This is a genomic window from Bradyrhizobium sp. PUT101, from assembly GCF_052043945.1.
GTDB lineage: Bacteria > Pseudomonadota > Alphaproteobacteria > Rhizobiales > Xanthobacteraceae > Bradyrhizobium.
In genome coordinates this window covers 332,761-389,986 of the sequence record NZ_CP197207.1, presented here as the reverse complement: position 1 = coordinate 389,986, position 57,226 = coordinate 332,761, and the positions used below count along the sequence as shown (strand labels likewise).

Annotated in this window: 47 protein-coding genes and 1 pseudogene (1 of these 48 cut by a window edge); 28 read left to right on the top strand and 20 right to left on the bottom strand. The window is 65.2% G+C overall.

What is annotated here, in order from left to right:
• The 4 genes and pseudogenes from ACSHT2_RS01860 to ACSHT2_RS01845 form a co-directional block, all read left to right on the top strand.
• Window positions 1-1,917, top strand: the 3' portion of a protein-coding gene (locus ACSHT2_RS01860; RefSeq protein WP_440640133.1) for a glycosyltransferase. It extends 9 nt beyond the left edge of the window; the window shows 1,917 of its 1,926 coding nt (coding positions 10-1,926); its start codon lies off the left edge, out of view; the stop codon is at window positions 1,915-1,917.
• A 3-nt stretch (window positions 1,918-1,920) separates the two neighbouring features.
• The gene (locus ACSHT2_RS01855) at window positions 1,921-2,661 is read left to right on the top strand and encodes an ABC transporter ATP-binding protein (RefSeq protein ID WP_440640132.1); all 741 of its coding nucleotides are present in this window, start codon (window positions 1,921-1,923) and stop codon (window positions 2,659-2,661) included.
• Entirely contained in the window at window positions 2,658-4,037 is a 1,380-nt protein-coding gene (locus tag ACSHT2_RS01850; RefSeq protein WP_440640131.1) for a glycosyltransferase family 4 protein, read from the top strand. The genes ACSHT2_RS01855 and ACSHT2_RS01850 overlap by 4 nt, the downstream gene beginning before the upstream one ends.
• Window positions 4,038-4,048: 11 nt before the next feature.
• Window positions 4,049-5,308 (top strand): annotated as a pseudogene (locus ACSHT2_RS01845) (O-antigen ligase family protein); the annotation flags it as partial.
• Here ACSHT2_RS01845 and ACSHT2_RS01840 read toward each other — a convergent pair.
• The 5 genes from ACSHT2_RS01840 to ACSHT2_RS01820 all read right to left on the bottom strand — a co-directional run bounded on the left by ACSHT2_RS01840 (window position 5,217) and on the right by ACSHT2_RS01820 (window position 12,518).
• On the bottom strand, window positions 5,217-6,224 hold the full coding sequence (locus ACSHT2_RS01840) for a DMT family transporter (protein ID WP_440640130.1): 1,008 nt from the start codon (window positions 6,222-6,224) through the stop codon (window positions 5,217-5,219). The pseudogene ACSHT2_RS01845 and the gene ACSHT2_RS01840 sit on opposite strands and share 92 nt — an antisense overlap.
• A 140-nt stretch (window positions 6,225-6,364) precedes the next feature.
• The gene (locus tag ACSHT2_RS01835; RefSeq protein ID WP_440640129.1) at window positions 6,365-7,243 is read right to left on the bottom strand and encodes an NAD(P)-dependent oxidoreductase; all 879 of its coding nucleotides are present in this window, start codon (window positions 7,241-7,243) and stop codon (window positions 6,365-6,367) included.
• Window positions 7,244-7,245: 2 nt separating this feature from the next.
• Window positions 7,246-8,377, bottom strand: a protein-coding gene (gene prfB, locus ACSHT2_RS01830) for a peptide chain release factor 2 (RefSeq protein WP_440640128.1) whose coding sequence is annotated in 2 segments (ribosomal slippage) — window positions 7,246-8,307 and window positions 8,309-8,377 — 1,131 coding nt in all. Because the reading frame shifts where the segments join, the coding sequence is not laid out codon by codon here.
• 113 nt (window positions 8,378-8,490) lie between these two features.
• A complete protein-coding gene (locus ACSHT2_RS01825; RefSeq protein WP_440640127.1) occupies window positions 8,491-10,992 on the bottom strand; it encodes a penicillin-binding protein 1A in 2,502 nt (833 codons plus the stop codon).
• Window positions 10,993-11,222: 230 nt separating this feature from the next.
• Entirely contained in the window at window positions 11,223-12,518 is a 1,296-nt protein-coding gene (locus ACSHT2_RS01820) for an N-acetylmuramoyl-L-alanine amidase (protein WP_440640126.1), read from the bottom strand.
• A 704-nt stretch (window positions 12,519-13,222) separates the two neighbouring features.
• Between ACSHT2_RS01820 and ACSHT2_RS01815 the strand changes: the two genes are divergently transcribed.
• Both ACSHT2_RS01815 and ACSHT2_RS01810 read left to right on the top strand, forming a co-directional pair.
• Window positions 13,223-16,327: an Rne/Rng family ribonuclease gene (locus tag ACSHT2_RS01815; protein ID WP_440640125.1), complete on the top strand. Its 3,105-nt coding sequence runs from the start codon at window positions 13,223-13,225 to the stop codon at window positions 16,325-16,327.
• Between the two features lie 65 nt (window positions 16,328-16,392).
• On the top strand, window positions 16,393-17,625 hold the full coding sequence (locus tag ACSHT2_RS01810; protein WP_440640124.1) for an NAD(P)/FAD-dependent oxidoreductase: 1,233 nt from the start codon (window positions 16,393-16,395) through the stop codon (window positions 17,623-17,625).
• Here ACSHT2_RS01810 and ACSHT2_RS01805 read toward each other — a convergent pair.
• From ACSHT2_RS01805 to ACSHT2_RS01790, 4 genes are all read right to left on the bottom strand, one after another.
• The gene (locus tag ACSHT2_RS01805) at window positions 17,622-19,706 is read right to left on the bottom strand and encodes a tetratricopeptide repeat protein (RefSeq protein ID WP_440640123.1); all 2,085 of its coding nucleotides are present in this window, start codon (window positions 19,704-19,706) and stop codon (window positions 17,622-17,624) included. The two genes, ACSHT2_RS01810 and ACSHT2_RS01805, sit on opposite strands and share 4 nt — an antisense overlap.
• A gap of 194 nt (window positions 19,707-19,900) precedes the next feature.
• Entirely contained in the window at window positions 19,901-21,235 is a 1,335-nt protein-coding gene (locus ACSHT2_RS01800; RefSeq protein WP_440640122.1) for a dicarboxylate/amino acid:cation symporter, read from the bottom strand.
• A gap of 83 nt (window positions 21,236-21,318) precedes the next feature.
• Complete coding sequence (locus ACSHT2_RS01795; RefSeq protein ID WP_440643022.1) at window positions 21,319-21,876, bottom strand: biotin transporter BioY; 558 nt, start codon at window positions 21,874-21,876, stop codon at window positions 21,319-21,321.
• 92 nt (window positions 21,877-21,968) lie between these two features.
• Window positions 21,969-23,156: a pyridoxal phosphate-dependent aminotransferase gene (locus tag ACSHT2_RS01790; protein ID WP_440640121.1), complete on the bottom strand. Its 1,188-nt coding sequence runs from the start codon at window positions 23,154-23,156 to the stop codon at window positions 21,969-21,971.
• Between the two features lie 194 nt (window positions 23,157-23,350).
• Between ACSHT2_RS01790 and ACSHT2_RS01785 the strand changes: the two genes are divergently transcribed.
• The 10 genes from ACSHT2_RS01785 to aat all read left to right on the top strand — a co-directional run bounded on the left by ACSHT2_RS01785 (window position 23,351) and on the right by aat (window position 33,222).
• Window positions 23,351-24,751: a M48 family metalloprotease gene (locus ACSHT2_RS01785; protein ID WP_440640120.1), complete on the top strand. Its 1,401-nt coding sequence runs from the start codon at window positions 23,351-23,353 to the stop codon at window positions 24,749-24,751.
• A 98-nt stretch (window positions 24,752-24,849) separates the two neighbouring features.
• Entirely contained in the window at window positions 24,850-25,617 is a 768-nt protein-coding gene (locus ACSHT2_RS01780) for a DsbA family protein (protein ID WP_440640119.1), read from the top strand.
• Between the two features lie 224 nt (window positions 25,618-25,841).
• A complete protein-coding gene (locus ACSHT2_RS01775; protein WP_440640118.1) occupies window positions 25,842-26,651 on the top strand; it encodes a DUF1236 domain-containing protein in 810 nt (269 codons plus the stop codon).
• Between the two features lie 225 nt (window positions 26,652-26,876).
• Window positions 26,877-27,344, top strand: coding sequence for a type II 3-dehydroquinate dehydratase (gene aroQ, locus ACSHT2_RS01770; RefSeq protein ID WP_028177213.1), 468 nt, complete (start codon window positions 26,877-26,879; stop codon window positions 27,342-27,344).
• 35 nt (window positions 27,345-27,379) lie between these two features.
• Window positions 27,380-27,871: an acetyl-CoA carboxylase biotin carboxyl carrier protein gene (gene accB, locus ACSHT2_RS01765; protein WP_440640117.1), complete on the top strand. Its 492-nt coding sequence runs from the start codon at window positions 27,380-27,382 to the stop codon at window positions 27,869-27,871.
• An 80-nt stretch (window positions 27,872-27,951) separates the two neighbouring features.
• A complete protein-coding gene (gene accC / locus ACSHT2_RS01760; RefSeq protein ID WP_440640116.1) occupies window positions 27,952-29,310 on the top strand; it encodes an acetyl-CoA carboxylase biotin carboxylase subunit in 1,359 nt (452 codons plus the stop codon).
• 106 nt (window positions 29,311-29,416) lie between these two features.
• Complete coding sequence (locus ACSHT2_RS01755; RefSeq protein ID WP_440640115.1) at window positions 29,417-30,943, top strand: sensor histidine kinase; 1,527 nt, start codon at window positions 29,417-29,419, stop codon at window positions 30,941-30,943.
• A complete protein-coding gene (locus tag ACSHT2_RS01750; RefSeq protein ID WP_440640114.1) occupies window positions 30,940-31,380 on the top strand; it encodes a response regulator in 441 nt (146 codons plus the stop codon). Before ACSHT2_RS01755 ends, ACSHT2_RS01750 begins: the two co-directional genes overlap by 4 nt.
• A complete protein-coding gene (locus tag ACSHT2_RS01745) occupies window positions 31,377-32,480 on the top strand; it encodes a sensor histidine kinase (RefSeq protein WP_440640113.1) in 1,104 nt (367 codons plus the stop codon). The genes ACSHT2_RS01750 and ACSHT2_RS01745 overlap by 4 nt, the downstream gene beginning before the upstream one ends.
• 61 nt (window positions 32,481-32,541) lie before the next feature.
• Window positions 32,542-33,222 (top strand): leucyl/phenylalanyl-tRNA--protein transferase, encoded by a 681-nt coding sequence (aat, locus tag ACSHT2_RS01740; RefSeq protein ID WP_440640112.1) that lies wholly within the window; start codon window positions 32,542-32,544, stop codon window positions 33,220-33,222.
• A gap of 13 nt (window positions 33,223-33,235) precedes the next feature.
• Here aat and ACSHT2_RS01735 read toward each other — a convergent pair whose 3' ends face one another.
• The gene (locus ACSHT2_RS01735; protein ID WP_440640111.1) at window positions 33,236-34,249 is read right to left on the bottom strand and encodes a DUF2155 domain-containing protein; all 1,014 of its coding nucleotides are present in this window, start codon (window positions 34,247-34,249) and stop codon (window positions 33,236-33,238) included.
• A 205-nt stretch (window positions 34,250-34,454) separates the two neighbouring features.
• Between ACSHT2_RS01735 and ACSHT2_RS01730 the strand changes: the two genes are divergently transcribed.
• Genes ACSHT2_RS01730 through ACSHT2_RS01720 form a run of 3 tightly spaced genes read left to right on the top strand, consistent with a single transcriptional unit; the run spans window position 34,455 to window position 36,756 of the window.
• Entirely contained in the window at window positions 34,455-35,402 is a 948-nt protein-coding gene (locus ACSHT2_RS01730) for an alpha/beta hydrolase (protein WP_440640110.1), read from the top strand.
• Between the two features lie 13 nt (window positions 35,403-35,415).
• On the top strand, window positions 35,416-36,474 hold the full coding sequence (locus tag ACSHT2_RS01725; protein ID WP_440640109.1) for a Na+-dependent transporter: 1,059 nt from the start codon (window positions 35,416-35,418) through the stop codon (window positions 36,472-36,474).
• Window positions 36,475-36,501: 27 nt separating this feature from the next.
• Window positions 36,502-36,756 (top strand): PepSY domain-containing protein, encoded by a 255-nt coding sequence (locus tag ACSHT2_RS01720; protein ID WP_239623380.1) that lies wholly within the window; start codon window positions 36,502-36,504, stop codon window positions 36,754-36,756.
• Between the two features lie 104 nt (window positions 36,757-36,860).
• On the opposite strand, the gene ACSHT2_RS01715 is transcribed toward ACSHT2_RS01720, so the two are convergent.
• Both ACSHT2_RS01715 and ACSHT2_RS01710 read right to left on the bottom strand, forming a co-directional pair.
• Window positions 36,861-37,190 (bottom strand): cytochrome c, encoded by a 330-nt coding sequence (locus ACSHT2_RS01715; protein WP_440640108.1) that lies wholly within the window; start codon window positions 37,188-37,190, stop codon window positions 36,861-36,863.
• 10 nt (window positions 37,191-37,200) lie between these two features.
• On the bottom strand, window positions 37,201-38,442 hold the full coding sequence (locus tag ACSHT2_RS01710; protein WP_440640107.1) for a molybdopterin-dependent oxidoreductase: 1,242 nt from the start codon (window positions 38,440-38,442) through the stop codon (window positions 37,201-37,203).
• 17 nt (window positions 38,443-38,459) lie between these two features.
• Here ACSHT2_RS01710 and ACSHT2_RS01705 point away from each other — a divergent pair, with 17 nt between their 5' ends.
• A complete protein-coding gene (locus ACSHT2_RS01705; protein ID WP_440640106.1) occupies window positions 38,460-38,708 on the top strand; it encodes a hypothetical protein in 249 nt (82 codons plus the stop codon).
• Between the two features lie 236 nt (window positions 38,709-38,944).
• On the opposite strand, the gene ACSHT2_RS01700 is transcribed toward ACSHT2_RS01705, so the two are convergent.
• From ACSHT2_RS01700 to ACSHT2_RS01690, 3 genes are all read right to left on the bottom strand, one after another.
• Window positions 38,945-39,835, bottom strand: a complete 891-nt coding sequence (locus ACSHT2_RS01700; protein WP_319338752.1) for a LysR family transcriptional regulator — start codon at window positions 39,833-39,835, stop codon at window positions 38,945-38,947.
• Between the two features lie 2 nt (window positions 39,836-39,837).
• A complete protein-coding gene (locus tag ACSHT2_RS01695; RefSeq protein ID WP_440640105.1) occupies window positions 39,838-40,896 on the bottom strand; it encodes a YeiH family protein in 1,059 nt (352 codons plus the stop codon).
• A 416-nt stretch (window positions 40,897-41,312) separates the two neighbouring features.
• On the bottom strand, window positions 41,313-42,251 hold the full coding sequence (locus ACSHT2_RS01690; RefSeq protein ID WP_440640104.1) for a GlxA family transcriptional regulator: 939 nt from the start codon (window positions 42,249-42,251) through the stop codon (window positions 41,313-41,315).
• A 107-nt stretch (window positions 42,252-42,358) separates the two neighbouring features.
• Here ACSHT2_RS01690 and ACSHT2_RS01685 point away from each other — a divergent pair, with 107 nt between their 5' ends.
• Window positions 42,359-43,045: a DJ-1/PfpI family protein gene (locus ACSHT2_RS01685; RefSeq protein WP_440640103.1), complete on the top strand. Its 687-nt coding sequence runs from the start codon at window positions 42,359-42,361 to the stop codon at window positions 43,043-43,045.
• A 503-nt stretch (window positions 43,046-43,548) separates the two neighbouring features.
• Here ACSHT2_RS01685 and ACSHT2_RS01680 read toward each other — a convergent pair.
• Window positions 43,549-43,956 carry an NADH:ubiquinone oxidoreductase subunit NDUFA12 gene (locus ACSHT2_RS01680; protein ID WP_440640102.1) on the bottom strand — a complete coding sequence of 136 codons (408 nt, stop codon included), beginning with the start codon at window positions 43,954-43,956 and terminating at the stop codon, window positions 43,549-43,551.
• Between the two features lie 234 nt (window positions 43,957-44,190).
• On the opposite strand from ACSHT2_RS01680, the gene ACSHT2_RS01675 reads away from it, so the two are divergent.
• The 3 genes from ACSHT2_RS01675 (at window position 44,191) to ACSHT2_RS01665 (ending at window position 47,792) form a co-directional block, all read left to right on the top strand.
• Complete coding sequence (locus ACSHT2_RS01675) at window positions 44,191-44,871, top strand: BA14K family protein (RefSeq protein ID WP_440640101.1); 681 nt, start codon at window positions 44,191-44,193, stop codon at window positions 44,869-44,871.
• Between the two features lie 246 nt (window positions 44,872-45,117).
• Complete coding sequence (locus ACSHT2_RS01670; protein WP_440640100.1) at window positions 45,118-45,540, top strand: response regulator; 423 nt, start codon at window positions 45,118-45,120, stop codon at window positions 45,538-45,540.
• Window positions 45,537-47,792: a CHASE3 domain-containing protein gene (locus ACSHT2_RS01665; protein ID WP_440640099.1), complete on the top strand. Its 2,256-nt coding sequence runs from the start codon at window positions 45,537-45,539 to the stop codon at window positions 47,790-47,792. The genes ACSHT2_RS01670 and ACSHT2_RS01665 overlap by 4 nt, the downstream gene beginning before the upstream one ends.
• 52 nt (window positions 47,793-47,844) lie before the next feature.
• On the opposite strand, the gene ACSHT2_RS01660 is transcribed toward ACSHT2_RS01665, so the two are convergent.
• Window positions 47,845-48,741 (bottom strand): DMT family transporter, encoded by an 897-nt coding sequence (locus ACSHT2_RS01660; protein WP_440640098.1) that lies wholly within the window; start codon window positions 48,739-48,741, stop codon window positions 47,845-47,847.
• An 807-nt stretch (window positions 48,742-49,548) separates the two neighbouring features.
• Here ACSHT2_RS01660 and ACSHT2_RS01655 point away from each other — a divergent pair.
• The 4 genes from ACSHT2_RS01655 to ACSHT2_RS01640 all read left to right on the top strand — a co-directional run bounded on the left by ACSHT2_RS01655 (window position 49,549) and on the right by ACSHT2_RS01640 (window position 55,960).
• Complete coding sequence (locus tag ACSHT2_RS01655; RefSeq protein ID WP_440640097.1) at window positions 49,549-53,319, top strand: vitamin B12-dependent ribonucleotide reductase; 3,771 nt, start codon at window positions 49,549-49,551, stop codon at window positions 53,317-53,319.
• A gap of 119 nt (window positions 53,320-53,438) precedes the next feature.
• The gene (locus tag ACSHT2_RS01650) at window positions 53,439-54,245 is read left to right on the top strand and encodes a hypothetical protein (protein WP_440640096.1); all 807 of its coding nucleotides are present in this window, start codon (window positions 53,439-53,441) and stop codon (window positions 54,243-54,245) included.
• A 29-nt stretch (window positions 54,246-54,274) separates the two neighbouring features.
• The gene (locus ACSHT2_RS01645; RefSeq protein WP_440640095.1) at window positions 54,275-55,117 is read left to right on the top strand and encodes a hypothetical protein; all 843 of its coding nucleotides are present in this window, start codon (window positions 54,275-54,277) and stop codon (window positions 55,115-55,117) included.
• 327 nt (window positions 55,118-55,444) lie between these two features.
• Complete coding sequence (locus ACSHT2_RS01640) at window positions 55,445-55,960, top strand: ParB N-terminal domain-containing protein (protein ID WP_440640094.1); 516 nt, start codon at window positions 55,445-55,447, stop codon at window positions 55,958-55,960.
• 293 nt (window positions 55,961-56,253) lie between these two features.
• On the opposite strand, the gene ACSHT2_RS01635 is transcribed toward ACSHT2_RS01640, so the two are convergent.
• The 3 genes from ACSHT2_RS01635 to ACSHT2_RS01625 all read right to left on the bottom strand — a co-directional run bounded on the left by ACSHT2_RS01635 (window position 56,254) and on the right by ACSHT2_RS01625 (window position 57,027).
• Window positions 56,254-56,415: a GapR family DNA-binding domain-containing protein gene (locus ACSHT2_RS01635; RefSeq protein WP_440640093.1), complete on the bottom strand. Its 162-nt coding sequence runs from the start codon at window positions 56,413-56,415 to the stop codon at window positions 56,254-56,256.
• On the bottom strand, window positions 56,416-56,652 hold the full coding sequence (locus ACSHT2_RS01630; protein WP_271530522.1) for a hypothetical protein: 237 nt from the start codon (window positions 56,650-56,652) through the stop codon (window positions 56,416-56,418).
• Window positions 56,653-56,721: 69 nt separating this feature from the next.
• Window positions 56,722-57,027, bottom strand: coding sequence for a GlsB/YeaQ/YmgE family stress response membrane protein (locus ACSHT2_RS01625; protein ID WP_271530521.1), 306 nt, complete (start codon window positions 57,025-57,027; stop codon window positions 56,722-56,724).
• Window positions 57,028-57,226: the final 199 nt, after the last annotated feature.

Sequence of the window (57,226 nt, the reverse complement as noted above, 5' to 3'; positions counted from 1 at the left end):
ACCAGCGACAACCCGCGCCGCCCGTCGGTGCTGCACATCTTCAAGATCTATTATCCCGACCTATTCGGCGGCACACTCACGGTGATCCGCGACATCTGCGCGAGCCTGAAGGGCGCCTTCGCCTCCGCCGTGCTGGTCTGCTCGCAATCGGCCGGGAAGCGCGAGATCGTCGTCAACGACGTGCCGGTCGAGCGCGTCCGCTCGTTCGGCAATCTGTTGTCGCTGCCTGCCGCCCCCACCTATCCCTGGCGGCTGTGGCGGAGGATCGCCGAGCACGATTTGCTGGCGCTCCACGCGCCCTTCCCGCTTGCCGACCTCGTTTTCGCGTTTGGTTTCGGCCGCAAGCGGCCGCTTGTGGTGCATTGGCACGCCGACATCGTCACTCATGCCGGCCTGCGCAGGTTCGTCGAACCGCTGATGCGGCGGACCTTGCGGCGCGCCAAGGCGATCATCGTCTCGGACCGCGTGCTGGTCGACAACACCCCGCTGTTGCGCGAATTCGAGGACAAATGTCGTGTTGTGCCGTTCGGCATCGACACCTCTGGGTATGACCGCCCAAAGATCGAGCCGCACCACGTCAACGACCGCGGCCGGCTCGTGCTCGCCTGCGGCCGGCTCGTCCCCTACAAGGGGTTCGACGTGCTGATCCGCGCCGCAGCCGCGCACAATTTCGAGGTCTGGATCATTGGCGAGGGCATCGAGCGGCCGCGGCTCGAGCAGTTGATCCGGGAGCTCGGTCTCGGCGAACGCGTCCGTCTGCTCGGCTCGGTCAACGATTGCGAGCGCATCAAGCTGATGTGTCTCGCCGACGTCTTCGTGATGCCGTCGGTCACCAATGCCGAGACGTTCGGCCTTGTCCAGCTGGAGGCCATGGCCGCAGGTCGCCCGGTCGTGAACACGGCGCTCGACACGGCCGTGCCGCGGGTCGCCCGCCACGGCGTGGAGGCGATCACCGTGCCGCCTGGCGACGTCGAGAAGCTCGGCGAAGCCATCGACACCCTGGTCCGCGACCCCGAGCGCCGCCGCCGCATGGGACTTGCGGCGCGGACGCGCGCCCTCACCCGCTATTCGGCCACGGCTTTCAAGCAAGGCATGGAGACCGTCTACCGCGACGCCGCTGCGCCGTGCGAGGAGCGTTCGGCGAGCGCCGAGCCGCCGCAGACGAACGGCTGGCTGGACAGCGTCCGGATCGCGGCGACGCTGGCCTGGTCGGACATGCGCCACCGCTACGTGCGCTCGCTGCTCGGCCCGTTCTGGATGTCGCTCCAGATGGCGATCGTGGTCGCGGTGCTCGGCTCGGTGATCGGGCAGATGTCGAATGCCGACGTGCTGACGCGTCTGCCCATGCTCGCACTCTCGATGACGGCCTGGACCTTCCTCAACAGCGTGGTGCTCGATGCAACCACGGCGCTCCAAAACTCCGCGAGCCTGATCCGCGATCGCGCGCTGCCGCCGGTCATCTTCCTCCTGCAATGCACGTTCCGCCAGGGACTGTTCGCACTTCATAACGCCTGCGTGCCGCTGGTGCTGTGGCTCATCCTGTCGCCCCACGACCTCTCTCACGCGCTGGCGGCGCTCCCTGGCCTGCTGCTGTTCGTGGTTTCTACTTTCGCCCTGAGCCTTGTTCTCGGTGCGATGGCAACGCGCTATCGCGACCTCAAGCCCATCATCGAGTCCACGTTGATGCTCGCCTTCCTCGCCTCGCCCATCATCTGGTCGTCGGAGATGATCAACCACAGCTCGACGGTGATGCGGATCAATCCGCTCACGCATCTGTTCGCGGTGTGGCGCGAGCCACTGGCCGGCGGCCATGTCGACCCCGTCAGTATCGTCTATGTCCTCGTCGCGCTGGCGCTTCTGATCGTTGCGAGCGTGCTGACGCTGCTCCACCTGCGCAAAGCCGCGTTCTGGATCTGATGCATGGTCTCGATCAGCCTACGCAACGTCTGTCTCGATTATCCGCTCTACGGCGCCTACGACTTTTCGCTGAAACGGCGGCTGCTCGGCCATCTCATCCGCGAGCCGGGCGAGATGCGGATCATCCGTGCCGTGGATAACGTCACGATCGAGGCCGAAACCGGCGCCCGCATCGGGCTTGCCGGGCCCAACGGCTCGGGCAAATCGACGCTGTTGCGATTGATCGCCGGCGTCTATCCGCCGAGCAGCGGCAGCATCGCGATCCAGGGGAAAGTCGTGCCCCTGCTCGGCCTCAACGCCGGCGTCAACCTCGACTTCGTCGCAGAGGACAACATCGCGCTGCTGCTGCGGATCAGCGGCCGCAAGCCGACCCGGGCGATGATCGACGAGATCTGGACCTTCACCGAGCTCGAGGCGCGGATGCGGCGGGTGCCGCTGCGGATGTTCTCCTCGGGCATGCTGATGCGGGTGCTGTTTGCGACCGCCACGGCCTTTCCGGCCGACATTCTCCTGCTCGACGAATGGCTCAGCGTGGTCGACGAGCATTTTGCGGAGAAGGCGCAGGAGCGGCTGCTGAACCTCGTGTCGCAGGCGGCAATCGTGATCATCGCTTCGCACGACCAGCCGCTGCTGCGCCGCACCTGCACCCGCATCATCAACCTCGATCACGGCCGCATCGCCTCGACCGTCACGGTCACCCCGCCGGCCCCCAACGCATTCGAGCTCCGCGAGAAACGCGCATGAAACACAACATCCTTGTCGTCTCCGAGTCGCTCGGACAACCCAATCACAAGCGCGGTATCTTCCACTTCACCCGGGAACTGGTACGTTCGCTCGCCTCGGAAGGCCACGAACTCACGCTGGTGGTGGAGACCACGAAGCGCTACCGCAAGCTCTGCCGGCGCGAGCGGCGTACGAGGCTGTTCGCGGCGCAATCGCGCAACATCGAGCTACTTGCGCTTTATCGCTACCTCGACGAAATCAACGTGAGTGGGCTGATGACGCTCAGCGGCACGCGCCGCAAACTCGACTGGTTCCGCCGCAGGGCCGGCCTGTTACTGTCGCGGGACAACATCGTCTGCCTCCTGCGCGCGCTCGGCCTGATCGGCCTGCCCACGCGCCTGATCGAGAACCGGCCCGCCGCGCTCGAATACATTCCGCCGGATCTGAGGCACCTCGAACTGTTCGGCGACTTTCAGCTCGAGCCGGGTTTCTTCGACTATCAGGACGCCTCGGCCTTCTTCCTGCTGCCACCGCCTCGGATCGACGCGCGCGATTACGACGTGATCGTCGTGGACACCCCGACACGGGTGGTGATCAGGCGCAAACCCGGCGCCAAGGTGATCTGCATCGTCCACGATCTGTTGCCGCTCACCGACCTCAAGCTCAGCGACATCGCCACGCGGCAGTTCCTGGCGCGAATCCGCACCAGCCTGCGTGAGGCCGACGAACTCGCCTTCGTTTCAAACTACAGCATGATGCGGTTCAGGGAATTGCTGCCGCAATTTGCGCACCTGCCGGCGCGGGTCGTATATCCCCGCACCCGGTTCGACGCCCCGGATGTCCTGCACCTTCCAGCCCCGTCGGGGCGTCCGGGGCGGCCGAGCTTCGTCGTCATCGTCTCGAACGAGCCACGCAAGAACGTCGCCGCCGTCGTCCGCGCCTTCCGCAACGTTCCCCACGCCGATCTTGTCGTGATCGGCTATACCGGCGAGATCAGCCGGATGCCCAACCTCCCGCCCAACGTCCGCTTCGCCGGCTATGTCGACGAGCACGAGAAGGCGACGCTGATCGCGGAAGCGCACGGCCTGATCATGCCGAGCCTTGCCGAAGGTTTCGGCGTGCCGATCATCGAGGCGCTGGCTGCGAATACGCCGGTGCTGTGCTCCGACATCGCCGTCTTCCGCGAGGTCGCGGGCGAGCTCGCCGACTATTTCGATCCGTTCTCGACGGAGGCGATCGCCGCCTCCGTCACCCGCGTGCTGACTCGGCAGGAGGAGTGCCGCGGCAGGATCCGGGCGCGGCGCCACGAGCTCGCCGAGCGCTTCGGCTACGAGACCCAGGCCCGGGATTTCCTCGGCCATGAGAAGCCCAGAGAAAGCCTGGTCGCAGCACAGTAAGCGTCAGCCACATGACCGCTGAGCAAGCCGTATCGCCCCGTCCAGCCAGCCTGCCAACCCTGCGTGAGCGATCGCAGGCCCTGAACCATTCCGCCCGGCTGTTTCGTGCTGCCGACCTGCTCGTCGTCCTGATCGCGGCATCGCTGCCCTGGTCGACCACCGCGACGTCGATCCTGGTCGGGTTCTGGCTGCTTGCGGTGACGCCGACCATCGCCTGGCGCGACTATGCGCGCCAGCTCGCGCGGCCGGCGTTTGCCTTGCCCTTGGCACTCCTGCTGCTCGCGCTTCTTGGCACGCTGTGGTCAGAGGGGGCGTGGTCAGACCGGCTGCATGCGATCAAGCCGGTTGCAAAGCTCATGCTGATTCCGCCGCTGCTCTACCATTTCAGCCGGTCCGAGCGCGGCTTCCATGTCTGCATCGCCTTTCTCGCTTCCTGCGCGCTGCTTGCCGTGTTCTCCTGGATCGTGCTGCTCGTTCCTGCCTGGAAGATCACCGCAACGGCGTCGTCAGGCGTTCCCGTCAAGAACTACATCGACCAGAGCCAGGAGTTCACGCTGTGCGCCTTTGCGCTCGCGCTGCCCCTCTGGCGCGGCAGACGCGCGGTCGCAACAATCGTCTGTCTGGCGCTGATCCTGCTGTTCGTCACCAACATGGTGTTCGTCGCCTCGGCCCGCACCGCCCTGCTCTGCATCGCCGTGCTGCTGGCGCTGTTCGCCTTGAGGCATTTGAGCCGGCGGGCGGCGCTGGTCCTGCTCGCAGGCACGATCGCCGCGAGCCTGTTGGCCTGGACCACGTCGCCCTATTTGCGCCAGCGCATCGGCGACATCGCCATCGAGTACCGCCACGGCCACGAGGACATCAGCCGCGCCTCGACCGCGCAGCGGCTGACCTATTGGCGCAAGTCGCTCCATGCCTTTGCCGAGGCGCCTCTGATCGGCCACGGCACCGGTTCGATCAAGCGCCAGTTCGAGCGCGCCGCCACGAGCGAAAGCAGCCTCGATGCCGAGGTCGTGAGCAATCCGCACAACCAGACCCTCAACGTCGCGGTGCAGTGGGGCCTTCTGGGTGTCGTCCTGCTCTACGCCATGTGGATCGCGCATCTTCGCATGTTCGCGGGTGAAGGCTTCGCCGCCTGGATCGGCCTCGTGGTCGTCGTACAGAACATCGCGAGCTCGCTGCTCAACTCGCACCTGTTCGATTTTCATGAGGGCTGGATGTACGTGCTCGGCGTCGGCGTCGCCGGCGGCATGGCGCTGAAGGCCCAAGCCGGAGAAGCGACAGGCAACCCGCGATGGCTGGCTGGGCTCGTCCGTCGATCACCAGCAGCGCGCTGCCGATGACGATTGCGCCCGCGATCTCGCGCATCGAGATCGGCTCACCCAGCACCAGCCAGCCCAGCAGGATGGCGGTGACGGGGATGAGCAGCGTCACCAGCATGACATTGCTCGCGCCCGAGCGCCGCACGATCTGAAAGAAGACGATGTAGGCCAGCGCGGTCGAAAGCGCGGCGAGGCCAAGCACGGCGAGCCAGGTCGCGGGGCCCGGTATCGGCAGCTGCCACGGCTGCTCCACCGCGGCGGCGACGGCGGCCATCATCAAGGTGGATGCCATCAGTTGAAATGTCGCCGTTCCCAGCGGGGCTGAGTCCTTCAGCAATCGCCGCGCCGCCAACGCCGCAAAGCCATAGCTCAGTGCGCCGCCAAGGCAGAGCAGGATGCCGAGCCCCTGCCCTTCTCTTGTCTCGATGCCCCATCCGCGCAGAAGGATCACGCCGGCAAGGCCCAGCGCCACCCCGGCCACGCGGCGCATCTGCAAGGCCTCCTCGCCCGCTGCAACCATCACCACCACTCCGAACATCGGCGTGGTCGCGTTGAGGATCGACGCCAGCCCGCTCGGAATGAAGGTCTGGCCGATCACGATCAGCGAGAACGGGATGACGTTGTTGAGCAGCCCGATCGCGACGAACGGCATCCAGCCCTTCATGCCCCTGGGAAATCCGATGCCCTGCATGCGGAGCAGCGGCAGGAGAATGGCAGCGCCAAGCCCAACGCGCAGGAACACCAATGTCAGCGGCGGCAATTCGCGCAAGGCCGCACCATTGAAGAAGAACGACCCGCCCCACAGGATCGAGAGCACACAGAGCAACGACCAGTCTCGCGCATCGATCCGGTTGGCGTTCGGGGGCATGGGGTCTCACCTGGGTGTCCGAGGCCTGTCGCCTAGGACGGCGCGATCGACGGCGCCACCCGAATTCCGATGAAACAGAAGTTCAACAAAATCGATGCGCGAACTGAACGAGACGATCGAAACGGCCCCGTGTCGACCAGCTACGGCTTCTTCGGCCGCGACACCAGCTCGATCATCCTGCCTTCGTCATCATCCGGCATCTCCGCCTTCGCCTGCGCGTAGGCCTCGACCGCGGCGCGCGCGACCAGTGGCTTGTCGGCCAGCAGGCTCTCCGCGAGCTTCACGGCGTAGGCGGCATCCTTGTGCCGCAGCGCTGCCGTAAACGTCGCGCCGCTGAAGTCGCGGGCGACCATCCGCTTGGAGTGGCGCTGCACCTGCGGGCTTGCGGCGACGCCCGCCTGGATCGATTCCAGCACCAGGTTCATGTCGAGGCCGGCCTGCTCGGCGATGGCGAGACCCTCGGCGAGACCGGCGATCTGGATCGCACCCATGAGATTGTTGATGAGCTTGTAGACCGTCCCGGAGCCGACGGCGCCGAAATGGCGGATGGTCGAGCCGATCGGTTCGAGATAGGGCCGCGCACGCTCGAGATCGGCCGGATCGGCGCCGGCCAGCAGCGTCAACTTCCCGGCGGCCGCCGCGTCCGGCAATCCGGTGACGGGGCAATCGATGTAGATCAGCCCGCGCGCATTGAGCTCGCGGCCCATCTCGCGCGCGTGGTCATAGGAGACGGTGGAGCATTCGATCGCGATGGTGCCGGCTTTCGCCGTTTTGGCCGCACCCTTGGGCCCGAGCCAGACCGCGCGCGAGGCATCGTCGTCGGCCACCATGGTCACGACTGCGTCGGCGTCGATCGCGGCGTCCTCCGGCGAGGTCGCCCAATGCGCGCCGCGCGCAATCAGGTCTTCCGCCTTGGCCTTGCTGCGATTCCACAAGCTGACTGTGAAGCCGGCATCGAGATAGCGGCCGGCCATGCCATGACCCATCCGTCCCAATCCGATGAAGGCGACACGGGGCATGGCTAGTCCACGTCCTCGATCTCGCCGGTCGTGGTGCCGAACGCGCGCTGCGCCAGCGTCGCGGCCATGAACTCGTCGAGCTCGCCATCGAGCACGCCCGCGGTGTCGGAGGTCTGCACGCCCGTGCGCAGATCCTTCACCATCTGGTAGGGCTGCAGCACGTAGGAACGGATCTGGTGGCCCCAGCCGATGTCGGTCTTGGCCGCCTGATCGGCGGCGGCCTTCTCCTCGCGCTTCTTCAGCTCCATCTCATAGAGCCGCGCGCGCAGCATGTCCCAGGCCTGCGCCCGGTTCTTGTGCTGGGAGCGTCCGGCCTGGCAGACCACGGCGACGCCGGTCGGAATGTGCGTCAGGCGCACTGCCGATTCGGTCTTGTTGACGTGCTGGCCGCCGGCGCCGCCTGAACGCATGGTGTCCACGCGGACATCGGATTCCTTGATGTCGATCTTGATGCTGTCGTCGATGACGGGGAAGACCTGCACGCTCGAGAACGAGGTGTGCCGCCGCGCGTTGGAATCGAACGGCGAGATGCGCACCAGGCGATGCACGCCGGCTTCCGTCTTCAGCCAGCCATAGGCGTTGTGCCCGGAGACCTGGATGGTCGCGGACTTGATGCCGGCCTCTTCGCCCTCGGACTCTTCCAGAAACTCGACCTTGAAGCCGTGGTTTTCGGCCCAGCGCGTGTACATGCGCAGCAGCATCTGCGCCCAATCCTGGCTCTCGGTGCCGCCGGCGCCGGCATGGACTTCGAGATAGGAATCGAAGCGGTCGGCCTCGCCCGACAGCAGCGCCTCGAGCTCGCGCCGCGCCACTTCCTTCTTGAGGTTCTTCAGCGCAGCTTCGGCTTCCGCAACGACGCCCTCATCGCCCTCGGCCTCGCCGAGCTCGATCATGCCGATGTCGTCTTCGAGCTCCTGCTCGACCTTGCCGATGCCTGAGAGCGCATCCTCGAGCGAGGTGCGCTCCTGCATCAGCTTCTGGGCTTTCTGGGGATCGTTCCAGAGGTTGGGATCTTCTGCGAGCTTGTTCAGCTCAGCGAGGCGCGCCGTCGATTTCTCGACGTCAAAGATGCCTCCTCAGCAGCCCGACTGACTGCTTGATCTCTTCTACCAACCGTTCGATTTCGGCGCGCATGTCGTTCTCTGGTTTCGCGGAACCGGTCCCGCAAGCAATTGAGGTGGGGATGTAGCGGCGGCGGCTGCAAAGCGCAACCGCCGGAACCGCGATCGTCTGTCTTGTCCTAAGCCTTAGTACAGCCCGCCGGTGCCCGGTCGCATGAAGAAGCCGGAATCCGGCTGCTGCTGCTGCGAGGCCGGCATGCGCCCGTCGGCGTCGGCAACGCCGATGACCGAATAATTATCCGGCGGCGCCGTGCCCGGCTTGAAGGCCTCGAGGATGGTACCGCCGGTCTCGCCCGGGCCGGCCCGCATACCGGTCTTGGCGACGACGCGCACGAGCTTGATGCCGGCGGGCACCTTGAACGGCACGGCGGGCTTGTCCGCGAGCGCGAGCTTGAGGAAATCGCGCGCGATCGGAGCTGCCAGATGGCCGCCGGTCGCAGCATTGCCCCTACCCAGCGGACGCGGCTTGTCGTAGCCCATATAGATGGCGACGGCGATATCGGGCGAGAAGCCGACGAACCAGGCGTCCTTGGCCTCGTTGGTGGTGCCGGTCTTGCCGGCGACGGGTTTGCCGACGTCCTTGACGACCGTTGCCGTACCGGCCTGCACAACGCCTTCCATCAGCTCGGTGATCTGATAAGCGGTCATGGAATCCAGCACCTGCTCGCGGCGGTCGATCAGCTGCGGCTCGGGCTGGTTCTTCCAGCCGCCCGGCGCGTCGCAGCCACGGCATTCGCGCTGGTCGTGCTTGAAGATGGTGTGGCCGTAGCGGTCCTGGATACGGTCGATCAGCGTCGGCTTCACCCGGCGGCCGCCATTGGCGAGCATCGAGTAAGCGGTGACCATGCGCATCGCCGTCGTCTCGCCGGCGCCGAGCGCGTAGGAGAGATAGTTCGGCAGCTCGTCATAGACACCGAAACGGCGGGCGTATTCGCCGATCAGGGGCATGCCGATGTCCTGCGCGAGCCGCACCGTCACGGTGTTCAGCGACTGCCGCAGCGCGTTGCGCAGCGTGACCGGTCCCTGGAACTTGCCCGAGGAGAAGTTTTCAGGCCGCCACACGCCGGCGCCCTGGCCCTGATCGATTTCGATGGGCGCATCGAGCACGACGGTCGAAGGCGTATAGCCGTTGTCGAGCGCGGCCGAATAGACGATCGGCTTGAACGACGAACCCGGCTGCCGATAGGCCTGCGTGGCGCGATTGAATTGGCTCTGATCGAACGAGAAGCCGCCGACCATCGCGAGCACGCGGCCGGTCCAGGGATCCATCACCACCATGGCGCCGGAGACTTCGGGGATCTGGCGGAGCCGGTACTGGCCTTCGACGGGGTGACCGTCCTTGTAGAGCGGATCGGCATAGATCACGTCGCCGGGCTGGAGCACCTGCGACACCGCCGTCGGCGTCTTGCCCTTCGTGCCGCCTTGCAAGGCCCGCGCCCAGCGCACGCCGTCGACCGTGACGATGCCGGTCTCGCGCTGCTTGCTGATGGCGCCGCCAAGCTCGCGGCTCGGCTGGAAGCCGATGCGCGCCGACTGGTCGCTGGTCTCCAGCACGACCGCCATGCGCCATGGCGAAATGTCGGAGAGCGATTTGATCTCGGCGAGCTTCACGCCCCAGTCGCCCGAAATATCGAGCTTGCTCATGGCGCCGCGATAGCCCTGCTGCTCGTCATAGTTCACGAGACCGGTGACCATGGCCTTGCGTGCCATGACCTGGATCTTTGGATCGAGCGAGGTGCGAACCGACAGGCCGCCTTCGTAGAGCTTCTTCTCGCCGTAGCGCTCGAAGATGTCGCGGCGGACTTCCTCGGCGAAATATTCGCCGGCAAAGGTGTGGGCGCCGTTGGAACGGCTGGTGACGGCCAGCGGTTCCTTGCGCGCCTTGTCGGCGTCGGCCTGCTTGATCCAGCCGTTCTCCAGCAGACGGTCGATCACGTAGTTGCGGCGCTCGATGGCGCGGTCGCGGTTGCGGACCGGATGCAGCGTCGCCGGCATCTTCGGCAGCGCCGCCAGATAGGACGCTTCCGCCACCGTCAGCTCGTTCACCGACTTGTCGAAATAGACCAGGGAGGCAGCCGCAATGCCGTAGGCGCCGAGGCCCAGATAGATTTCGTTCAGGTACAGCTCGAGGATCTTGTCCTTCGAGTAGGTCTTCTCGATGCGCATCGCCAGCAAGGCTTCCTTGATCTTGCGGGCGAAGGAGACCTCGTTGGTGAGCAGGAAGTTCTTGGCGACCTGCTGGGTGATGGTGGAAGCACCCTGCGGACGGCGGTTGGAGCCGTAGTTCTGCAGGTAGAGCAATCCGGCGCGGGCCATGCCGGTGTAGTCGATGCCGCCATGCTCGTAGAAATTCTTGTCCTCGGCGGCCAGGAACGCGTTGATCACGAGCTTGGGCACGGCCTGGATCGGCAGATACAGCCGCCGCTCCTTGGCGTATTCGCCAAGCAGCGAACCGTCGACCGCATGCACGCGGGTCATCACCGGCGGCTCGTAATCCTGAAGCTGAGAGTAGTCCGGCAAGTCCTTGGAGAAATGCCAGATCAGGCCTGCCACGGCCCCGACACCGACAAGGAACACCACCGTTCCCGCGGCGAACAGGAAGCCCATGAACCGCACCAGCAAGCGCATTATCTGTTTATCCGTTCAAACTCTGGATCAGCCCAGTATCAGCCCCTTGGCGCCCCAAACAGGCGCCAACCTCACGTCGCGAATTCGCCGGCCTACGCAATCACATCGATGCCGGATTTCAGACGCTTGCCGAGCAGGATTCTCGCCGATTCCGGAACCCCCTGCGCGGTTTTTATAAAGCGTCCGCTGTGGCCAAACTAGGGCCTTTGGGTCGGCAGGGATAAACCCTTTCAGTTCGGAGTCCCGGCTGTGGCCATCCGCTTGGTCAGAAATCCGTCGATCGCCTGCGCCATCGAGCCCACGGCACGGGACCGCCACCCCTCGGAAACCAGGTGCTCGAGGTCTCCCTTGTTGGAGACGTAACCGATCTCGACCAGCACCGAGGGCACATCGGGCGCCTTCAGGACCCGGAAGCCGGCGGACTTCAGGGGATGCTTGTGCATCCGCACCGTTGACTTCATTTCCCCCATCAAGAGGCGGGCGAAACGGTTTGAAAACGTGCGGGTTTCCCGCTGCGTGAGATCGATCAGGATATCGGCGACGTCGGTGGGCTCCTCCGCGAGGTTGAAGCCGGCGATCGCATCGGCCCGGTTCTCCGCATCCGCCAGCCGCTGGGCCTCGGCGTCGGACGCCTTGTCGGAGAGCGTGTAGATGGTCGCGCCTTGCGCATCGCCCTCGGCACGAGGCAGCGCATCGGCATGAATCGAGACGAACAAAGCGGCCTTTTGGTTGCGGGCGATCTTGGTCCGGTCACTGAGGGGGATGAAGGTGTCGTCTTCGCGTGTCATCACCACGCGGTATTTACCGGCCTTCTCCAGCTTGTCACGGAGGGCCAGGCCAAAAGCCAGCACCAGGTTCTTCTCGCTCTCGCCACCCGACTGCGTGCCGTTGTCGATGCCGCCATGGCCGGGATCAATCACGACCACCGGACGGCCATCGGCCTTCTGCTGCGCGGCATCCGCGGTTGCCTTGGCGGGAACCGTCGCGGGCGGCGCCTCGGCGATCGCGGGCCGCAACTCGGGACGGTTTTCAGGGGGGAGCGACGCCACGAAGGCGGCGCGCTCGACCTCCTCCAGGTCGAGCACGAGCCGCGCCGGCTGGCCGTTGGCGGCTTCGACCACGTAGGAATTGGCGATCTTCGCCGGTCCCGTCAGGTCGAACACGATTCGTGAGCCGCCGGGCATGACCAGCCCGTAGCGGAATGCCTTGATCAGCCCCCGCCCCCCGCTCCCGGCGCCGGCGGGCAGCTGAAAATTGACTTGCGGCACGTCCACCACCAAGCGGTAGGGGTCGGCCAGCGTAGCAGTGCGGAAGGTTATGGTCCGGTCGAGGTCGAGGATGAAGCGGGTCTGCTTGCCATCGCCGGCCAGCCGCGCGGCCGAGGCCACCGGAAAATTCGCTGCGACAACAGCGGGCTGCGGCTGGCTTTCCGCAGCAATGAGGCGCGAGGAATCAGCACACGTTAGCGCGGCGGTGCACAGCAACACGCCCCCCAGCAGAACCCGTCGATTTGTGCGGCTCGCCACCGATTCCGTGCCTCCGAGCAGCCCTCTTAACGCAATAGAACCACAGGGTTAATCGCCTCTTAATGACAGAAGCGCGAAAATCGCCGACTGTGACCGCCGTGCGACGCTCCCTTGCACGGATGGCTCATTCCTCGTATGTACGGAATGCTGACGGCCGATATTTCAGGTTGTGTCGCATTCAGCCTCCCGGCGCTGCGCCGGAACTCCCAAGATTTGGGAATTCCAGCGTTTTCCGCTTCCCTCTAAGACCAGCGCGGTGCGCGGCAGCGAGGTGGAGCGGGTCAGGCACCGGCGGTGGACGGTCTCGGGTTACCACTCATGTTACCGAGACGGTTCTGACAGCGGCGTAACCCATTACCCGGTCCCTTGATCCCAAGGGAGCGGTTCGTGATCTCAAGGTGAGCGCGCTCGCGCCGTGCCTGGCCAACAGCAACTGATTGAAGGGCGGCCTCGCCGCCCAATGTTTCATACGGGCCGACGCTTGATGCGCCAGACTGTGCCGACGAAATCTGAAGGACCATTCGCGACGCTGCGGAGTGACAATCCCGCGCGTCGCAATGGTCCTGAAGCTTCCGGTTCGGCAAGGCGCGAGAGACGGCGTTTCGGCCTTCCCCTCACCCCCGAATCAGGTGGACCGTCGCGTCACCCGGCGGCGCGATACGCGCCCACGGTTTATCGCGCCCGCCGCCGCCAAGAGTTAAGACATGCCCAACAAGATGTTGATCGATGCCACCCACCCGGAAGAGACCCGGGTCGTCGTGGTCCGCGGCAATCGCGTCGAAGAGTTTGATTTCGAGACCGCGCAACGCAAGCAACTGCGCGGGAACATCTACCTCGCCAAGGTTACAAGGGTCGAACCCTCGCTCCAGGCCGCCTTCGTCGAATATGGCGGCAATCGCCACGGCTTCCTCGCCTTCAGCGAAATCCATCCCGACTACTATCAGATCCCGGTCGCCGACCGGCAGGCGCTGATCGAGGCCGAGGAACAGGCCCATCGCGAGGCCGAGGAAGAGACCGAGAACCGTTCGCACGGCCGCCGCCGTTCGCGCCACCGCAACGCCCGCCGCCGCGGTCATGGCGAGCGCGTGCGCAGCGACATCGTCGAAGGGCTCGATGCCGGCGCCGATCCCGCAGCCCAGCCCTTGGAGGGCGAGGCCCCGCACACCGAAGGCGCGCCGCACGAGGGCGAGCATCTGCACGCCGATGCGGAGCACCACGGCGAGCACGAAAGCCACGATCACCACGACCACGATCAGGGCGAACATGCTCATGGCGAGCATGATCACGACGATTATCATGCCCATGATGACGAGCACGCCCGTGATCACGATCACCGGCACGATCATCACGAGCACGATCATCACGACCATGATCATGCCGACGAGACGCCAGCGCCCGTCGCGGCCGTCGGCGCCGAGCCCGTGGTCTCCACCGAGGCCGTTGCCGAGCCGCAGGATGCCCAAACCTTCGAAGCTCACGTTCCCCAAGCGCATGCGGAAGCTCTGGCTGAGGCCGTGACATCGGCCGCTGAGCCGGCCGACGCGGTGTACGCCGCCGGCGAGGATACCGAGACGTCCGCCGACGCTGCGGAAGCAACCGGCGAAGACGACGAGGATGAGGACGAGGACGGCGAGGAAGCCGAAGAGGAAGTCGTCGAATCCGTCGGCGGCGACGACGTGCTGGAGGAAGTGCCGGAGCGCACCTTCCGTCCGCGCCGCCAGTACAAGATCCAGGAAGTCATCAAGCGCCGCCAGGTGATGCTGGTGCAGGTGGTCAAGGAAGAACGCGGCAACAAGGGCGCGGCGCTGACGACCTATCTCTCACTCGCCGGCCGCTATGCCGTCCTGATGCCGAATACGGCGCGCGGCGGCGGCATCAGCCGCAAGATCACCAGCGCGCAGGATCGTTCGCGCCTGAAGGAAGTGGTGCAGGATCTCGACGTGCCCGAGGGCATGGGCATCATCCTGCGCACGGCAGGCGCCTCCCGCACCAAGCCCGAGATCAAGCGCGACTTCGAATATCTGATCCGGATGTGGGAAACGGTACGCGACCTCACGCTGAAGTCGCAGGCCCCCACCCTCGTCTATGAAGAAGGCTCGCTGATCAAGCGCTCGCTGCGCGACCTCTACAACAAGGAGATCGACGAGATCCAGGTGGCCGGCGAATCCGGCTACCGCGAAGCGCGCGATTTCATGAAGATGCTGATGCCCGCCAATGTCAGCGCGGTGAAGCAATATCGCGACGGCCAGCCATTGTTCTCGCGCATGGGCGTCGAGAGCCAGCTCGACGCGATGTTCTCGCCCACCGTGCAGCTGCGCTCCGGCGGCTACATCGTGATCAACCAGACGGAGGCGCTGGTCTCGATCGACGTCAATTCCGGACGATCGACCCGCGAGCACCATATCGAGGACACCGCGCTCAAGACCAATCTGGAAGCGGCCGAAGAGGTCGCCCGCCAGCTGCGCTTGCGCGACCTCGCCGGCCTGATCGTCATCGACTTCATCGACATGGACGAGAAGCGCAACAACCGCGCGGTCGAGCGCAAGCTGTCCGATTGCCTCAGGCAGGATCGCGCGCGCATCCAGGTCGGCCGCATCTCGCATTTCGGCCTGCTCGAGATGTCGCGCCAGCGCATCCGCGCCAGCGTGCTGGAGAGCTCGACCGATCCGTGCCCGCATTGCGGCGGCACCGGCCATGTCCGCTCGGTGTCTTCGGTGGCGCTGCAGCTGCTGCGCGGCCTCGAAGAGATCCTGATGAAGGGCGCGACCCACAATCTCGTGGTCCGCACCCGCACCGACGTCGCGCTCTACGTGCTGAACCACAAGCGCGGCCATCTGCGCGACCTCGAGAACAGCTTCAAGGTCACGCTGTCGGTCATCGCCGATCCCACCGTCAGCGGACCGCAGGCATATGTGATCGACCGCGGCGACCAGGTGCATACGCTCGAAGCCGCCAAGGCGCTGCTCGCGGCGCAAGTGGCTGCGAGCCCGCCGCCGCAGGCCGAAGAAGCCTATGACGACGAAGATGGCTTTGACCTGGAGACTGAATCCGAGGTCGAGACCGACGAGACCGAAGGTCTTGCTGACGAGCAGGCTGCCGGCGAGGCAGCCTCCGAGCAGGACAGCCAGCGCCGCAAGCGCCGTCGCCGCAGGCGCGGCCGCGGTGGCCAGCGCGAGGGTGAGTTGCGCGAGGATACCGCCCCCACGCTTCCCGAAGCGGCCGTGATGGCCGGTGAAGGTGAAGACGATACCGAGTCCGAGCAGGACGGCGAGGAAGGCGAGGAACAGGCAGCCCGTGGCGAGCAGCAGGGCAGCGCCGACCGCAGGCGTCGGCGTGGTCGCCGCGGCGGACGCCGTCGTCGCGGTGGCGGCGAGGAAGGTCTCGCCGGTTCCATCAGCGACGAGCTCGGCACCAATCCGCCGTCGGAAGCTACCGACGCGGTTGCCGATTTCGACGGCTTCGGCAACGAGGCTGCGCCCTCGATTGCGCAGGCCGAGCACACCGAGGTCGAGCACACCACCGAGCCGCAGATCGTGCAGCCCGAGGCGCCGGCCCAGCCGGAGCCGGCAGCTGCTGCCGCTGCGGCAGAAGAGCCTGCCGACGATAAGGCCACGCGCCGCCGTTCGACGGTGCGGGAAAAAGTGAGCCTCGTGTCGAGCAGTCAGAGCGAGCCGACAGCGCCGGTTACGCAGGCGGCCGAGCCTATCGCTCCGCCGGCACCTGAGCCCGCGCCGGAGGCCGCGAGCGAAACCCCGGCGGCCCCGCGCCGCGCCGGCTGGTGGTCGCGCCGCTTCGGCGGCGGCGAATAAGAGGGACATCCAGATGAAACCGCCCGGCCAAACCGGGCGGTTTTTGGTTGGCGAGGTCAGTTTCGATGCGACGTGCAATAATTCTTGGCGGCGGCATGGTCGGTGTGAGCGCGGCGCTGCACCTGCAGCAGCGCGGCTGGTCCATCACGCTCGTCGACCGCAGGGAGCCGGGTCGCGAGACCAGCTACGGCAATGCCGGGATGATCCAGGCGGAAGCGGTACGCCCCTATCCCATGCCGCGCGACTTCGCTTCGCTCTTGAAGATCGCGACCGGCCGCACCAACGACGTGCGCTACAGCCTCTCCTCCCTCCATCTCCACGTCGAGCCCCTGCTCCGCTACTGGTGGCATTCGGCGCCGAAGCGGCATCGCGAGGCGATCGAGGCGTGGGCACGGCTGATCGCCTACGCAACGGCCGAGCACGACATCCTGATCCGAAAGGCCCATGCCGATAATCTCATCCGCCGTGCCGGCTACCGAGCGTTGTTTCGCGACGCCGCTTCATTGGATCTCTCGATCAAGGCCGCGGAAGAGGATCAGCGCGAATTCGGCGTGAACTTTCGCGTGCTGTCGGGCAGCGAGCTTGCCAAGGCCGAACCGATCCTGCGCGACGATCTCCCAGGCGCGATCCACTGGCTCGACACCTGGACCGTGTCAGATCCCGGCGCACTGGTCACGGCCTATGCCGAGTTGTTCGAGCGCCTCGGCGGCACGATCGTGCTCGGTGATGCGCAGTCGTTGCAACAGACCGCGACCGGCTGGTCGGTCGACACCGACAACGGACGCCTCGATGCTCCCGACGCCGTCGTGACGCTCGGGCCGTGGTCGCCCGACCTCCTCCACAAATTCGGCTATCGCATCCCGCTGGTGCGCAAGCGCGGCTACCACATGCATTACAGCGGCGGCGCTTCGCTCGACCTGCCGCTGATCGACAAGACCGGCGGCTATGCCATGGGTCCGATGGCCAAGGGAATTCGCATCACCACGGGAGCGGAGCTGACGGGGCCGGATGCGTTGGCAACACCGGTGCAGCTCGCCAGCGCCGAAGCCTCGGCGCGCGAGCTGATCGACCTCGGCAAGCGGGTCGAGCCGGATCCGTGGTTCGGCACTCGGCCCTGCACGCCCGACATGCTCCCGGTGCTCGGCCGCGCCCCGCGCCACCCCGGCCTCTGGATGAACTTCGGCCATGGTCATCAGGGCTTTACGCTGGGACCCGCCACCGGACGCCTGCTCGCCGAGATCATGAGCGGCGAGACGCCGGCGGTCGATCCCACGCCATACCGGCCTGAGCGGTTTTAACTCCCTGCTTTCGCGGCGAGGACTGCGAGCGCGGCCGACAGGCGCATCAGCGGGTCGTCCCATTCGCGCGGCCTGCGCTGGCGGAACAGCCGCATGGTCGGATACCAGGGAGTGTCCTCGCGATCGCGCAGCCAGCGCCAGTCGAGCGCGTAAGGCGTGAGCATCCACACCGGACGGCCGAGCGCGCCGGCAAGATGCGCGACCGACGTGTCGACGGCGATGACGAGATCAAGCGACGCCACGGCGGCCGCAGTATCGGCGAAATCGCCGAGGGCGGGGGCAAGATCGACGATATCGCGGTTGAGAGCCGCGAGGACCGGACCATCGTCGGGGCGCGGCTCCTTTTGCAGACTGTAGAGCTGCACGCCCGGCATCACCAGGCGCGGCAGCACGGCCTCGGCCGACAGCGAGCGCTGCCGGTCGCCCTTGTGCCTGATATTCCCGGCCCAGGCCACGCCGACCTTCAGGGCCGTCACGTCGGCGAGCGCAGCCCGCCAGCGCAGAAGTCTTGCGGGATCGGCATGCAGATACGGAACGTCGGCCGGAATGGTGTCGAGCGTGGTGCCGAACACGCGCGGCAGGCTCATCAGCGGCAGTTGCAGGTCGAACGGCGGCAGCGGCTCGCCGCGCGGGATCACGGTCACATCGGGCAGCGTTCGCAGCAGGGAGGCGAGTGCGGGCTGCACCTGGAGGACGATATTTCCGCCCCTCGCCGTCACCATAGGCAGATAGCGCACGAAATGCAGGGCGTCGCCGAGCCCGTATTCGGCAAACAGCAGCAATGTGCGACCATCGAGCGGCTCCCCGTGCCATTCCGGCTCGCTGAATGTGGGGTCACCGTCCGAGAGCGACCTGGATCTGCGCCGCCACCGATACGCTTCGAAGCCATTGGCGAAGTCACCGTTCATCAGCAGGAAGTGTGCGTGATTGTACTGGGCGAGCGGCTGCTCGGGATCGAGCGCAACCGCATGGCGCGAGACCGCGAGCGCCTCGTCGATCTCTCCGGCATTGCGCAGCGCCACCGCCAGATTGGCGTGGCCCTTGGCATAGCCGGGATCGGCGGCAACTGCGCAGCGATGGGCGGCAACCGCGTCCGCGACGCGCTCCTGTTTTTCGAAGATGATGCCGAGATTGGTATAGGCCGGCGCGTGATCGGGCTTGAGCAGCAGAGCGTGCCCACAGGATGCGATCGCGTCGTCGAGCGCGCCGAGTTCGGAGTAGCAGGCGCCGAGATTGGTTGCGATCACATGGTCTGCCGGATCGAGCGCAAACGTTCGTCTGTAGACCTCGGCGGCCTCGCGCAGCTGACCATCCTCGTGCAGGAGGAGGCCGAGCAGGCGCAGCGCCGCGATGTTGTCCGGCCCAAGCGCGACGGCGCGGCGGTACTGCTCGATGGCGTCTCCGAGCAATCCCTGCCGATAGAGCGCCGCGCCAAGACTGCAGAGCAGCCCCGGATCATCCGGATCGGCGTCAAGGGCGCGACGATAGGCGGCTGCGGCCTCGCCCGGCCTGTCCTGGCCCGAAAGGACGTCGCCGAGATTGAGCCAGGCGCCGCGATAAGCGGGCTCGCGCGCAATCAGCGCGCGATAGGCCTCTTCCGCTTCGGCCAGCCGTCCCTGCTCGGCCAGCGCGACGCCAAGGTTGAAACACGCCCGCGTCAGATGCGCATCGAGCACAATCGCACGGCGATAGGCGACCTCGGCCTCGCCGAAACGCGCGAGCTCGCCGAGCGCCACGCCAAGCTTATTGTGAAGGCCGGCGTCGTCCGGGCGCCGGCGGAGCGCCCGCTCGAACGCGGCCACAGCGCCCTCATGCTCGCCCTTCACCGCCAGCGCATCGCCCAGCGTGACCAGCGCCGGCGCGTGGTCGGGATCGATGTCGAAGAGGCGGCCGAGCAGCGCGACGCCGTCGGCGGCACGATCCGTGACGAAGGCGGCGACGGCGGCCAGATGCAGCGCCGGGACGTGATCCGGCTCGGCCCTCAGGACCTCCGCGCACAAGGCATCCGCCTGCTCCGGCCGGCCCGCCGCAAAATGCTTCGCCGCCTGCACCACGATCGGATTCGCAGCCGCATTGCCCACGATAGCCCCACCCTTCCGAGATCCGAGATGCAGGTTAAACGCGCGAGGTCGAAAATTCCGTCAGTCCGCGCGCACGGCGCAATATCGAAATCGCCGGAGCAAGCGCCAAAGGAAAAGGGCTGATCGAGGATATCGACCAGCCCTGTTAGTTCGAGACCTGACGGCGCATTGCGCCGCCGCAGGCGATCGCCGGATCAGTCCGTCGTGATCGCCGTCTCCATGTCGGTCGGATCGATCTGCTTGGCGAGGTTGGCGTTGAGCTTGTCGCGGTCGAGCTCGCCTTCCCACCATGCCACGATCACGCAGGCGACGCCGTTGCCGCACAGATTGGTCAGCGCGCGGCACTCGCTCATGAACTTGTCGATGCCGAGCACGATCGCCATGCCCGGCACGAGGCGTGGATCGACCACGGCGAGCGTCGCGGCCAGCGTGATGAATCCTGCGCCGGTGATGCCGGAGGCGCCCTTCGAGGTCAGCATCGTCACGACCAGGATCGTGAGTTGCTGGCCGAAGGAAAGATCGACGCCGAGCGCCTGCGCGATGAACAGGGTCGCCAGCGTCATGTAGATGTTGGTGCCGTCGAGGTTGAAGGAGTAACCCGTGGGCACCACGAGGCCGACCACCGACTTGGAGCAGCCGAGCCGCTCCAGCTTCTCCATGAGGGACGGCAGCGCGCTTTCCGACGACGAGGTGCCGAGCACGATCAGCAGCTCGTCCTTGATGTAGGCCAGGAACTTGAAGATCGAGAACCCGGCGGTGCGCGCGATGAGGCCGAGCACGACGAACACGAACAGCGCCGCGGTGACATAGAACGTGGCGATCAGACCGACCAGGTTGAGGATGGCGCCGGTGCCGAACTTGCCGATCGTATAGGCCATCGCGCCGAACGCACCGATCGGCGCCGCGCGCATCACGATCGAGATGACACCGAACACCGCGTGCGCGGCATCGTCGATGAAGCTGCGAATCGTATGGCCGCGCTCGCCGAGGCTCATCAAAGCAAAGCCGAATAGCACCGCGAACAGCAGCACCTGCAGAATTTCGCCTTGCGCGAAGGCGCCGACCACCGTGTCGGGAATGATGTGCAGCACGAAGTCGACGGACCTCTGGCCGGCGGCCTGCTTGGCGTAGCTTGCAACGGCCGCCTCGTTCGCCGCCGCATTGCCGAAGCCGGAGCCCGGCCTGACGAGATTGCCGACGATGAGACCGATCACCAGCGCGAAGGTCGAGACCACCTCGAAATAGACCAGCGCCTTGACGCCGATGCGGCCGACCTTCTTGGCGTCCTGAATGTGGGCGATGCCGGAGACGACGGTGCAGAAGATGATCGGGGCGATCACCATCTTGATCAACTTGATGAAGCCGTCGCCGAGCGCCTTGATCCATTCGTTGGTGGCGACCTGCGGCCACAGCCAGCCGAGAATGGCACCGAGCACGATCGCGATCAGCACCTGGACGTAGAGGACTTTGTACCACGGCTTGGCGACGGGCGGCGCGACCGGCGCTCCCGCCATCGTTGTCGTCGTCATGGCGTCACTCCCCTCAAAACACTGGGCCAGCCGAGATCAATTTGGCCGGCCCTGTCAATCGGAACTGCTCGCTGCTGAGCGCTTTACCGGCGGCGCGCAACAATCCGGCGTGCCGCGGGCATCAGGGTCGCGCCGAGCGCATTCTTGACCAGTGAGGCCGCAATGAACGGTACGATGCCGACCTGCCAGGCCTTGGCGGCACCGAGGCCGAGTCCGAACGCCAGCCAGCCGAACCCGGCAGCCAGAATGACGATGTGGCCAACAGCCATCGCCGCAAACAGCAGCATCACGCTGCGATCCCAGCCGCGCTCGGCGAGCCAGCCGGTCACGAAGGCAGCCAGCACGAAACCGAACAGATAGCCCGCGGTCGGGCCGACCAGCGGAGCAATCCCCCCCACGGGACCGGCGAACACCGGCAGCCCGATCGCGCCCTCGGCGAGGTAGGCAATCATGGTTGCGCTGCCAAGCCGCCAGCCATAGGCGGCGCCGATCATCAGCACCACCAGCGTCTGCAGCGTCATCGGCACATAGGGCAGCGGCAGGTTCACCTTGGCCGACAGCGCCATCAGCGCGGTGCCGAGCGCAATCAGCACGACGGCACGCAGCGCGCCGACGGCTTCGCCCGGCCGGGTCGGCCACATCAAAGCGGCGAGAGAGGAATGTGGCGCAGCGACGGACGGGACGGAACGGTCTGACAAGTTGAACTCCGGAAGGCTGAAGAAAACTGGCGCAGTTATTTAAGCCACTCAGCAATCCGGTCAACTGCCTCTCGCATCTCATCGAGCGAGCGGGCATAGGAAAACCGTATGAATGAACGACCATGGATGGGATCGAAATCGACGCCGGGCGTTGCCGCCACGCGCGCCTGCTCCAGCATTTGCTTGGCGAACTCGAAACTGTCCGAGGTGAAATCCGAGACGTCGGCGTAGAGATAGAAGGCGCCGTCGGCGGGCAGGAATCTCGTCAGTCCGGCCTTGGGCAATCCATCGATCAGGATACGCCGGTTTTCCTGATAGCCGTGCTTGATCTCCTCCATCTCGGCCGCGCCGTCGAAGGCAGCCTCCGCCGCGATCTGCGACAGCGACGGCACCGAGATCAAGAGGTTCTGCTGGAGCCGCTCGATCGGCCGCACCATGATCTCTGGTACGACCATCCAGCCGACGCGCCAGCCCGTCATGCAAAAATACTTCGAGAACGAGTTGATCACGAGTGCGTGCTCGGACAGCGCCGCCGCCGTCACGGCTGGAAACGCGTAATCGAGCCCGTGATAGATCTCATCCGAGATGAAGCGGATGCCAGCGTCTTCCGCGGCCGCGATGAGGCCGGCGAGCGCCTCGCGGGACATCATCGTGCCCGTCGGATTGGCGGGACTGCCGACCAGCACGCCCTTCAGCGGCGCCTTGCGATGGGCGGCGAGCAGCGCCTCACCGGTGAGCGCGTGGCGTGTCTCGTCCGTGGTTTCGATCAGCACCGGCTCGCAGCCGAGCGCGGTGAGGATATGACGGTACGGTGGATAGCCCGGCACGGTGACGGCGACGCGATCGCCGGGCTCGAACATCGACAGGAAAGCCAGGATGAAGCCGCCGGAGGAGCCTGTGGTCACCACGATCCGCTCGGAGCTGACGTCGCAGCCATAGGTGTCGCGATAATGGCGCGCGATGCGCTCGCGCAGACTGGGGATACCAAGCGCGGAGGTATAATCGATCCGTCCGGCCTCCAGCGCCGCATGGGCGGCGGCGATCGCGGTCCTGGGCGCACCGGCCGCGGGCTGGCCGACCTCCATATGGATGACATGGCCACCGGCGGCCTCGATTCGGGCCGCCGCCGCCATGACGTCCATCACCATGAACGGGGGAACTTCGCTGCGGCGGGAGGGCTCGAGCCACTGCCCCAACCGGTTCCTCAATGTCGCATCGTGCATCGATTTCTGCTATTCGCTGGCGGACCGGATCCGTCCGGTCCGGAAAACAGGGCGCTTGCGCCCCAGACTGGCCGCATTGTACGGCTCATAAAGGGCGCGGCTCACAAGGGGCATATCGCGTATCCGGTCCGCCGCCAATCGCCAAAACCAATCACGAAACTGCCTGACCAAGACCGTTTGACCCAGACCGCTCGATGTTGCTCCAGATCGCATTGCGCCAGAAGTCTTCCGCTCTCACCGCCCTCGTCACGGCCGCGGCGATCGCGCTGACGCCGTTCTCGGCCGCGCGGGCACAGGCCAAGGGGCCGCCGGTCCTGCGCGACACCGAGACCGAGCAGCTGCTGCGCGAATACACCCGCCCGATCCTGCGCGTCGCGGGTCTGGAGAAGCAGAACATCCAGATGGTGATCATCAACGACGGCTCGTTCAACGCGTTCGTCGCGGACGGCCGCCGCATCTTCGTCAATTGGGGCGCGATCCTGCAGTCGGAGACGCCGAACCAGATCATCGGCGTGCTCGCGCACGAGACCGGACATCTGGCCGGCGGTCATCTGTCCAAGCTGCGCGAGCAGCTCGCCACGGCCCAGACCCAGATGATCATCGCGATGCTGCTCGGCGCCGGCGCAATCGCCGCCGGCAGCGCCCGCGGCTCGAGCGGCGGCAACAACGGGCTGGCCAATGCCGGCGCGGCAGCGATCGCCGCTCCGCAGGAGATGATCCGCCGTACGCTGTTATCCTACCAGCGACAGCAGGAGGAGAACGCCGACCGCGCCGGCGTGAAATTCCTGACCGCGACCCAGCAATCGCCGAAAGGCATGTACGAGACCTTCAAGCGCTTCACCAGCGAGAGCCTGTTCGCTGCGCGCGGCGCCGATCCCTATCTCCAGTCGCATCCGATGCCGGCCGAGCGCGTCGCCGCACTCCAGGAATTCGCAAGCTCCAGCCCATACTGGAACAAAAAGGACGATCCCACGCTTCAGCTCCGGCACGACATGGTCCGTGCCAAGATATCCGCCTTCATGGAGCGGCCGGAGACGGTGTACCGCCGCTATCCCCAGACCAACGACAGCTTGCCGGCGCGCTATGCCCGCGCCATCAGCACCTATCTGCACGGGGATTTGCGCAGCGCGCTCACTCAGATCGACGCGCTGATCCAGGTTCAGCCGAACAACCCCTACTTCTACGAGGTGCGCGGCCAGGCGCTTTTGGAGAGCGGCAAGCCCGCCGAGGCGATCCCTGCCCTGCGCAAAGCCGTCGCCCTCTCGAACAACGCGCCCCTCATCGAGATGTTACTTGGACAGGCTCTGGTTGGAACCGAAAATAAAGCCTACACGGACGATGCTGTTCGGATTCTCCGCGCTGCCGTGGCCCGAGAGCCCGAGGCGGCGCTCGGCTATACCCAGCTCGCGATGGCCTACGGCCGGAAGGGAGACTATGCCGAGGCAGATCTCGCCTCGGCCCAGGCCGCTTACTTGCGCGGCGACAACAAGACCGCCCGCGAGCTTGCAACGCGCGCGAAAACCCGTTTCGCCATCGGCACGCCCGGATGGGTCAAGGCCGACGACATCGTAGCGGCGAAGCCGCCGCGCAACTGACGCAACTCGAACGACGCCCGATACCACGACGTCACGACACCGAGCTTAAGTCCGCCGGGACGTTCATCGAAACCTGCTTTGGATAAGAGGATTTACCTATGCCTTCGCTGCGCCTGCTTGCTCCTGCATTGTTCGCACTCGCCATGTTCGGCGCAACCGTGCCCGCATCGGCCGACAGCTTCTCCGATGCCCAGCGCACCGACATCGAGGCCATCATCAAGAAGTACCTCGTCAGCCATCCCGAGGTGCTCGAGGAGGCCATGGCCGAGCTCAGCAAGCGCCAGGCCGCGGCCGAAACGCAGAAGCACGAAGCCAGCATCGCGCAGAACGCCGATGCGATCTTCAACTCGCCGCGCCAGGTCGTGCTCGGCAACAAGGACGGCGACGTCACCTTCGTCGAGTTCTTCGACTACAATTGCGGCTACTGCAAGCGCGCGATGGACGACATGCTCACCCTCATGAAGAGCGATCCGAAGCTGAAGGTCGTGCTGAAGGAGTTTCCGGTGCTGAGCCAGGGTTCGGTCGAGGCGGCCCAGGTCGCAGTCGCGGTGCGCATGCAGGATCCCTCAGGCAAGAAATATCTCGACTTCCACCAGAGACTGCTCGGCGGCCGGGGCGCAGCCGACAAGGCGCGCGCGATTCAGGCGGCGAAGGAAGCCGGCCTCGACACTGCTCGAATTGAGAAGGACATCGCCAGCCCCGAGGTGCGCGCCACCATCGAGGAAAATTTCAAGCTTGCCGAAGCGATGGGCATGAACGGCACGCCGAGCTATGTGATCGGCAAGCAGATCGTGATCGGCGCCGTCGGCGTCGAAGGGCTCAAGGAAAAGATCGGCATCGCCCGCTGCGGCAAGGCAACCTGCTAGAGGCGACTTGCTGATCGCGCCTTTCTCAACTCGTACATGCAAGCAAAAGGGCCGGCTGAAGAGCCGGCCTTTTTCGCGGGCCTAACGTTGTCGTCTCGTGCAAAGTCATTCATCTGGCGTTCAACAAACAAATGCCGCGGAACAGACGAAGTTCCGGAACAACTCAAATCTCCTTTCGTTGTCGGCGCGGGCAATGACGCAAGAAACACGTGAGGAGAATTTCGATGTTGAACCGCTTTATGATCTCGGTTGCCGCAGTCGCACTCGTCGCGGGGACCGGTCTGGCAAACGCACAGGGCACAATGGGCCGCGACAGCGGTGGCGGCGCCGGTGGCTCGCAGCAGATGCAGCACTCGCAGCCCTCCGGCGGCGCCGCAGAGCGCGGCGGCTCGATGGGTCGCGATTCCATGAGCCACGACAAGGGTACCGTCGGCCAGGCTGGCGGCTCCAGCACGATGAAGTCCGATCGCGCGTCCGAAGACAAGTCCGGCGCGATGAACAAGAACGCGGTCGAGGACAAGGCTGGCGCCACCAAGGGCCAGCGCACCGACGAACGCGCGCAGGATCAAATGGACAAGTCCCGGCAGGACAAGTCCAAGAGCATCAGCCAGGACACCAGCAAGTCCGGCAGCAGGGACCAGAAGGACATGAAGGCTGAGGGCAGCAAGAGCGGCTCCTCGACCAACAACGCCGAGAACCGGCCGGGCACCGGCACCAGCACGACCCAGAACGCGCAGGGCCAGAGCTCGACCACGGTCGGCCAGGCCGGTGCCGCTGCAAAGCTTTCGACCGAGCAGCGGACGCAGATCACGTCGGTGATCCGCGAGCAGCGCGTCGCTCCGGTGACGAACGTGAACTTCTCGATCGCGGTCGGCACCCGCATCCCGCGGGAGGGCATTACGCTGCACGCCCTGCCGTCGCGGGTCGTGACCATTTATCCGGAGTGGCGGACCTACAGGTACGTCCTGGTGCGCGATGAGATCGTGATCATCGATCCGGACACCTACGAGATCGTGGCGGTCCTGAACGTCTAAGGCAGGACACCGGCGACCTCGGGGCGGGCAGCGATGCCCGCCCCTTTGCATTCGGCCCGCAGCCATGCTTCGGACTGGTTAACAAGCAATTTCCGTAGTTTCCGCACAGGTTTTTGCACACTGGGTGAGGTGCCTGAACCCGCCCCTGAGGCCCTTCAAGGCTTCCCCTCACGCGCTTTGTTACCTATAACCCCGCCACGCCGAAGCACCTCTTCCGGGATTGGAATGGCCGAACCTGCAACCGATACGATCCTCGTCCTGAACGGGCCGAACCTCAACATGCTGGGGACACGCGAGCCCGAAAAGTACGGTCATGCGACGCTGGCCGACGTCGAGGCGCTGTGCCGGGAGACAGCGGCGACCTTCGGCCTGAAGGCCGACTGCCGGCAGTCCAACCGCGAAGGCGAGCTGATCGACTTCATCCACGAGGCGCACCGGCGCAAGATGAAGGGCATCGTCATCAATGCCGGCGGCTATTCCCACACCTCCATCGCGCTGCACGACGCACTGCTCGCGGTGCAGATCCCGACGGTCGAGGTGCACGTGACCAACATCCACGCCCGCGAGAGTTTTCGTCACCATTCCTACACCGCACGCGCGGCCTTCGCCTCGCTCTGCGGTTTCGGCATCGAGGGCTACCGCCTCGCCATTCAGGGCCTTGCCGCCAAGCTCGGCATCAAGCCCAACGCCTGACGCCCCCTTCCAACAGAACATTCGGATCAAACAACATGGCGCGCCAGCCAGACGACAAAGCAGCCGCAAAATTTTCCAGCGAGGATTCCGCGCTCATCCGCGAGCTTGCCTTGCTGCTCGATGAGACCAGCCTTACCGAGATCGAGATCGAGCGGGCGGGGCTGCGCCTGCGCGTCGCCCGCAACATCAGCGTGGCCGCGACCATGCCGATGCCGGTGACGGCCGGTCCTGCCGCCGTGGCGGCGGGAAGCGCCGCCGCGCCCGCCACTGCCGCGGCCGATCTGTCGAAGCATCCCGGCGCCGTGACCTCTCCAATGGTCGGCACCGCCTATTGGGCGCCGGAGCCGGGCGCAAAGCCGTTCATCGAGGTCGGCACCAAGGTCGCGGTCGGCCAGACGCTGCTGATCATCGAGGCCATGAAGACGATGAACCAGATCCCCTCGCCGCGCGCCGGCACGGTGACGCAGATCCTGGTCGAGGACGGCCAGCCGGTCGAGTACGGCGAGCCGCTCGTCATCATTGAGTGAGGGAGTGGCGAATAGCGAGTAGCGAATAGCTGCTCCTGCCTATTCGCCATTCGCTATTCCCCATTCGCCCCCGAGGCACCATGTTCGACAAGATCCTCATAGCCAATCGCGGCGAGATCGCCCTTCGCATCCTCAGGGCCTGCAAGGAGCTCGGGATCGCGACCGTCGCCGTGCACTCCACGGCCGACGCCGATGCCATGCATGTGCGGCTGTCGGATGAGAGCGTCTGCATCGGGCCGCCCTCGTCCAAGGACAGCTATCTCAACGTGCCCGCGCTGCTCGCGGCCTGCGAGATCACGGGCGCCGACGCCGTGCATCCCGGTTACGGCTTCCTCTCCGAGAACGCGCGTTTTGCGGAAATTCTCGCCGAGCACAATCTGCATTTCATCGGCCCGAAGGCCGAGCACATCCGCCTGATGGGCGACAAGATCGAAGCCAAGAAGACGGCGAAGCGCCTCGGCATTCCCGTGGTGCCCGGCTCCGACGGCGCGGTCGGTCCCGATGACGACGCGATGGCGATCGCCAAGGCGATCGGCTTCCCGGTGCTGGTGAAGGCAGCGGCAGGCGGCGGCGGCCGCGGCATGAAAGTCGCGCACAGCGAGGCCGACCTCCTGCTGGCGCTGTCGACCGCGGCCAACGAGGCCAGGTCCGCCTTTGGCGATGCGTCCGTCTATCTGGAAAAATACCTCCAGAAGCCGCGCCATATCGAGATCCAGATCCTCGGCGACGGCCGCGGCGGCGCCATCCATCTCGGCGAGCGCGACTGCTCGCTGCAGCGCCGTCATCAGAAGGTCTGGGAGGAAGGCCCCTCGCCCGTGCTGTCCGCCGCGGCGCGGGCCAAGATCGGCGAGACCTGCGCGAAAGCGATGCGCGAGATGAAATATCTCGGCGTCGGCACCATCGAGTTCCTGTACGAGGACGGCGAGTTCTACTTCATCGAGATGAACACCCGCATCCAGGTCGAGCATCCCGTCACCGAGAGCATCACCGACATCGACCTCGTGCTGGAGCAGATCCGCATCGCCGCCGGCGGCGACCTGCCTGCCAAGCAGAACGAAATCCAGGTCATCGGCCACGCGATCGAGTGCCGCATCAACGCCGAGAATCCGCAGACCTTCCGCCCCTCGCCCGGCCGGATCCTGCAATATCATCCGCCCGGCGGCCTCGGCGTCCGGATCGATTCCGCCGTCTATCAGGGCTACACGATCCCGCCCTATTACGATTCGCTCGTCGGCAAGCTGATCGTGCACGGCAAGACCCGCGCAGAATGCCTGATGCGGCTGCGCCGGGCGCTGGATGAGATGGTGGTCGAAGGCATCGAGACCACGCTGCCGCTGTTCCGTGCACTGGTGCGCGAAGACGACATCATCAACGGCGACTACCACATCCACTGGCTGGAGCAGTACCTCGCCGGCAAGCCGGAACCTGCAGCGAGATAATCTTCCGCCCCTTCTGGAACCCTTTGGCCCCGATCGCGTTCTGGACGGCGGGCATAGTTCCAAGGGGGCGTTTTGAACTCCACTGAACATCGACAGGTGAACCGTCGTGACGGCTGAAGGCCAGCGACGGCGCGCATTCTGGCAAATCCTGCTGTTCGCGGCGGGGCTTTTGGTGCTGACCGTGATCAGTGCCGGCTCCGTCTACCTCGTCAACAAGGCGCGGGAGGACAGCAAATGGGTGGTTCACACCATCGAGGTGGAGAACCAGATCAACACCCTGTTGCTGGAGATCCGGCGCGCAGAAAGCGGCGCCCGCGGCTTCCTGCTGACGCAGGGAGAGAACTTCAGGATCGACCACGAAAAGGCCGTGGCGGCAATCATCCCCGCCCTCGACAAGCTGACGCGCCTGAGCGGCGACAATCCAGGTCAACGCGAGCACGTCGAAAAACTGAGCGCGGCGATCGAGCTCCGCCTCGGCCAGTTCGCGCAGGAAATGGTCTTCATCCAGCAAGGCCAGCCGGACAGGGCCACGGCACTGGTGCGTGAGGCCGCGGCCCAGGACACCACGGAGAGGATCACCACCATCGCGAACGCGATGATCGAGGAAGAGGTGCGCCTGTTCCGCGTCCGCACTGCCAACTCCGACCGCAGCCAGACCCTCGCCGCGTCGATGACCGGAATCGGCTCCGGCCTCGTGGTGGTGCTGGCGATGATCTCGATCTGGCTGGTGCGGCGCTCGGCCGGCGCCCGCGACGAGGCCGAATCGCGCCTGCGCGATGCCAACGTCAATTTGGAGGCCGTCGTCGACGAACGCACGGCAGACCTGCGCGAAGCCAACGACGAGATCCAGCGCTTTGCCTATATCGTCAGCCACGATCTGCGCTCGCCGCTCGTCAACATCATGGGCTTCACCAGCGAGCTCGAGGAGCTCGGCGGCGATATCTTCCGCCGCATCAGCAGTCTCGCTCACGTCCCTGCGGAGGGAGCGCCGCTGGCCCCCGCCGGGCCGGGCGAGATCGCGCTCGAAGGCGCCGACAAACAGCTCTCGGAGGATTTTTCCGAAGCGCTCGGCTTCATCAAGACGTCGATCGCCAAGATGGACCGGCTGATCTCGGCCATCCTCAACCTCACGCGCGAGGGCCGGCGCGAATTCCAGCCGGTGAAGATCGACACGCGCGAGCTGATCGAGGCCATCGTCTCGACGCTGGCGCACCAGGCGGCCGAGGCACAGGCCGAGATCCACATCGAGCCCCTGCCGAACCTCGTGAGCGACCGTCTCGCACTCGAGCAGATTTTCTCCAATCTGATCGACAACGCGATCAAATATCTCAAGCCCGGCGCGCCCGGCGAGATCAGAATCCGCGGGCGGACCAAGCTCGGCTACGCTATCTTCGAGATCAGCGACAACGGCCGCGGGATTGATCCGAAGGATCACCAGCGGATATTCGAGCTGTTCCGGCGCGCGGGAACCCAGGACAAGCCCGGCCAGGGCATCGGTCTTGCGCATGTCCGTGCACTTGTGCGTCGCCTCGGCGGCACCATGTCGGTATCATCGGAACTGAACGCTGGCAGCACCTTCACGATCACGCTGCCGATCGCCTGGAATGTGAGCAACCGGAACGCAGATCGATGACCCAGCCTGTCACCATCATCATGATCGAGGACGACGAGGGCCACGCCCGCCTGATCGAACGCAACATCCGCCGCTCGGGCGTCAACAACGAGATCGTCTCGTTTGCCAACGGCACCGATGCGATGAAGCACCTGTTCGGGGCCGACGGCTCCGGCCTCGTGCAGAAGGGCAACGCGCTCCTGATTCTGCTCGACCTCAACCTCCCCGACATGACCGGGATCGACATCCTGAGGCAGATCAAGGAGAACAAATATCTGAAGGCCTCGCCCGTGGTGGTGCTGACCACCACCGACGATTCCCAGGAAATCAAGCGCTGCTACGAGCTCGGCTGCAACGTCTACATCACCAAGCCCGTCAACTACGAGAATTTCGCCAATGCCATCCGGCAGCTCGGGCTGTTCTTCTCGGTCATCCAGGTCCCGCCCGCCGCCACATGAACCAGCGCACGCCGACACTGCTCTACATCGACGACGACGACGCGCTGGCGCGCCTGGTCGACCGCGGCCTGACGCGGCGCGGCTACAGGGTCGTTCATGCCGCGAGCGGCGAGGAAGGTCTCGAACGCATCCGCCGCGCGGGCGCCGAGGGCGGCATCGATGTCGTGGCGCTCGACCAGTACATGCCGGGCCTCGACGGGCTGGAGACGCTCGAGCAGATCATGGCGATCCCGGACGCGCCGCCAGTCGTATTCGTCACCGCCTCGCAGGATTCCAGCATCGCGGTCACCGCGCTGAAGGCGGGGGCGGCCGACTATCTGGTGAAGGACGTCCAGGGCGACTTCATCCCGCTCCTCCACGTCGCCGCCGAAGGCGCGCTGCGCCAGGCCGCGTTGCAGAGGGCGCGCGAGGAAGCTGAAGCCGAGATCCACGCCTCGCGCGACCGCTACGCGGCGCTCGCCGCCGAACGCGAGCTCCTGCTGCGCGAGGTCAACCACCGTGTCGGCAATTCGCTCCAGATCATCGCCTCGTTGCTGCACCTTCAGGCGAGCTCTGCCGCACAGAACGAGGTCAAGGCGGCACTGACCAACGCGATGGGCCGCGTCGCCGCGGTCGCGCAGGTGCACCGCCGCCTCTACACCTCGCAGGACCTCAAAAGCGTGGTCCTGAACCAGTATCTGGACTCACTGCTCGAGGATCTCCGCCGCTCGGCCGAAGGCAACCGGATGTCGCGCCTGACGCTGAAGGCCGAGCCGATCGAGATCGATCCGGACCGTGCGGTCGCCGTCGGCATCATCGTCAACGAGTTGGTGATGAACGCGGTGAAATACGCCTATCCCGACGGCGCCGGCCCGATCCATGTCGAGCTGATCTCGCAGGGCGACGATCTCCTGCTCTCGATCTCCGACGACGGCGTCGGCGACAACGCCAAGGCCGATCCACGCTCCACCGGCATGGGCCAGCGCATCGTCGCGGCCATGGCCTCCAAGCTCGACGCCTCGGTCGAGCGCGATCCCGCGCATTCCGGAACCCGGGTCCTGCTGAAGTTCGGCCGCATGCCCGCGGCCCCCGGCAAAACCAGCACCGCCGCCGCGAGCTGACCTCGCGCCCGGCGGCACCACCCATCGCAACCGCATTGCGATCCTGCTATGATGGCAAGCCATGACTTCGCGCGACTCCGCCCCCTCTGAAATCACGCCGGCCGTGCTGCTGCGCGCCTATGCCTGCGGCATCTTTCCGATGGCGGAAAGCGCCGACGATCCGACCCTGTTCTGGGTCGAGCCGGAGTTGCGCGGCGTCATCCCGCTCGATGGTTTTCGAGTCGCCTCGCGGCTCGCGCGCACCGTTCGTTCGGATCTGTTTCGCGTGACCGTCAACACCGCGTTCAAGGCGACGATCGCCGGCTGCGCCGCGCCGCAGGCCGGACGCGAGGACACCTGGATCAACAAGCGCATCCGCGACCTCTATGGCGGCCTCTTCGAGCTCGGCCATTGCCACAGCGTCGAAGCCTGGCAGGGCGACGACCTCGTCGGCGGGCTGTACGGCGTCAGCCTCGGACGAGCCTTCTTCGGCGAGAGCATGTTCCACACCGCGCGCGATGCCTCCAAGGTCGCGCTGGTGCATCTGGTCGCGCGGCTCATTTATGGCGGCTTCGAGCTGCTCGACACCCAGTATGTCACCGAGCACTTGAAGAGCTTTGGCGCGGTCGAGATTTCGCGGCGACGCTATACGGCGCTGCTCGACAAGGCGCTGGCGGGCGAGCCCGGCGACTTCCTGAGGCTCTCCGCCGGCGAAGCGATCCCTGGCGCACGTGCCCTCGAGATCATCGCCTCGCGGCAATGATCGTTTGCCGGGCTTAGCGGCCCAACCCGGGGATACCGAACAGACCTGGCCGCTGCTCCGGCGGCGGCGGTGGCGGAGCCGGTTGCGGCGGTGGCGGCAAGGGCTGCGGCGGACGCTGCTGCACGGCCTGCTTGGGTGCGGCCTTCTTCTGCGCGGGCGGCGGAGGTGCGGGCTTAGTCGCAGGATCCGGTGCCGCGGTCGCAATGGTCTGCTGCGGCTCTTTGCAGTCGGTGAGCCAGATATCGTAGATCGGATGCTCGACGCCGTGCAGGCCCGGGCTTGCCGCGTACATCCAGCCCGAGAAGATGCGCTTCACCTCGCCCTGCAAGGTGATCTCGTCGACCTCGACGAAGGCGTCGGTGTTGGCGGCTTCTGTCGCCGGCCGCGTATAGCAGGCGTCGGTCTTGACCCTGAGCGCACCGAACTGGACGGTCTCGCCGATCTCCTCGTCGAAATTGATGATGCGCCCGGTGATCTTGTCGAGGCCGGAGAAGGTCGCCTTCTTGTTCACGATCTTCTGGGCCGGCGGCTCGGTCACGACCTCGTCGCCCGGCTGAAGGCTCGCCGGGGTCTGCGGGACCGTGCCCGGCGCACCCTTCTGCTGGGGCTGGCGCTGACCAGGCGCACCTTGCGGACTGGGCGGAGCGATCGCCGCGGACGGCAGCTGGTTTGGCGGTGCGACGGTGGAGCCCGGCGGCGGCGCCAGCGGCTGGCTCTCGACCGGCCCCGGCATCGCGTTACCTTGGCGGCCCGGCGGCGGCATCGGGCGCGACGGCAGCACGCGGCCCTGCGGCGGCAGCTCCGGTACCTCTTCGTCGTCCTCGGGGACCTGCGGCTGCGGCTGGCCGCGCGGAATGCTGCCGGGCGGCCGCAGCGGCGGCGGATCCGAAAAGATCGTGCCGATCTGTGCCTGGGCCGGCGTCGCGACGGTCAGCGCGGTGGCGGCCAGCAGCGCCGCAAGGCCTGTCAGGGAAAAGGTTTTGAACATCTCGCGCGGCTTCAACAGCGAATCGGGCTTGTTGGACATTCTAAAGGGGATACCGCCGCTCGCAGGCCCTCCGGTTAACACGCCGAATACGGCGGGGGAAGGGCGGCATCCCTGCCCTTCCCGGCGCGGTCTGGCCAGGCCAGCTCCCGGATGGGATAGTCATGCGCCCCTCCCCGGGGCCGAAGGCGGGCGTTGCCCCGAAAATGACATCCAACGATAACTGGAAAGCCTGAGGTCCCCGTTCATGCCCGTTGTGCTCGATCCCGATGCAGCCGCCGTCTACAAGGCCTTCCAGGAGGCCGGCCGCCCCGCCTATGAGACGCTGACCGCGGGCGAAGCACGCGCCTATTATTCGCAGGCGCGCTTTGCCACCAACCCCGAGCCGCCGGAGCTCGCCCGCGTCGCGCCGCTGGCGATCCCGGCGCCGCACGGGACGATCCCAGCCCGCCTCTATGTGCCCAGGGAACCGCGCCAGCACGACGGCCTGTCGCCGGCGCTGGTGTTCTTCCATGGCGGCGGCTGGGTGATCGGCGATCTCGATTCCCATGACGTCGTCTGCCGCCAGCTCGCGGCCGAGGGCGCGCTGATCGTGGTCTCGGTCGACTACCGCCTCGCGCCCGAGCACAAGTTTCCCGCCGCCACTGAGGACGCGATCGCCGCGACCAAATGGATCGCCGCGAACGCGCGCCAGCTCGGCATCGACGCCTCGCGCCTTACGATCGGCGGCGACAGCGCCGGCGGCAATCTCGCCGCGGTCGTGGCGCTCGCCGCGCGCGACGGCAACGGCCCCGCGCTCGCGGGCCAGGTGTTGATCTATCCGGCGACCGATTTCGCCATGACGCACGGCTCCCATAGCGAGCCCGAGACGAGCGTGCTGCTGACGCATTCGGTGATCCGCTGGTTCCGCGACCACTACCTCAATGGCGCCGGCGAGATCCACGACTGGCGCGCCTCGCCGGCGCGCGCGCAGAACCTTGCCGGCCTGCCGCCGGCCTATGTGCTGACCGCCGGCGCCGATCCGCTGCGCGATGAAGGCGACGAATATGCCGAGCGCCTCAGGCAGGCCGGCGTGCCCGTGACTTACAAGCACTTCCCCGGCCAGTTCCACGGCTTCTTCACCATGGGCAAGCTGTTGCGACAGGCCAACGTCGCCGTGAGCGAGATCGGGGTTTGGTTGAAAGGATTGGGCTGACCCGCCGTCCTGCATGCCTTCCGTTCCTCATACCATCTTCGCTCTCCCCCTGCGCGCACTGACATGGCTCGGCAGCCAGGGCACCCGCGCAGTCGCAGCCGTCGTCTTCATTGCAGTCGCGGTGCCGCCGCTCGGCGCGCTGCTGCGCCCCTATGTCACCGAGGCGATTTTTCTTCTGCTCTGCATCTCCTTCATGCGGGTCGATCTGGCCGCGCTCTACAGCCATCTCCGCAGGCCGGCGCTGGTCGCGGCCGCCACGGCCTGGACCACGATCGGCGTGCCGCTGATCGTCGGATTGATCGCCCATGCAACGGGGCTGACGAGCCACTCGCCCGGCCTTGCTCTCGCGCTGATGCTCCAGGGCATGGCCTCGCCGATGATGGCCTCGCCCGCACTCGCCGCGCTGATGGGGCTCGATGCCACCTTGGTGCTGGTCACGCTGGTGACATCGACCGCGCTCGTGCCATTCACGGCGTCCCTGTTCGCGAGCCTCTTTCTCGGCGGCATGCTCAGCATCTCGCCGCTCACGCTCGGCCTGAAGCTGCTCGGCATTCTCGCCGCATCGCTGCTGGCCGCAACCGTCATCCGCTGGATCTTCGGCGCGAAGGCGATCCAGCGTCAGAAGCGGCCGATCGATGGCTTCAACATCATCATCCTGCTTGTGTTCGCAGCCGCAGTCATGGGCGACGTCGCGAGCGACCTGATGAGCCAGCCGATGTTCACCATCGGCCTCGCGCTGCTGTCCTTCACGATCTATTTCACACTGCTCGCCATCACCACGCTGTTGTTCCGTCGCATCGGCTATGAGCGCGCGCTGGCGCTCGGGCTGATGGTGTCACAGCGCAATCTCGGCCTGATGCTGGCGGCGACGGCCGGCGCGCTGCCGCCGACCACCTGGCTCTATTTCGCAATGACGCAGTTCCCGATTCATCTTGCGCCATACATGCTGATGCCGATCGCGCGGCGCCTGACGGCACGCGCAGATGCGTCCAGCGGGGAAAACAAGGCTGACGTTCACTCGTTTGCGTCGCACCGACGCAGTGGAGGAACATCAATTCATGGCCCCCGTTGAAGCCTCTCATCGAAAAGGAGGTTCGCGATGAAGTTTGCCACAATTCTGGTTCTCGGCTCGCTCGCCGTGGGCTCGGCAGCGAGAGCCGATCAACCCGGACCCGACTGGATGCCGATGGAGCAAGTGAAAGCCAAAGTCATGGAGTCGGGCTATTCGGAGGTCACCAAGCTTGAAGCCGACGATGGCCAGTGGGAGGGCGAAGGCGTCAAGAACGGACAGAAGATGGAATTCCATGCCGACCCCAAGACTGGCGCGATCGTGCGCGAGAAGCCCGATCGATGAGCATCGCCGAAGTCCGCTTCTCAGGCGGGAGATTCAGCGGTGGTCGGCTTGGAAGAACGCCCTGGTCTCACCCGTTCAGCAGCGCTTGTCAGCGGTGCCGAGCATCACTGGCCGCTTCCTTTGACCTTGGCAAGATAGTCGACGATCGCGGGCACGTCGCTGTCCTGGACGGGAGCTCCATAGACCTTGATCATCTTGTGCACCTCGGATTCCCAGGTGGACCTGGGCAAGGCCGGCTGGTTCAGCACCATGTCTGCCGAATGGCAAGCCAGGCAGTTGTTGTTGATGGCATCCGCTTCGGGGCCACCGGGAAAGAGCGCGTCGCCCGCCGGGAGCTCCACGGTCGTGGAGGTGATTGCGGGGGCCGGCCACGCGGGCGTGGACGCCAGCAGGGCAGCGAACGAGGTGCCGATGACGAAGATGAAATGACGCATGGTGTTGCTCCTAGAGTGCGGTGAGCTGGACCGTCTCGACGACATTGCGCATGAAGCCGCCGGTGTTCCAGTTTGATGCTGCCGGCTGAATGTCGCCGGCGGCGTTCGTGCAGCGGACCATCAACGAATGGCCGCCCTTCGTCAGTTGTGGAATGTCCAACTGCCAGCGGCGGAAGCTGTACTTGCCGTGGTCCTTGCCAAGCGTCGCGGGTTGCCACGTCCGGCCATCGTCCATCGACAGCTCGACCTTGGCGACGCCGGCATCACCGCCGAACGCGATGCCGCGGATCGTTGCGACGGCGCCCGCCGGAAGCGATGCGCCGTCCGCGATGTTCGTGAAGAATGACCGTGGCACCATGCGGCTGATCGGGACCATCTTTACGCCGGTCTGGCCCGGCTCGATGTTGGCGTGCGGCGTATCCGGGACGGTGTAGGCAGTCGCCATCCAGTAGTTGTCGTCCTTACGATCGAGAACCTCGATGTCGCTGAGCATCTTGACCCAATAGGTCGAGTACCATCCCGGCACGATCAGCCGCAGCGGGAAGCCGTTGAGGAGCGGCAGTTGCTCGCCGTTCATGGCAAAGGCGATCATGACCTCGCCGTCACGGGCGTGATCGATATCGAGCGACTTGCGAAAGTCGGGTGCGTCGGGCACGACCGGCTCGTCCAGTCCGTTGAAGCGGACCTGAACTGCGCCCGGCTTGACGCCCGCGCGGTCCAGGACGTCCTTGAGCAGGACTCCCGTCCACTGCGCATTGCCCATCGCGCCATGCGCCCATTGCGCGCCCGGCACACGAGGCAGGAAAAACCCTCGCGAATTGCCTGAGCACTGGTTGACGGCGGCAAGCTCGACACGGGGCAACTTGAGCAGGTCGCCGATGGACAACGAGAGGGTCTGGTTGACGTGACCGCGCACGGACAGTCTGAAGGCGGCCGCATCCACGGACGTCGGTATCACCGCCCAGTGCCAGCGCACATAGAACTGGTTGTTGGGGGTGAACACGCCGCGGTCGAACACCTCCATCGGGGTCTCAAGCAGCGGCGGCCGCGAGCGCTGCAGGATCATGCTCGCCTTTTGCGGAAAGTCATGCGTCATCGGCCGATCGCGCGGCTCGCCGGCGATCGGCAACCGGATCGATTGATCGGCGCGGACCGATGAGCCGGCGAGCGTGAGGCCGGCAACCCCGAGGGCTTGAAGCATGGCGCGGCGGGACAATGCCGGAGACCGTGCGTAGTCGAGATGTTGGGACATCGAAGGCTCCCGCTGGAATGGATTTTCTGGATCAGTCCCGCGGCTCATCCGAGGATCAAGTCCGCGAGCGGATCTTCGACGTGCTGGTGCGGTTGCGCCTGCCGGATGATCGGAAGATGCTTGTCGATCTGGCGGAAGCCCCGTTCCGGGTGAACGGCAACCCTGGGATCCGGCACGTGCACCAGGCTGCCGGCAAGCGCGGACGGCGCACCAAGCGTGGACGCGGTAGCGACGAACAGGGCGATCGCAAGGAAAGCGCGACGTGAATGGGTCATTGTCGTTCTCCATCTCTGTTCTTCCGGCACGCAATGTTCGAAGTGCCTGCCTGTATCCAAAGAGGTAGACCTTGGCGCATCGGCGATCCAACGAGATGATCAGATCATTCTGATCGTCGACCGCGATCGAATCCCGCGGGCGCTTGCACGCGCGCGCCGGCGCACTCGCCGGGGGGACGTGGGTTCGATCGTTGCGGAATAGGTGCTACGGGCGGGCGCAGCTCTGCCTACGGTGCAGCGCCGGCAGCGATGCTGGACATCAGGGCGGCTTCCGCCTTGCTGATGTGCCGCTCCTTGTGACGGAGCGCGTAGAACGAACGCTTGGCCAATTCGTCCTCGAGCCGGACCAGCCGTTTTGCCGCTATCGCCTTTTCGACCACGAGATCGGAGACGGCCGCAGCGCAGCCTCCCGCTTCGACCGCGGTTCGGATCGCTTCGTTCGAGGCCAGTTCGAGCTGCACCGTCAGGTCGGCGAGGCGTACCCCGCGCTTCTTCAGGGCACGTTCGAACATGGCCCGCGTTCCGGAGCCCGGCTCGCGAAGGATCCACGGCGTCCTGGTCATCCAGTCGGAGGGCAGCTTCTTTTGGCTTGCAAGAGGGTGCCGCGCACCCACGACGGCGACCAGCGCATCACCGTCGACCCGGCGGGCCGACAATGCGGCGTCATCGATGTCGCCCTCGACAAAGCCGACATCCGCCATGCCGTCGCGAACGTCGGTTGCGACCTGCTCGCTGTTGGCGATCCTGACGTTGAGTTCGATACCGGGATGGACGGCCTGAAACGCCAGCAATCTCCTCGGAAGCCAGTAGCTCCCGACCGTCTGGCTCGCCGCGATCACCAGACGGCCGGCCTTGAGGCCGGCAAAGTCGCGCAGGACCTGCTCGGCGGCGTGCGCGCGCGCCAGCACCGCACGCGCTTCCCCGAGAAACGTGCGGCCCATATGCGTGAGAACGATGCCGCGTCCCACCCGATCGAACAGCTTGACCCCGTAGCGTCCTTCGAGCGCGGCGATTGCCGCGCTCGTGGCCGATTGTGTCAGATTCAATTCGTGGGCGGCCTGGGTGACGTGCTGCTTGTCGGCGACAGCGGCGAAGATCCGGAGCTGTTCGAGCGTCATGGTCATCCAACGAGCTTGATGAGGATCAGGCTGAAGCCGGCGATGAAGAGGAACGCCAGCCCGCCCAGTATAGCCGGACGCATCCCCTCGGCGTACAATTTCGAGATGTCAGTCTCAAGACCCATGGCCGCGAGGGCCATCGTGAGCAGAAAGGTCGAAAGCGTGATCGTCGCGCTCCTGAGGCCCGCCGGAATGCACACGACGCTGTTGAGTGCGGCTATCGCGACAAAGCCGATCGCGAACCAGGGGATGGGCGGCCTTGCCGACTTGCCGCCGGCCGGCTGTGCCGAAGCCCGGGTGACGACGCTCAGGGTCAGCACGACCGGCGCGAGCAGCATGACGCGGGCAAGCTTGGCAACGGTTGCCATTTCACCCGCGCGCTGGCCGTTCTGGAAGGAGGCGGCAGCCACCTGGGCGATCTCGTGGATGGACGCGCCGCTCCAGAGGCCGTACGCGTCGGCATCGAGATGCAGGAGGCGAGGCAGCATGGGATAGACGAACATCGCGATCGAGCCGAAGATCGTAACGCACGCGATCGCATATGCGACGTCCTCGTCGGAGGCTTCGGTGACGCTGTTGGTCGCGACGACGGCTGACGCGCCGCAGATCGAGGTGCCCGCGGCGATCAGTTGAGTGAGCTTGCGTTCGACGCCCAAAGCGCGCCCGGCTGCGAGCGTGAATCCGAACGTGGCAACGAGCGTGCTGGCGACGATGAGGATCCCCTTGGTGCCGACGGTGGCAAGCTGGGTCAGCGTGATCTGGAAGCCCAGGAGAACGATCGCGAGCCGAAGCAGCCGGCGCATGCTGAAGCTGATTCCAGCGCGGGCGAGAGCTGGCGTTCCGGCCAGGTTGCGCACGGCCATTCCGATCGCGATCGCCAGGATCATGGGGCTGAACGTCGCGACGGCAGGAATACTGCGCATCACGTTGGCGACCACGGCAATGGTCCCGGCCAGAGCGACGCCGGGGACGATCGCAAGGGCCGAGTCCCGATATGACAGGATGTTGTCGCGAATGGCACGCGTGGCTGGGGATGGGCGGGAATTCTGAACGAAGGTCATTGGCGTATCTCTGGGGAGCTGCGGGGGATGCGACGGCGAAGAGCCGCCGCATCCCTCATCGATCGGTCAATTGGTCGCGGCCGTGTGATGCCGACGCAGCCATTGCGGCCTGATTCATCGGGCTCGCTCCCGTGATCGGCGCTGCAAACGTTGTGGTGTGGTTCATGAGATTGATCCAATGCTGGTTGGAGTGACTGAGTGGGTCTCAGCGCAGCGAGGATCGAAGAATCCAATCAATTGATCCAACACATTATTCTAGTCTATCTAATCGATAAAATCGATTGTTTCGGCCTGGCTGCAGCAGGCGCTGGCCAGCCGATTGCGAAATGGGATGTCGCGCACGAGCTGAAATCGCGGTGATCGAACGGGCCCGCCCAACTCCTCGAAGCTAGTCGCGAACGAGGTCCGTAGAGCCGCTACCCCACCCGCGCCGCGCGCCGCAGTGCCTGCGGCGGCTGGCCGAAGGCGCGGATGAACGCGCGCCGCATTCGTTCGGGATCACGGAAGCCGGTCGTTTCCGCAACCAGCTCGATCGCCTCGCGCGAGGACTGCACGCGCTCGCGCGCGACCTCGAGCCGCAGGCGCTCGATCGCCTTGGATGGCGTCGTGCCGGTCTCGGCGGCAAAGGCACGGGCAAAATGCCGTGCGCTCATGCCGGCGCGATCGGCGAGATCTTCCACCGTCAGCGGCGCGTCGAGATTTTCACGTGCCCAGGACAGCAGTGCGCCGAAGCGCCCGTTCGGCGTCTTCAGCTCCAGCAGCGAGGAGAATTGCGACTGGCCGCCGCTGCGGCGGTGATAGAGCACGAGCTGGCGTGCGGTCTGCTGTGCAATCTCCTCGCCGTGGTCTTCGGTGATCATCGCGAGCGCGAGATCGATGCCCGCGGAGATGCCTGCCGAGGTCCAGACATTGCCGTCCCGGGTGAAGATCTGGTCCGGCTCGAACTTCACCTTGGGAAAGCGCGCGACGAAATCGCGCGTCCGCCCCCAATGCGTGGTGGCACGGCGGCCGTCGAGAAGTCCCGCTTCGGCGAGCACATAGGCGCCCGAGCAAACGCTCGCGACCCGAACGCCACGCTTTGCCAGCCGCTGGACGAAGGCCCGCGTGACCTCGCAGCGCGCGGCATCGGCAACGCCGACGCCGCCGGCCACGACCAGCGTCGTGATCGCGTTCGCCGCCTTGAAGTCACGCGCCATCATCTCGACACCGGATGAGCTGCGCACGAGCCCCGGCTTGGCTGCCAGCACGCGGATGACCGGCGCCTTGCCGGTGCAGCGCGCTGCGATCTCGAACGCCGAGATCGGGCCTGCCGCATCGAGCAGCTGGAAATCCGGGAAGATCAGGATGCCGATCATGGGCCAACTCCAACGAAATGTCCGAAAGTGAGGGAATTAAGCCATTTCGGACGGGAGGGCACCATGACATCCTGCCGGCGTCAAGCTCGTAATTGGAGGATCTGCCGATGTCGTCACCGCTCCAGATTGGTCTGATGGTGTTTCCGCGTGTCACCCAGCTCGACTTCACCGGCCCCCTGCAGGTGTTCGCCATGGTTCCCGGCGCAAGACTGCACCTGATCTGGAAGCGGATCGAGCCGGTGCCGAGCGATTCCGTGATGACGCTGACGCCGACCACGACGTTCGCGGACTGCCCTCAACTCGACGTGATCTGCGTGCCCGGCGGCGTCGGCACCAACGACCTGCTCGACGACGAGGAGGTGCTCGACTTCCTGCGCAGGCAGGCCGACGGCGCGAGATACGTCACCTCGGTCTGCACGGGATCGCTGGCGCTCGGCGCCGCAGGCCTGTTGAAGGGCTACCGCGCCGCCACGCATTGGAGCGCGATGGACATGCTCGCCCAGTTCGGCGCGACGCCGACAAAGACGCGCGTCTGCATCGATCGCAACCGCATCACCGGCGGCGGCGTCACCGCCGGCATCGATTTCGCGCTGACGCTGGTGTCGATCATGGTCGATCGCACGACGGCGGAAGCGATCCAGCTTCAGATGGAATACAATCCGGCCCCGCCGTTCAATTCCGGCTCGCCCGACACCGCGCCCGCCGAGGTGATGGCGTTGCTAAAAGAGCGCGGCGCGCAGAACCAGGCGCGGCGGCTCGAGGCGGTCAAGCGCGCAGCGGAGCGGGTAAACTAGACTCCGCTCTCGTGTCCCGGATGCGGTGCAGCGTGCAACGCTGCTCCGCTGAGCCGGGATCCAGGAAGCTACGCCGACCGCTGCAACATGGGCCCCGGCTTTGCAGGCATCGCTGAAGGAGCGCTGCGCTGCGTCCGCGGCACGTTGACCTTCGTGCTGATCTCCCAGAAGAAAAAGGCCGCTCGGTTTCCCGAGCGGCCCTTCCTGTCTTACGGCGGCTGCACATTCACATCGGGCGATTTCGGAGCTTCCAGACCGGGGGCCTATCTCCCGATCGAGTCCTGGTCGGCGGCCGCTGCATTTCGGGACAGTCGCGAGCTGTTGCCCGAACCGAACGCGATGGTCTCCCATCTCCGCAAGATGGGATCATTGAGCCGCGTCGCCGGCGTCAATGCAACGCCCGCGCAACCGGCATCCCCGCTATTCCCGTTGTCCACAGCAGTGGCGCGCGGATGCATGTGCATCCGCTTCGGACGATGGCGGTTTGCGGGTGGGTGAAAAGGCTAGCCGGGCGTCCAGGGCTGGTAGTCGCCGGTCGCCTTCGGACGCCGGCCGCTGGCAAGCGTCGAGCCGGAGGGACGATAGGCCTTCGGCGTGCCAGTGAGGTTCGGCTGGTGCGGCTTTTCCCACTCGCGCGGCTGGTAGTTGGCCTCGGTCGGCGGTACGTCGACGACGTGATGCATCCAGCCGTGCCAGGACGGCGGAATCCGGCTCGCTTCCGCGTAGCCGTTATAGACGACCCAGCGCCGCTCGAAGCCGAGCGTCGGATCGACCGCCCCGCCGCGGGTGCGATAGTAGCGATTGCCCTGCTCGTCCTGGCCGACCAGCTCCCCGTACCGCTTGGTCCAGAGTTGGGTGCCAAAAGTCTGGCCGTTCCACCAGGTGAAGAACTTGAGGAAGAATTGTTTCATGCGGCACGGGCCCTGCTTCGTCGGGTCCTGATGCCATCGGAGCGGCGAAATGTCCAGTTCGGTGGATGCGTCGGCAAGCCGGCTTCCGAGCCAAACCTTGCCGCAAAGCGGACGCGATTCATTCATGCCCGGTACAGCGGCAGTGCGTGAGGCTCCATTCGCGCGCAAACCGGCGTGATCCCCGGGAACCCCAGCGCTTTCATAGGGTTTGCTTTCCGGGAAAGGAGTTTAACCATGAACAGTCTGAAAGTCTTGAGTGCCGCCGCGACGGTGGCGCTGGTTCTTCCCTTTGCGACACCGAGCTTTGCCCAGCGTCCCGGAGTGGGCGGAGGCGGGGGCGGTGGCGCCCATATCGGCGGCGGTGGTGGCGGTGCCGGCGCGCGCATGGGTGGCGGCGGCGCTGCGTTCCATGGCGGTGGCGGCGCTGCGATCCGCGGCGGTGGCGGCAATTTCGGGGCTGGTGCCGCGATGCGTCCGAGCGGAGGCAATTTCGCGGCCCGCACTGCGATGCGTCCGAGCGGCGGCAGCTTCGTAGCCGGCGCGACGCCCCGTCAATCCCTCTCACCCTCCTTCAGCGGCACCCGTGGCGTCGCAACCGCAGGCAACTGGCAGGGTGGAAGCAACTGGAGCGGCCGTCACGGGCATCATCGCCGCGGCGGCTTCTGGCCGGGCTTCGCGACCGGCGTCGCAGTCGGCGGCCTCGGCTCGTACGCCTACTATGGCGGCTACGGCGGCGGCTACGGCTATTACGATGATCCCTACTATTATGGCAGCTACTATGACGAACCGTCGGTTGCGGTGGTGCAGGATGGCGGCGGCGACTCCGCGGCCTATTGCGCGCAGCGCTTCAAATCGTACGATCCGGCCTCGGGCACCTATCTCGGTTACGACGGCCGGCGGCATCCCTGCCCGTAAGCAGACCGCCAGGGCGTGAGGCAAAAGGCGCCGCAGCGATGCGGCGCCTTTCTTGCGGCCCGCATATCCCTCACCCGCTCCTGTTCCGTCATGATCGCATGCGCCAAGATGCTTCCAAGAGGATGCAAATGGACCCTTATGCACGGCGCCGTGCACATCCTTGGCGGTCCAATCCAAAATTGACCCGAGACACGATTCGCGGATATCACCAAAGGCAGTGGGGACTTCGATCACCTGGGAAGTGTCATGCCGCGTATTCTCGTGGTTGATGACGATCCGATGGTCGGCGCGACCATCGAGGTCCTCCTGCAACGTCAGGGCTTCGACGTCACGCTGGCCGACGGCGGCGAAACAGGACTGGCTGCGCTGGAATCGCAGGCCTTCGACGTGATGCTGGTTGACATCTTCATGCCGCATATGCGCGGCTTCGAATCCATCCGTATCTTTCACGAGCGCGCGCCGACCACTCCGCTGATCGCGATGTCGGGCTATGCCTTCGCCTCGTCCGCCTCGCCCTCTCCCGATTTTCTCCGCATGGCGCTGGAGCTTGGCGCAACGCGCTGCCTGCGCAAGCCGTTCACGCCGGAAGCGCTGCTGACCACGATCCGGGAATGCCTCGCCGGCGCGGGCGACAGCACACAGCCGAAGGACAAGAAAGAAGCCCCTTGATTCCAACGCAGCGCGTCATCTTCGGTGCTGGACTTGCCATCCTCCTGATCATCGCCGCGGCCTCGATCGCCCTCGACGTCAAATCGCGGTCCGACGCGGCTTGGGTCAACCATACCGCCCAGGTGCAGAAGAAGATCTCCGATCTGCGCGTCCTGCTGCGCCGTGCCGAGAGCGCTGCGCGCGGCTACGAGCTCTATCGCACCCCGGGCTTCAGCAATGAGTTCCGGGCGGTGCAAGCCAGCATCGCGCCGGCCCTCGCCGACCTCAAGCGCGACGTGCGCGACAGTCCCGATCAGGTCGCGCTGCTGGAGGGCACCGAGCCGCTGGCGCTGCGCCGGTTGGAGATCGCCGCCACAGCGATGCGCCTGCGCGCGGAGAACGACCAGGCCGGCATTGCCGCGCTCAACAGCAAGGCCGAGGGCCGCGGCCTCATGGACACCGTGATGGCCAATCTCGACCAACTGAGCGCCGAGGAAGAGCGACTGCTCGCCGAGCGATCCCGGGATTCGCGCCGCACCGGCATCGCGCTGCTCGGCATCGACGTCGCCGGCGCCGTGCTGATCCTGCTCCTGGTCACGCTGGTGATGCGCGAAAGCCGGCGCGCCACGGGTGAGCTCCAGAGCTCGCTCGAGCAAACACAGGCCGCCAAGGCGGCGCTCGAGGAAGCGGTGGCGGAGCGGACCGAGCACCTGGTCACCGCACATGACGAGCTGCGCCTGTCGGTCAACGTGCTCCAGAGCACGTTTCGCAGCATGGCGGAAGCTGTGCTGGTCATCGACGCCGAGGGCAATGTCCTTCTGTCCAATCCGGCCGCCGAGCGCATGCTGTTGCATCGCGCCGGCATGAATTTGAGCAATCTGCGCGCGCTGTCCGATGTGTTTCACGGCGATGGCGTCACGCCGCTCGAGGCCGACGCGCTGCCATCGAGGCGCGTGCTGCGCGGCGAGCAGTTCGAAGAGCTGGAGATGATCGTCCGCCCGCACAGCGGCGATCCTCCCCGCCATCTCATGATCAGCGGCCGGCCGATGCGGGACGGGCAAGGCAATGTCTCGGGCGCGGTGCTGGTCTATCACGATGCGACGACCTCGCGCGAGACGGAGCGGCAGTTGCACCAGTCGCAGAAGCTGGATGCGATCGGCAAGCTCACCGGCGGCGTCGCGCACGACTTCAACAACATGCTGACCGTCATCTCCGGCAACACCGAGACGCTGGTGGAGAGCCTGAAGGACCAGCCCGAGCTTCAGCGCACGGCACGGCTGATCGACGACGCCGCCGAGCGCTGCGCCGAGCTGATCCAGCATCTGCTGGCGTTTGCGCGCCGGCAGCCGCTCGAGCCGCGCAACGTCGAGATCAACGCCGCGATAGCGGACATCGCAAAGCTTCTGCGCCCCACCCTCGGCGAGCAGATCCAGATCGAGACCGTGCTGGAACAGGGGCCGATGACGACGCATATCGATCCGTCCAGGCTGACCAATGCCGTGCTCAACATGGCGATCAACGCCCGCGACGCCATGCCGAACGGCGGCAAGCTGCTGCTGGAGACCCACCGCGTCGTGCTGGACGAGGCCTATGCGCAGGCCAATGCCGACGTGGCGCCCGGCCCCTATATCATGCTCGCGGTCAGCGATACCGGCACCGGCATGTCGGTGGAGACCCAGCAGAAGGCATTCGAGCCCTTCTTCACCACCAAGGAGGTCGGCAAGGGATCCGGCCTCGGCCTCTCCATGGTCTACGGCTTCGTCAAGCAGTCCGGCGGCCACATCAAGATCTACAGCGAGGAAGCCCACGGCACCACGATCAAGCTCTATCTGCCGCCCGGCGAAGGCATGGCGGAGGTGACTGCTCCGATCGCGCCGCAGGCGGCCGAAGGCGGCGCCGAGACCATCTTCGTCGTCGAGGATGACAATCTCGTGCGCAACTTCGTCACCGCGCAGCTGCAAAGCCTCGGCTACAAGACGGTGGCCGCGTCCGACGCCAGGTCCGCGCTGGAATTGATCGCGACCGGCCAGAAGTTCGATCTCCTCTTCACCGACGTCGTCATCCCCGGCGGCATGAGCGGCCGCGAGCTCGCCGAGAAGGTCGCAGCGCTCCGCCCGGGGCTAAAGGTGCTCTACACCTCCGGCTACACCGACAATGCCATCGTCCATCACGGCAAGCTCGACGACGGCGTGATGCTGCTGACCAAGCCCTACCGCCGCAACCAGCTCGCCGAGATGATCCGGAAGGCGCTGGGCCGCGGGGCGGGAGCATGATCCGGGAAAGTGTGCAGCGGTTTTCCGACAAGATCATGCTCAAACAAGAAGGCTACCGCGTCGCCAGCACCACGGCGGCCAGCGTGAAGACCAGCGCCGCGATCTGCCCTGCCCCGAGCGGCTCGCCCAGCGCGATCGCGGAGGCGACGACGCCGATGACCGGCACCGCCATGGTTCCGATCGCGGCGACCGAGGCCGGCAGGCGCGACAGCGCCGCGAACCAGCTGACATAGGCGATGCAGAACTGCACCACGGTCGAATAGACCAGCAGCCACCAGCCGAGCGGCGTCACCTTCGACAGATGCGTGGTCTCGACCAGCAGGCCGACGATCGAGATCGGCAGGCAGCCGATCCCGATCTGCCAGGCCGCAGCCGTGATCGGCGGCAGATGGATCGGGTACTTCTTCGAAAACACCGTGCCGACGGCGAAGCCGAACGCGCCGGCGAGCGCCATGATGATTCCAGGCGCTTTCTCCGCGCTCGCGGCAATGCCGTTGCCGCCCATGATCGTGGCAAGGCCGGCGAAGGCCATCACCAGACCCAGCGTGCGCAAGACCGTCGGCCGCTCGCCCAGCACCGGCCAGGCGATGATCGAGGCCCAGACCGGCATGGTGTAGGCGATCAGCGCCGCCTCGCTCGCCGGCAGCCAGAGCAGCGCGAGGCCCATCAGCACCATCCAGCCGGTGACGTTGAGCACGGCCGCGGTCAGGAGGCGCGGCCAGATCGCGCCCTCCACCCGCAAGCTTTGCCGGCGCATGATCGCGAGCAGCGCCAGCAGCACCGCCCCGAGCACGCCGGTGACCCCGCGCAGGGTCAGCGGCGGCAGCTCGGCCAGCAGGAATTTCGTCACCGGCCAGTTGAAGCCCCAGCCGATCGAGGTGATCGCGAGGAACATCAGGCCGGCCGGGGCGATGCGCGGCCGCGCATCCCGGCGAGTCGAATCAAGCATGTCAGGTGGTCCGGCGAAAATCGGGCTCAGCTTGGCCCGGATTCGCTGGCCAAACCACCGCCGCAGCGGGCATGCCTGCCCTCACCTTCCGTAGGGCTACGTGAGTCCCCCCGACGCAATCCCGGTCATGAAAAATATACCTGCCCTGTGAACAGCGGGATGAAGCCTCCGCGGCATCACCGGATGCGAATTTTTTCGGTTGGGAATCCCTGAGGACTCACTGATACTTGGCTCCACAACAGGCGCGGCGAAGACCCCTGTTATCCCCCACAATCCACCATATTTAGTATTTGATTCAGGAACTCGCACTAGTTCTTGACGGGCGCAACGGAGAGTCCTAGCTTTCGGTCCGTTCGGCGCGAGTGAGTTTGCGTCCCGCCGGCACTCCCCCAAAGGGTCTCGCAAATCTCAGCTCCGCCGGCCAGCCAAAGGCAGCGGCATGAGGGCTTGTCTGCCCTCGACATGCGGGCTCCCGGGGGCGCCAGAACGGGCCGGCAACAGGCTCGGAAGGCAGACTTCGCGGTGGTGCCGAAGTGACACCTGCGTGAAGTGACAGAAGTAGCGGCGTTGTGGGGCGTTGAACGCATGTCGCGCACATCCCCTTGGGGGCGGATGGGTGTGGACGTGCCGGCGGGATGATCGATGCACGCATCGCCATCGCGTCGGGAAAAAACAGGGCCGGATCCACCGGCTGAACTGCGGAACCTCGAGGCCGGACGGCCGGAAGGCGCCGCGAAACGAAATGTCGACCCGGCACGCCCTCAACGAGGGGCGGGACCGGTCAAAGATTAAGGACGGGGCAAGACCATGCGGATTGAGCGGCGCCACACCACTTCGGGACAGTCACCTTATGCGGGAATCGAATTCCGCCTGACCACGTCGGAGATTCGCAATCCCGACGGCTCGGTCGTGTTCAAGCTGGAGAACGTCGAGGTGCCGGCCGAGTGGTCGCAGGTCGCCTCCGACGTGCTCGCCCAGAAATATTTCCGCAAAGCGGGCGTCGCCGCGCGCCTGAAGAAGGTCGAGGAGGAATCCGTCCCCTCCTTCCTGTGGCGCTCCGTGCCCGACACCGATGCCCTCAGCCAACTCCCCGAGAAGGAGCGCTACGTCAGCGAGCTCTCGGCCAAGCAGGTGTTCGACCGCCTCGCCGGCTGCTGGACCTATTGGGGCTGGAAGGGCAAGTATTTCTCCTCCGACGAGGACGCCCAGACCTTCTACGACGAGCTCCGCTACATGCTCGCCAGGCAGATGGTCGCGCCGAACTCGCCGCAATGGTTCAACACCGGCCTGCACTGGGCTTATGGCATCGACGGACCCGGCCAGGGCCATTATTACGTCGACCCCTTCACCGGCAAGCTGACCAAGTCGAAATCCGCCTACGAGCATCCGCAGCCGCACGCCTGCTTCATCCAGGGCGTCGGTGACGACCTCGTCAACGAGGGCGGCATCATGGACCTCTGGGTCCGCGAGGCGCGCCTGTTCAAATACGGCTCCGGCACCGGCTCCAACTTCTCGCGCCTGCGCGGCGAAGGCGAAAAGCTCTCCGGCGGCGGCCGCTCGTCCGGCCTGATGAGCTTCCTCAAGATCGGCGACCGCGCTGCGGGCGCGATCAAGTCGGGCGGCACCACGCGCCGCGCCGCCAAGATGGTCGTCGTCGACGTCGACCACCCCGACATCGAGACCTATATCGACTGGAAGGTGAAGGAGGAGCAGAAGGTCGCAGCCCTCGTCACGGGATCCAAGATCAACCAGAAGCACCTGAAAGCAGTGCTGAAGGCCTGCGTGAACTGCGAAGGCTCGGGCGACGATTGCTTCGATCCCGAGAAGAACCCAGCGCTCCGCCGCGAGATCAAGCTCGCGCGCCGCAGCCTCGTGCCCGACAACTACATCAAGCGCGTCATCCAGTTCGCCAAGCAGGGCTACAAGGACATCCAGTTCGACACCTACGACACCGACTGGGATAGCGAAGCCTACCTCACCGTGTCAGGCCAGAACTCCAACAACTCGGTCTCGCTGCGGGACGACTTCCTGCGCGCGGTGGAAACCGACGGCGACTGGAATCTCACCGCCCGCACCTCCAAGAAGGTGACGAAGACGCTGAAGGCGCGCGACCTCTGGGAGAAAATCGGCTACGCCGCCTGGGCCTCGGCCGATCCGGGCCTGCACTTCAACACCACGATGAACGACTGGCACACCTGCAAGGCGTCCGGCGACATCCGCGCGTCCAATCCGTGCTCGGAATACATGTTCCTGGACGACACGGCGTGCAACCTCGCCTCGGCGAACCTGCTGACGTTCTACAACACCGAGACCAAGCGCTTCGACGTCGAAGGCTACGAGCATCTCTGCCGGCTCTGGACCATCGTGCTCGAAATTTCGGTCATGATGGCGCAGTTCCCGTCCAAGGCGATCGCCGAGCTCTCCTACGAGTTCCGCACGCTCGGCCTCGGCTACGCCAATATCGGCGGCCTCCTGATGACCATGGGCCTGCCCTATGACTCGAAGGAAGGCCGTGCAATCGCCGGCGCGCTGACCGCGATCATGACCGGCATCACCTACAAGACCTCGGCGGAGATGGCCGCCGAGCTCGGCACCTTCCCCGGCTACAAGAAGAACGCGGCGCACATGCTGCGCGTGATCCGCAACCACCGCCGCGCCGCCCATGGCCAGTCCAACGGCTACGAGGCGCTCAGCGTCAACCCGGTGCCGATGGACCTGGTCTCCTGCCCGCAAGGAGACCTCGTCAGCCACGCGCAGGCGGCCTGGGATGCGGCGCTCGAGCTCGGCGAGAAGCACGGCTATCGCAACGCCCAGACCACGGTGATCGCGCCGACCGGCACGATCGGCCTCGTCATGGATTGCGACACCACCGGCATCGAGCCCGACTTCGCGCTGGTGAAGTTCAAGAAGCTCGCCGGCGGCGGCTACTTCAAGATCATCAACCGCGCGGTCCCCGCCGCGCTGCGCGCGCTCGGCTATCGCGAGAGCGAGATCGCCGAGATCGAGGCCTACGCCGTCGGCCACGGCTCGCTGGCGAATGCCCCCGGCATCAACGTCACCACGCTGAAGTCCAAGGGCTTCACCGACGAGGCGATCGCCAAGGTCGAGAAGGCCCTGCCGACCGCCTTCGACATCAAGTTCGCCTTCAACAAGTGGACCTTCGGCGAGGACTTCATCCGCGACCAGCTCGGCATCGGCGCCGAGGCGATCGCGGCCCCCGGCTTCGACCTGCTCCAGGCCGTCGGCTTCACCAAGCGCGAGATCGAGGCGGCCAACGTCCACATCTGCGGCGCGATGACGGTGGAAGGTGCCCCGCACCTTAGGCCTGAGCACTATCCGGTGTTCGACTGCGCCAATCCCTGCGGCAAGATCGGCAAGCGCTATCTGTCGGTCGAGAGCCACATCCGCATGATGGCGGCGGCGCAGCCCTTCATCTCGGGCGCGATCTCCAAGACCATCAACATGCCGAACGACGCCACGGTGGAGGACTGCAAGTCCGCCTACATGCTGTCGTGGAAATTGGCCCTGAAGGCCAACGCGCTCTATCGCGACGGCTCCAAGCTCTCCCAGCCGCTCAACTCGCAGCTCATCAGCGACGATGAGGACGAGGACGATGCGGTCGAGACCCTCTACGAGAAGCCGATGGCCGCGCGCGCCGCCCAGGTCTCGGAAAAGATCGTCGAGAAGCTGGTCGAGCGCATCATCGTCATGCGCGAGCGCGAGAAGATGCCGGACCGCCGCAAGGGCTACACCCAGAAGGCGGTCGTCGGCGGCCACAAGGTCTACTTGCGCACCGGCGAGTATGACGACGGCCGTCTCGGCGAGATCTTCATCGACATGCACAAGGAAGGTGCGGCGCTCCGCTCCTTCATCAACAACTTCGCCATCGCGGTGTCGCTCGGCCTGCAATACGGCGTGCCGCTCGACGAATATGTCGACGCCTTCACCTTCACCCGCTTCGAGCCGGCGGGCCCCGTGCAGGGCAACGACAGCATCAAGTACGCGACCTCGATCCTCGACTACGTCTTCCGCGAGCTGGCGGTGAGCTACCTCAGCCGCTTCGACCTCGCCCATGTCGATCCCAACGAGACGGGCTTCGACGCGCTCGGCAAGGGTGTCGAGGAAGGCAAGGAGCCGGACGAGGGCGGCGGCCACCACGCGACCAAGCTGGTCTCGCGCGGCCTCACCCGCTCCCGCACCGACAACCTGTTCGTGATGCGCGGCGGCTCGGCCGCGGTCTCGCAAGGCAACGACAGCGCGCCTGCCGGCGGCAGCAAGGTCACGGCGATGGCCTCGCACGGCGCGAGCGCCCGCGTCGGCGACGCCCTGGAAGGGGCAGTCGCCCTGAAGCAGGAAGCGAGCCACGACCTCTCCCCCACGGAGAAGCTCGAGCAGCTCCAGTGGAGCAAGGCCGGCACCGCGCAAACCCTCGTCCCCACCAAGGCCGAGCGCCGCGCCGAAGCCAAGGCCAAGGGCTACGAAGGCGAGATGTGCTCGGAGTGCGGCAACTTCACGCTGGTGCGGAATGGGACTTGTATGAAGTGCGATACATGCGGGAGCACGACCGGGTGTTCGTGAGAGAGTAGAGCACGAGCGGCAATGAACATCCAGGAAGGGCGGCCTAAAGGTCGCCCTTTTCACTACGTCAAGTAGATACCCTTTGAAATCAAGCACTACACAGCAAAGCCCCGACCGCAATGCGTCGAAATAGCAAGCGCTATTGGATAGACGATCCCTCGATTAGCTGGACAGCCAGCCAAGTAAAAAAGCTGCCCAAGCAAAAGCGAATTGAAGTCGCAGTTTCTTGGTTCTTGCAACGATTCCAAGATCCCGCCATCGAGACTCCCTATGAAACCCGCGAGGGTGGCTACCAGTACATCTGGGGAGGCCCCTACGACGCGGCCGATGAAATTGGGAACGAATTCGCGTCAATTCTCTCGGATGCTGAAGTTGAGGATGCCGTTGAGAAGGTCCAAGAAGACGGCATCTACGATTGGGCGCCCATTCGAACGGATGATCTTGAAGAGGCTAACGATCAGAGCCGTGATCTCAACACTTGGTCAGACATCGGCCAATCTAAAGAGTTAGAGCTTCGTCAAGAAATTCTGACACGGCTGCGCGATTTAGAGGAGATCCTCGACCAGAACAATTCTGCGTCCGCGACGCCGGGAATTGGTCACAACAATCCTCCCGAAACGATTTCGTCCCCATTAGACATCCATTTTCGAAAGTTGAGAGTCAATGTTCAACAGTTAAACCTTATCTTTTTGACCGACAGCCCCAGAAGGGACGAGGCCGAAAAACAGGCAGGAATCTTTCGCAAGACAATCGATGGCATCGTCGACTTATCCAACAAAATTGCCATAAAGGCTATCTCGGAGGCCCCCTTCGCTATCGCTACAAACATCGAGAGCAAAATCGCAGCTTTACCTTTAATTATCGAGAACGCGGAGCTTGCCTGGATATCCATCCGAAATTGGCTGTCACTTGCTCCACCATTCTAAGCTTCTTGCAGCGACCTTCGAGCAAACAGATGTCGATCCTTTCCGAATTTCTCCACCAAGCGGCTCCAAAGGACGGCTGGGGCACCGCCTTCGTTACAGCCGGCCTAGGCGCTTTTGTGGGCGGTTGGGTGGCAAGCCGATCATTTACGAAACGAGCCGTTGTCGCTGAACTAAATGCGCTAAGCACCGCACTTGCGCTATGCTTCTCGATCTCCAACAAGTTTATCGCATTAAAGCTGCAGCACGTGGCATCTATGAAGCAACGCTTCCATCAGGTGAAGAGGGAACACGAAGAGTTTATGCGGCGACCCATGCAAGCGCGCGGTCGATTTGTATTTCAAGCTGATTTTCAAACCCTATCGCCGATGTTGGTGCCGATTGACGAACTGAAGAAGACCGTCTTCGAAAAAACATCTATACGTGGACGCGGCTTAGTTGCTCTCGTTGATCTCGCATCGAGTATCGAGGGCCTGTCCGAAGCTATGGAGTCGCGTACCGAACTTGCGCATGAGATCCGCAATCGATCAAACAAGACAGATGAAGATGTCGCAGCTCTCTACTTTGGCATTAGAATGCAGAACGGGCATATCGACGAGCGTTATTCGACGAATGTAGATGCGATCTACAGGCAAACCGACGATTGCATCTTCTTCTCCCGCATCCTGGCCTACGAGTTAGTACAGTATGGCAATTCGCTTCGTCGTCGGCACATGTGGCGATATTGGCTTGGACTCCCCAAAATGCGGGATGCAGATTGGTCAAAAGCCCAAGCTGAGGGCGCATTGCCCGACCATGCGGAGTATGAGCGGTGGCTTAGCGGATTCCGTGCGCTGGGACGCTGGGAGAAAATAAAGGCTACCTTTGTCCCCTAGCTTTATAAGCTCGTCGCAATGAGGTAAGGCGTCTGCTCTGGGTGCAGCAGAGCGAAACCCAGCATTGGAATTACGGTGGCAGTGCACGAAATTTCCTCGCTTCGATCTGCGACGTCGCCTGGCGTTTGGTGGACAGATCGTAGGATGGGTGCAGCGAAGCGATGCCCATCGCTCTTTACCGCACGGCATTGATGGGTTTCGCTTCGCTCTATCCATCCTACGCATTACGTGCCGCCAGAATTACCTTTGCGGTCGAGCCCTTCCCTCCTAAACTCCTGACACCACCGGCATGGGTTCCGACGGGCCCGGTAGAAGCGGAGTAAAGTTATGCCCAAACCGGAAAGCTTCCCGATCGAGAATATCTTCGTTCCCACGAAGCAGAAGAAAGCTATCAAGCCGGAGATCGTCGGAGAGATCGCGGAAAGTATTCTGGACATCGGACAACAGGCCCCTATTTCCGTTCGGCTGGACGGAGACCGCCTCGTTCTCGTCGAGGGACTGCATCGGTTAGAGGCCTGCAAGGCGCTCGGCGAGACGACCATTCTCGGTGTCCTGGTCCCGGCCGAGCTTGCTCAACACAAGCCGCTGTTGTCCGAACGACCCGAGGTCGAGGCCGAGCGCATCAAGATGGCGCGATTGAAACAGTTGCGCCTCGAAAAGGAAGCCGCAGAGGCATCGACGGCGGCCTTGAAGGGCGCTGGCGCAACGCAAGCGCCGCGCAGCCGTCCGGCGAAAGGCGTCCGCGACAATCCGAAGGCATCACCGGGCCGGACTGCGAAATCGCCACCGAAAACCTTGTCGGACTGGATCACGCAGCAAAAGGGCAGCGGCGGCCGCTATTGATGGCGGGCTCCGGTTGAGTGGATGGGTAGAGCGGCAGCCAAACCCATCCTGCGCGCCGCCGTTCCGACGAAGACACCCTTTGCGCCGTCATTCCGGGGCGCGCCCGCTTGGGCGCGAGCCCGGAATCCATCGGGCGGCACGACGCGTGGCGCTATGGATTCCGGGTTCGCGCTTCGCGCGCCCCGGAATGACGGTGAGTTCCGCTGCGCTCCATCTTGCGTGGTTGCCACCGCATGACGGCCGCAATCCTTTCGATCGCGGCCATCTCTCCCTCACCGATCAACCTGGCTGTCTCACGCCGCCTTCGCCTGCTCCGGCGGTGCCGTCTCCATCGCGCGCATGTAGAGGTCGAGCAGGCTTTCGCGCTCGTCGCGCTCGTTCTTGTCTTCCTTGCGCAGCTTGATGATCTCGTTGAAGATCTTGACGTCAAAACCCCTCGCCCTTGGTGCCAGCACTCAAGTTCGGGAACCGGCATCACAACGCGTCGAGATCTGAAGCTCCATCAACGCCATGCGCTGCAGGACCATGGGGTCTCGCTCGCCCTCCTTCGCGGTGCGGAGGATCGATTCCGCGATCGCCTGAACATGCGCGGAGCCGACCGGGGCAGGCAGAGATGCCACCGCCGCCTCCAGCGCAGCTTTCATGACGTCGATCGTTTCAGGCGAAAATGATGCATTTGAAAAGTCTAGCATGGTGGCACAAATCCGGAGGTCACCGCGCGCCCGCGTATCGCCGGCACGCGATGGCGCTGTGAACATGGGTCACCAGCGCCGCCCCCAGCTCCCGCGCCAGCTGCTTCCCCATCCACCGCCACCGCGGAGCAGCCGGACCAGGAGGAGCAGCAGCACCGCGCCGATGGTGGCGTTGACGATCGCGCTGATGATGCCGCTGCCAAGATGCACGCCGAGCTGAGGCAACAACCAGCTGCCGACAAACGCGCCGAGGATTCCGACGATGATATCACCGACGATCCCAAAGCCGGTGCCGCGGACAATCTGGCCCGCCAGCCAGCCGGCGACGAGGCCCACAAAGAGGATGACCAACAGGCTTTCGGTGGACATGTGCATTTTGCTACCTCAATCGTTTGGTCCGAATGACGGTGGGTCTGCGCAAGCCGGTCTGCGGCCGATCTGAATCGCATTGCCGCATCGCGCCGTCCGGACAGTTTCCAGTTGGCACGCACGGAGGATAAAGGCGTCGTGCCTGAGCCGCTCCGGCAAGGCGAATACGGATTTTTTATCGCTGCAGGGATTCAGGACCGGAAGT

Excerpts from the sequence above, each read along its gene's own strand:
- ACSHT2_RS01685 (WP_440640103.1), top strand. The coding sequence starts at position 42,359 with ATGTCGTCACCGCTCCAGATTGGTCTGATGGTGTTTCCGCGTGTCACC.
- ACSHT2_RS01835 (WP_440640129.1), bottom strand. The coding sequence starts at position 7,243 with ATGCCCCGTGTCGCCTTCATCGGATTGGGACGGATGGGTCATGGCATG.
- ACSHT2_RS01625 (WP_271530521.1), bottom strand. The coding sequence starts at position 57,027 with ATGCACATGTCCACCGAAAGCCTGTTGGTCATCCTCTTTGTGGGCCTC.
- ACSHT2_RS01710 (WP_440640107.1), bottom strand. The coding sequence starts at position 38,442 with ATGTCCCAACATCTCGACTACGCACGGTCTCCGGCATTGTCCCGCCGC.
- ACSHT2_RS01645 (WP_440640095.1), top strand. The coding sequence starts at position 54,275 with ATGTCGATCCTTTCCGAATTTCTCCACCAAGCGGCTCCAAAGGACGGC.
- accB (WP_440640117.1), top strand. The coding sequence starts at position 27,380 with ATGGCGCGCCAGCCAGACGACAAAGCAGCCGCAAAATTTTCCAGCGAG.
- ACSHT2_RS01810 (WP_440640124.1), top strand. The coding sequence starts at position 16,393 with ATGCGACGTGCAATAATTCTTGGCGGCGGCATGGTCGGTGTGAGCGCG.
- ACSHT2_RS01720 (WP_239623380.1), top strand. The coding sequence starts at position 36,502 with ATGAAGTTTGCCACAATTCTGGTTCTCGGCTCGCTCGCCGTGGGCTCG.
- ACSHT2_RS01725 (WP_440640109.1), top strand. The coding sequence starts at position 35,416 with ATGCCTTCCGTTCCTCATACCATCTTCGCTCTCCCCCTGCGCGCACTG.
- ACSHT2_RS01670 (WP_440640100.1), top strand. The coding sequence starts at position 45,118 with ATGCCGCGTATTCTCGTGGTTGATGACGATCCGATGGTCGGCGCGACC.
- aroQ (WP_028177213.1), top strand. The coding sequence starts at position 26,877 with ATGGCCGAACCTGCAACCGATACGATCCTCGTCCTGAACGGGCCGAAC.
- ACSHT2_RS01815 (WP_440640125.1), top strand. The coding sequence starts at position 13,223 with ATGCCCAACAAGATGTTGATCGATGCCACCCACCCGGAAGAGACCCGG.
- accC (WP_440640116.1), top strand. The coding sequence starts at position 27,952 with ATGTTCGACAAGATCCTCATAGCCAATCGCGGCGAGATCGCCCTTCGC.
- ACSHT2_RS01735 (WP_440640111.1), bottom strand. The coding sequence starts at position 34,249 with ATGTCCAACAAGCCCGATTCGCTGTTGAAGCCGCGCGAGATGTTCAAA.
- ACSHT2_RS01750 (WP_440640114.1), top strand. The coding sequence starts at position 30,940 with ATGACCCAGCCTGTCACCATCATCATGATCGAGGACGACGAGGGCCAC.
- ACSHT2_RS01840 (WP_440640130.1), bottom strand. The coding sequence starts at position 6,224 with ATGCCCCCGAACGCCAACCGGATCGATGCGCGAGACTGGTCGTTGCTC.
- ACSHT2_RS01715 (WP_440640108.1), bottom strand. The coding sequence starts at position 37,190 with ATGCGTCATTTCATCTTCGTCATCGGCACCTCGTTCGCTGCCCTGCTG.
- ACSHT2_RS01850 (WP_440640131.1), top strand. The coding sequence starts at position 2,658 with ATGAAACACAACATCCTTGTCGTCTCCGAGTCGCTCGGACAACCCAAT.
- ACSHT2_RS01690 (WP_440640104.1), bottom strand. The coding sequence starts at position 42,251 with ATGATCGGCATCCTGATCTTCCCGGATTTCCAGCTGCTCGATGCGGCA.
- ACSHT2_RS01790 (WP_440640121.1), bottom strand. The coding sequence starts at position 23,156 with ATGCACGATGCGACATTGAGGAACCGGTTGGGGCAGTGGCTCGAGCCC.
- ACSHT2_RS01650 (WP_440640096.1), top strand. The coding sequence starts at position 53,439 with ATGCGTCGAAATAGCAAGCGCTATTGGATAGACGATCCCTCGATTAGC.
- ACSHT2_RS01705 (WP_440640106.1), top strand. The coding sequence starts at position 38,460 with ATGGATTTTCTGGATCAGTCCCGCGGCTCATCCGAGGATCAAGTCCGC.
- ACSHT2_RS01795 (WP_440643022.1), bottom strand. The coding sequence starts at position 21,876 with ATGTGGCCGACCCGGCCGGGCGAAGCCGTCGGCGCGCTGCGTGCCGTC.
- ACSHT2_RS01680 (WP_440640102.1), bottom strand. The coding sequence starts at position 43,956 with ATGAAACAATTCTTCCTCAAGTTCTTCACCTGGTGGAACGGCCAGACT.
- ACSHT2_RS01640 (WP_440640094.1), top strand. The coding sequence starts at position 55,445 with ATGCCCAAACCGGAAAGCTTCCCGATCGAGAATATCTTCGTTCCCACG.
- ACSHT2_RS01660 (WP_440640098.1), bottom strand. The coding sequence starts at position 48,741 with ATGCTTGATTCGACTCGCCGGGATGCGCGGCCGCGCATCGCCCCGGCC.
- ACSHT2_RS01675 (WP_440640101.1), top strand. The coding sequence starts at position 44,191 with ATGAACAGTCTGAAAGTCTTGAGTGCCGCCGCGACGGTGGCGCTGGTT.
- ACSHT2_RS01855 (WP_440640132.1), top strand. The coding sequence starts at position 1,921 with ATGGTCTCGATCAGCCTACGCAACGTCTGTCTCGATTATCCGCTCTAC.
- ACSHT2_RS01745 (WP_440640113.1), top strand. The coding sequence starts at position 31,377 with ATGAACCAGCGCACGCCGACACTGCTCTACATCGACGACGACGACGCG.
- ACSHT2_RS01825 (WP_440640127.1), bottom strand. The coding sequence starts at position 10,992 with ATGCGCTTGCTGGTGCGGTTCATGGGCTTCCTGTTCGCCGCGGGAACG.
- ACSHT2_RS01800 (WP_440640122.1), bottom strand. The coding sequence starts at position 21,235 with ATGACGACGACAACGATGGCGGGAGCGCCGGTCGCGCCGCCCGTCGCC.
- ACSHT2_RS01700 (WP_319338752.1), bottom strand. The coding sequence starts at position 39,835 with ATGACGCTCGAACAGCTCCGGATCTTCGCCGCTGTCGCCGACAAGCAG.
- ACSHT2_RS01655 (WP_440640097.1), top strand. The coding sequence starts at position 49,549 with ATGCGGATTGAGCGGCGCCACACCACTTCGGGACAGTCACCTTATGCG.
- ACSHT2_RS01695 (WP_440640105.1), bottom strand. The coding sequence starts at position 40,896 with ATGACCTTCGTTCAGAATTCCCGCCCATCCCCAGCCACGCGTGCCATT.
- ACSHT2_RS01730 (WP_440640110.1), top strand. The coding sequence starts at position 34,455 with ATGCCCGTTGTGCTCGATCCCGATGCAGCCGCCGTCTACAAGGCCTTC.
- ACSHT2_RS01785 (WP_440640120.1), top strand. The coding sequence starts at position 23,351 with ATGTTGCTCCAGATCGCATTGCGCCAGAAGTCTTCCGCTCTCACCGCC.
- ACSHT2_RS01775 (WP_440640118.1), top strand. The coding sequence starts at position 25,842 with ATGTTGAACCGCTTTATGATCTCGGTTGCCGCAGTCGCACTCGTCGCG.
- ACSHT2_RS01780 (WP_440640119.1), top strand. The coding sequence starts at position 24,850 with ATGCCTTCGCTGCGCCTGCTTGCTCCTGCATTGTTCGCACTCGCCATG.
- ACSHT2_RS01630 (WP_271530522.1), bottom strand. The coding sequence starts at position 56,652 with ATGCTAGACTTTTCAAATGCATCATTTTCGCCTGAAACGATCGACGTC.
- aat (WP_440640112.1), top strand. The coding sequence starts at position 32,542 with ATGACTTCGCGCGACTCCGCCCCCTCTGAAATCACGCCGGCCGTGCTG.